Raw genomic sequence first — 57,671 nt, forward strand, 5'->3', positions numbered from 1 at the left:
CGCGGACTCGGTTCCGGAGGGTACTTGCTGTGGCCGCTCTTTGGGACCTCCAACCAGCTGTTGGCGGGCATCAGTTTCCTGTTAATCTCAATCTGGTTGAAAAACAAAGGGCGACCGGTAATCTATACGGTGGTGCCCATGATTTTCCTGCTGTTTATGACCCTCTGGGCGATGATTCAGCAGGTGGTCTTTGAATGGTCGGGGCTCGGCGAAGCGGACGCCAACATGTTACTATTTATCCTGGGGGCCGTTATCCTGGGATTTACCTTGTGGATCCTGCTGGAATCAGTGAGTTTGCTCATGAAAAAAGAGAAGCAAAAAACCTAGACAGAACGACCATCAAACCCGACATATAACGGCAGCGAAACATACACTGGACTTACATTGTAGATTCTGCGAGGTCCCTTTGCGAAAAATATTAGCTCAATGTACCTGACCCGGACATAACCTGAACCTTAGTCCCCCTCTTCATCCCCGTACAGCTCCGTCAGCCCATTAATCATCTCTTCGGAGATGCCGGCCGTCACAAAACCACCGTCATGGTACAGGTTCTGCATGGTCACCTTGCGGGTCAGGTCAGAAAACAGTGTCACGCAGTAGTCGGCGCATTCGTCCGCACTGGGGTTGCCCAGCGGTGCAATCTTATCGGCAAAGGTGTACATGGCGTCAAACCCCTTGATGCCGCCCCCCGCTGATGTTTTTGTGGGAGCCTGCGATATGGTATTGACCCGGATGCCGCGGTCGGCCAGCCGGCTGCCGTAATTGCGGGCAATGCTTTCCAGCAGCGCCTTGGCATCGTTCATGTCAGAATATTTCGAAAAAATGCGTTGCGCCCCGATGTAGGAAAGGGCCACTACGCTGGCCCCGTCATTCAGGATGCCGGCGTCGTTGGCATAACGCAAAATCTTGTGCAGGGAGATGGCGGAGATATCCAGCGTCTGCTGCATCCAGTGGTAATTAAGTTCTTTGTACTCCTGCTTTTTGCGGATATTGGGGGACATCCCGATAGCGTGAAGCATAAAATCGATGCCGCCATATTCCTCCTTGACATTCTCCATCAGCTCTTCAATCTCGTCCTCGTTTGTCACATCACACGGGTAGATGGAGGATCCGGTCTGCTCGGAAAGTTCATCCAGATCGCCAAACCGCAGGGCCACCGGGGCATTGCTCAGTGCAAACTCACCCCCTTCACGGCTGCAGGCTAATGCAATGCGCCACGCAATACTGCGCTCATCCAGCGCGCCGAAAATCAATCCCTTTTTGCCTTCCAGCAATCCATAACTTTTCTGTTCCGCCATATGCTTGTATCCTTATCTGATATCTTACCGTTTGTTTTTCGTGGTCGAAAATAACAAAAGAAATCGATCAAATCCCAAGATAAGGACGTTTGACACACCAACAGCCTGACAGGCAAGTTAAAGCCCTTTACCAATGAATCCCGTGCTTCCATCGTATTCCGGTGATCTACCTATGGCATTCTCTCATTCGGTACCGAAATCAGGCAACAATTAATTCTGTTGATAATAGCTTGCATTGTCCTTATTTTGCGGAACTTTGTACCGCGGCTTTGAGCGGGATTAACAATAAATTACTGTACTTACAGAACATCTTACATCTATTATGTTTGAAGATCTTTCGTCAAAACTGGATAAAGCGGTTCAGTCCATTAAGGGCGAAGCGAAGATTACCGATGTCAACATTGCAGAAACGGTACGGGAGATCCGTCGCGCGCTGCTCGATGCCGACGTAAACTATGAGGTGGCCCGGGAGTTTACCGACAAGGTAAAAGAGCGGGCGATGGGCGAAGATGTCTTGACTGCGGTGAATCCCGGTCAGCAGTTCACCAAGATTGTCCATGACGAACTGGTCGGCATACTCGGGCAGGATCGTGTGGATATCAGCGTTGCACACACCCCCCCGACCGTTATCCTGATCGCCGGCCTGCAGGGCTCTGGTAAAACCACATTTTCGGCCAAGCTGGCCCGTTACCTGAAGAGGGAGAACAACCGGAACCCGATCCTTGCGGCTGCGGATGTCTACCGTCCGGCAGCGATCGACCAGCTGAAAACACTGGCTGAACAGATTGACGTGCCGGTGTACTCCATCGGGCAAAAAGATGCCGTCCGCGTGGCCAGAGAGGCAGTATCGATGGCCAAAAGCCTGGCGCTGGATACCGTCATCATCGATACGGCGGGCCGCATGCACGTGGATGAAAAGATGATGGATGAGGTCGCTGAAATCAAAGCAGCGGTTGAACCCGATGAAACCCTCTTTATCGTCGACTCGATGACGGGCCAGGATGCGGTAAATACCGCCAAGGAATTCAATGAAACCATCAATTATGATGGCGTGGTGCTGACCAAGCTCGACGGTGACACCCGTGGCGGGGCGGCCCTTTCAATTAAAAATGTGGTTCAGAAACCGATCAAATTTGTGAGCACCGGCGAAACGCTGGATGCCCTCGCCCCGTTCTATCCCAACCGGATGGCGCAGCGAATTCTCGGCATGGGGGATGTGGTCTCTCTTGTGGAGAAGGCACAAAAAGAATTTGATGAGGAAGAAGCCCAGAAGCTGCAAAAAAAGATCAAGTCTGACGATTTTAACCTGGAGGATTTCCGGGAGCAGCTCAAGCAGATTCAAAATATGGGGAGCATCACGGACCTGGTGGGCATGATCCCCGGGGCCAGCCAGGCGTTGCAAGACGAAGAGTTGGACGAAGAGGCGTTCAAGCCGATAGAGGCGATCATCAACTCGATGACTCCCGAAGAACGGAGAAACCCCGACCTGCTGAACGCCAGCCGCCGAAGAAGAATCGCCAAAGGGTCGGGCACGAAAGTGCGGGATATTAACGACTTGATGAAACAGTTCAACCAGATGAAGAAAATGATGAAGAAATTCTCCGGCATGGGGTCTATCAGCAAGCTGATGGGCGGAATGAAAAACATGCCGTTTGGACGATAGGTGTGGATTGTTGAATTATTGAATTGTTGAGTGATTTTTTTGAATTCACATTCAGATTTAAAAACTGTGTTAACGGTGGTCTTTCTGTTCTGTAGCCGAACGGATTGACGACCTTGATTACTATTGCGCAAGATTCCGACGTAATCCTCATTAAACCGAATTATTAAACTAAAACACCACAGGAGTAACTCACATTGTTAAGAATAAGATTACAGCGAAGAGGCCGTAAAAAGCGTCCCATCTATCACGTTGTGGTAGCCGACAGCCGCGCACCCCGTGACGGACGTATTATAGAAGACCTGGGACGGTTTTATAACCTTTCCACATTAAACAAGTTGGAACTTGACAAGGATCGCGCAATTCACTGGCTTAAACAGGGAGCACAGCCCAGCGACACGGTTCGCTCCATCCTGAAAAAACAGGGCCTGATGTACAAGATGCACCTGATCCGCTGGGGCAAGTCGGAAGAGGAGATTGAGGCCGCCATGGAAGAATGGCGCGAACAGCGGGCCGAAAAAGAGGAGGAAAAAGAGCCCTCCAAAAAGGAAAAGCGGCGCGCCCTGCTCGAAGCCGAAGAAAAAGAGTACCAAAAACAGCTTCAGAAAAAGGCGGAAGAGGCAGCCAAAGAGAAGGCCAAACAGGAAGCCCTTGCCTCCGATGAAGACGAGGAGGAAGAAACCAAGGCGGAAGAAGCAGCTTCAGAAGAACAAAGTGAACCTGAAGAATCAGCCGAAACCGAAGAGATTGAAGCCGAAGCTGCTGAAGAAGCAGTAGAGGAGACTGAGGTTGAAGAACCCGAACCTGATGCAGAAGCAGAGGAAAAAGAAGAAGCTGCTGCAGAAGAGGAACCACAAGACGAGGTCGAAACATCCGATGTTGAAGAAGAGGATGACTCGGAAGAAGAGGTGGAGGAAGAAACAAAAGCGGAAGCCGAGACCGAGTCTGATGACACCCCTTCTGAGGATGATGATTCCGATGATGAAGAGGCCAAAGTTTCGACCGACATGCTGGCCCAGGAAGCGATTGATCACATTGAAAATACTCCGCTCGAAGAGCTGGAGGGTTTTGTCACTGAAGATGAAGATCGCGTAACCGTTCAGCGCGCCTGGGAAGAGAAACAGGAAGAAGGCTAATTCAAACGTGTGTACTAGCATCACAGGTATAGTGCATCAATGCCATGCTGGAACCTATTGAAAACCAGTACCTGTTGATTGGCCGCATAAACCGGTCTCATGGAGTCCACGGGGAGGTGCTAATCATCTCGGACGTGCCGGCTCCCACGCTTTTTGATGAAATCAACCTGGTACACCTCCAAAACAGCAGGGGGGATTTGATCCCCGCACGCATCGAATCGGCGCGGGCCGAGGAAAAGCAGAACCGGCTCTCGTTCTTTGTACAATTTGAACACGTCACCGATCGGAATGAAGCGGAACAGCTCAAAAATTCCGCGGTGTACGTAAATCGTGATGCGGCCGAACCGCTCATCGATTCATCCGAAGTGCCGGCAGATTACTCCGGCTTCCAGGTGTATGACGAAAAGGGTCAGCATCTCGGGCAGGTGGATCTGACGATCGACAATCCGGCGCACCCGATCCTGCAGGTTGCCACTACGGATGGCCGGCAGCTGCTTATTCCCTGTGTGGATGAATATATCCGCGCGTTTGATGAAGAGAATCAAAAAGTTGAATGCAAAAACCTGGATCAACTGGAGGGCTTGTAAACGATGATGCGAATTGATATCATATCGGCCGTTCCGCAGTTGCTGGAGAGTCCGCTGAACTACAGTATCGTCGGCAATGCCCGAGAAAACGGACAGGTGGAAATTCACCTGCACGATCTCCGTGACTATTCCGAGGATAAACACAATAAAGTGGATGATTATCCCTACGGTGGCGGTGCCGGAATGGTGCTTACCCCCCAGCCGATCTTCTCCTGCATAGAGAAGCTAAAAGGCGAGCGGAAATACGATGAGATCATCTTTACCTCTCCCGGCGGGGAACCCTTTAATCAACAGGCGGCCAACAAGCTTTCTATTCAACAGAATCTGATTCTGCTCTGCGGCCACTACAAGGGGGTTGACCAGCGCGTGCGCGATATGCTGGTCACAAGGGAGTTCAGCATTGGAGATTATGTGCTTTCCGGCGGCGAACTACCCGCGCTGGTGATTACAGATGCTGTCGTACGCCTGTTGCCGGGCGTGCTCGGTGATGCGGAGAGTGCATTAAACGACTCGTTCCAAAATGACGGGCTGCTGGAAGGCCCCGTGTACACGCGACCAGCGGAGTTCAAAGGACACAAAGTTCCGGGTGTTTTGCGCTCCGGAGACCATCAAAAAGTAAAAGAGTGGCGGTTTGAACAGTCACTTGAACGAACCAGGCAACGAAGACCTGACATTTACAAGAAATTCTTAAAAGAACACTAAGGACAGTACAATGGATAAGCTTAAACTTGTCGAACAAACATTAGTCAATGAAGATATTCCCGAATTTCAAGCGGGTGATACCGTAAACGTGCACTATCGTGTGCGCGAGGGAGAAAAAGAACGTATTCAGCAGTTTGAAGGCGTGGTTATCTCCCGCAGCGGCAGCGGACCCAATGCCACGTTCAACGTCCGTAAGATCTCTGTGGGAAACGTCGGTGTTGAACGCATCTTTCCCGTTCATTCCCCTTTCATCGCCAAAATTGAAGTAACACGTCGAGGCGATGTCCGGCGCTCCAAACTTTACTACCTGCGTGAGCGACGAGGCAAGGCGGCCCGAATTAAGGAGAAAGATCGCCGGGATAATGAATAAGTAAGTCCGTACCTGACGTTGCGGTTGAAGCCCGGTCCCTGCAATTCAAAGTGCAGTGCACTCTGTAAGAATGTGCTGCACTTTTTTATTTCTTGAGCTGAAAATAACCGCCTCGGGGGATGAGTTGTCGGTTATTAGGTATTGCTTTATTCAAATACCTAATAACCAGTCCACACATAACTAAACTACACTGCAGCTGCATCTGGACGGACGGCTCACGAATCTCACGGGCGGATTGAGAGGATTATGTATTTCGAGGAGAGTGGGGCGGGATGGAGACGCGGACCTTCAATCTTCCTGAATCTCTTATCTTAAGAGGAACTTTGGATATGCCTTTTCAGGGAATACTGAGCTGCCTTTATTCCAAGAGTAGAGACGGCGACATGTCGCGTCTCTACTACGAGCCTGCACAGGCTCCATCGGGTATCCCATTCACCGCCTATATCTTTGGGTTCCTTTTGGCTCAAGCTAAAAGGAACAGCTCTTCTTCGAAAAATAGCTGCTTTTTCCGTTGAGGCTTCTTCACCCTTCCTGCCTGTTCATCTTTTATACGGTAAAAAAATGAATCCTTCAAGCTATCACCAACTGTGGGAAAAAAGATCGGCCTTTTGAAAGACAGGAATCAGGCCGATAAAGGCAGCGCTTATCTTTTCGTGGCCTCGTACACCACCATCGGGGGCACATTCAGGAACTCCATCTCAGTGCTGACATTGCCGTTGCCGAAGACTTCACGCAGCGGATCTTTCAGGTGCCCGGACGTTTGATAGGCCAGAAATTTACCGCCCTGCTTGAGCATTTCCTTGGTCTGAAGCAATATTGAAGACTTTGTTTCAGGCTCCAGGAAAGAGAAGGGAATGCCCGAAATTACGTAATCCACTGCATTCAGGTACCGACTCCCGAGCAGTGACTTCACATGTTCCACACTTTCGTTAAACACCTCTACGCGGGGATCTGAAATTTCCTGCAGCTTTTCATAAAATGCTTCATTGGTCTCAAACAGGATCAGCCTGGAATCCGTCGTAAGATGCTTCAGCAGGTAATCCGCAAAAACGCCGGTCCCCGTCCCATATTCCAGAATCACATTATCCTTTTCAAAATCGATCGGCCCGCACACCCGCCGTATCAACAGTTTTGAAGAGGGAGTTACGGATGCTACATCTTTGTCTTTTATGAAGCTCTTCAGGTAAGTAATTGTGCTTTTCAAAATATCCAATGTTTTTTCAGTTAGTCGTTACCGGACGTTCAGGTCGAAATAATCGATAACTTAATAACAGTTCGCTATAATTCTTGTTCCAGTTGTTCAATTTGATCCCGAATTCGTGCGGCCTCCTCGAACTCCATGTTCTTCGCCGCAGTGTACATGGAATCACGTAGATATTCGAGAAAATTCTCCTTGTTTTCAAATGTAACCTCTTTCATGGCGGGGTTCGCTTTATACTTTATACCGTCCTCAGCCACTTTAACGACCTCCAGGGCCTCCTCTTCCTCCTCCGATTTCTCATCGAGGTCAAATGACTGTGCGGAGATAAGTGCGGGATCCACCAGCGGCTTGAGCTCTTTTTCAATGGTTGTCGGCGTAATGCCGTGCTCCTCGTTGTACTCTTTCTGAATTTTCCGGCGCCGTTCCGTTTCATCGATTACGGTCTTCATGCTGTCCGTAATCTTGTTGGCATAGAGAATCGCTTTCCCCTCCACATTCCGTGCAGCACGACCCACAATCTGGAAGAGCGAAGTTTCGGAACGCAGGAAGCCCTCCTTGTCGGCATCGAGAATGGCCACGAGGCTCAATTCCGGGATGTCGATCCCCTCCCGAAGCAGGTTAATCCCCACCAGCACGTTGAAGTCTCCGCGCCGAAATTTGTAGAGAATTTCAACCCGCTCCAGCGCATTCAGCTCGCTGTGCATATAAGCGGCGGAAATCCCGATGTTTTTGAGATATTCGCTCAACTCTTCACTCAGTCGCTTCGTCAACGTAATACAGAGTACGCGATCGTTCTTTTTGACACGCTCGCGTATCTCGTCAATCAGGTCGTCAATCTGGTTGTCGACGGGACGAACCTCAATTTCGGGTTCCATCAGTCCTGTGGGCCGTACGATCTGCTCAACCACGACGCCGCCGCTTTTCTCCAGCTCGTAATCGCTGGGGGTTGCACTCACAAAGATACACTGGTTGACGAGCGATTCCCACTCCTCAAATGTCAGCGGACGGTTATCCATCGCGGAGGGGAGCCGAAATCCGTGTTCCACCAGCTCCAGTTTCCGGGAACGGTCTCCTCCGTACATGGCGGAAATCTGCGGCACCGTCTGGTGACTTTCATCCACAACCAGCAAAAAATCGTCCGGGAAATAGTCAAACAGGCAGTAGGGACGTTCGCCGGGCTTCCGGTTGCTGAGATAGCGTGAATAATTCTCGATACCGGAGCAGTAGCCGATCTCCTGCATCATCTCGATGTCAAAAAGTGTGCGCTGCTGCAGCCGCTTGGCCTCCAGGAATCGCTGCTCATCTTTCAGCACCTCGACGCGCCAGTGCATCTCCTCCCGAATCTGCTGGATCGCCTGCTCCAGCCGGTCCTGGGTTGTCACATAGTGGGAGGCGGGATAAATCCTGAACTCCTCGACGGCCTCCAGAACGTCTCCCGTATCCACGTCGAATATCTCCAGTTTTTCGATCTCGTCACCCCAGAACTGGATTCGCAGTCCATCCTCGGCATACGCCGGGTACAGATCCACCACATCTCCGCGCACGCGAAAAGTACCGCGCCCAAAATCGTGATCTTTGCGGGTATAGTGAAGGTCGACCAGGTCATACAGCAATTTATTGCGTGGAATCTCCATCCCCTGCTCAAGATTGATAATCAGCTTGGCATATTCCGAGGGAGAGCCGATCCCGTAAATACAGCTGACCGAGGAGACGATGATCACATCGCGCCGACCCGAAAGCAGCGAGCTGGTAGCCCGGAGGCGCAGTCGCTGAATCTCATCATTGATCGAAAGATCTTTTTCAATATATTTGTCCTGCGACGACAGGTAGGCCTCTGGCTGGTAATAGTCGTAATAGGAGATAAAAAACTCTACCCGGTTGTCCGGGAAAAAATCGCTGAGCTCGCGGTACAGCTGCGCAGCCAGCGTCTTGTTATGGCTCATCACCAGGGTGGGACGCTCAACCTGGTTGATGACATCGGCCACGGTTCGTGTTTTGCCGGAACCGGTAATTCCAAGTAATGTTTGATATTGATCGCCCCGCTCAAGACCTTCCACCAGTTCTTCAATGGCTTGAGGCTGATCTCCGGCAGGCGGAAACGGGGATTGTAAATTAAAATGGGACATGTATGCGACTTATGCTTCTACTTTATTCAACCGGGTTATTGTTTACCGTTGCAAAAAAGTTGCGATCTCTTCCATTACGATGTGGTACGATGGTCGGGCAACCTCCGCTCATCAACCAAATAACAAACAAGGGCTCTATACAAGTAAGATCGGAGATATAACGTTCAGTGAATACTGCCAATACCTGTATATTTCTGGTTCTTTTTCCGAATCAGGATAAAAACAAAAATTGGTGCTTATCATTCTCCAAAAATCACATATTTTTAGACCAATTGACAGTAAAATTTAAGACATCCTCCAAATCGCTTGTTAGCGACTGGACGGTGGAAACCCATAATGTTTAACATGACTCCAGAAGAACAACAGCTAACTCCCCAGCGGGAACGTATTGACGAGATCGACCAGCGAATTCTAGACCTGCTGGCCGAGCGAACACAGATCGTAAATACCGTGCTGGATAAGAAAATACAAAACCAGCTGCCTATTTTTGTAGCGCACAGGGAAGATGCCAAAACCGAATCATTTCGCGAACAAGCCGAACAACGGGGTCTGGATGCCGACTGGGCGGAGGATTTCCTGCGGATGATCATGTCCTCATCGCGGGCCAGCCAGTCTACCCGGGAATTCCCGCGTGCAACCGAGCATCCGAAGCACATACTGCTGGTCGGGGCTGAAGGCGGCATGGGGCGCTTGTACGCCCGAATCATGGAACAGACCGGCCACCACGTCTACAAAATCGACAAGAACAACTGGCATGAACTCGAGGCGATGGCCCCCAAGCTGGACATGGCGATCGTCACCGTACCGATCAATGTAACCGACGATGTGATTCGCCGGCTGGCCCCCAAACTGAAGCCGGACACGATCCTGGCAGATTTTACCAGTAACAAATCTGATCCCATGAAGGTGATGGTGGAGAGCCACGAAGGTCCGGTGCTGGGCCTCCACCCGATGCACGGACCCGATGTGCACAACCTTTCAAAACAGCTCATGGTTTTCTGCCCCGCCCGCGATCCCGAGCAGTCAAGCTGGTTCCGTAAGCAGTGCGAACTCTGGGGCATGCAGATTATTGAGGCCGACCCGGAGAAACACGATCACGTAATGCACCTGGTACAGGGCCTGCGACACTTTGTAGCCCTGCTCCACGGCTCCTTCATGAAGAGCTACGACCTGAAGCCGCAGGATATCCTGGACTACTCCAGCCCGATCTACCGCGCGGAGCTGATGATGACCGGACGTATTTTTGCCCAGAGCGCCGAGCTGTATGCCGATATCGTATTTGCCAATAAAGAACGCAGAGAACTCCTGCTCTCGTTTTTTGAGCATCACAAAAAACTGGTGGAAATGGTGGAAAAAGACGACAAACAGGGATTCATAAAAGAGTTTGAAGCGGTGACCGACTTTTTTGGCAGCTTTGCCACGCAGGCCCTGGAAGAGAGCAGCTACCTTATTAACCGGCTGGCCGACCGATTCGCGTAGTCGGTTCAACGGGAGGTTTTTCCTGGGTGAGCCGTTACTCAAAATCAAAACTCACGGCAATCTCCGTTCCCTCAACGTCAGGAACAGAACGGACCTCGAGATCCCCTTCCAGCTGTTGCGTGAGCGTATTCACAAGGGTCATACCAAGTGAATGCTGTTTTTGAATATCAAAATCCGGACCAATCCCCACCCCGTTGTCGACAACCTTCATTTGCACCCGGCCGCTGTGTTCGCCGATGTGGATCCAAACGGTTCCCCCGTCGCGGCCTTTAAAGGCGTGCTTGAATACATTCGACACCAGTTCATTCAGGATAAGGGCGGAAGGGATCGCCTGGTTGATATTCAACTGCACGGAATCCATCTCAAACTTGACACTCACATTCTGTCCCTCGGAGTGGTAGGTATTCTCAATCGTCTGGATCAGCTCTTTCACATAGCGGTCAAATCCTATACCGGAAAGAGCTTCTGACTGGTAGAGCTTTTGATGAATCATCGCCATCGACTGTATCCGCATTTGGCTCTCCCGGAGGGTGGCAAGGGTAGCCTCATCATCCGTATTCATCGCCTGCAGTTCCAGCAGCCCTGAAATGACGGCCAGGTTATTTTTAACCCGGTGATGGATCTCCTGCAATAGTACTTTCTTTTCGGTGAGCGACTCTTTTATGACCTCCTCCTGGTGCTTGCGCTCAGTAATATCATGCAGCACCGTCTGTATTGCGTCTTCTCTCCTGAAAGTAATCGGGATGGAATGGGTCTCCACAACACGTTCTTCGCCGTCAAGACGCACCATCACCAGTTCCCCCGCATCGATTCGGCAGTTGTTTTCCAGGCGCTCTTTCCGCTGCTCAAACAGATCACGATAGTCAGGATGGCAAAATGTAACCAGTTTCTTGCCGATGAGCTCTTCGATCTCCGAGGCCCCGTACAGCTGTAGACCGGCCCTGTTGATAAACTTGATTTTCCCGTCCTGAATAATCTGTACCGGTTGCGGATTTTCTTCAACCAGGCGCTGCCAGCGTTCTTCGCTTTCCTGGAGCCTGCGTTGTGCTTCTTTCTCCCGCGTTATATCCTGGGCGATGCCAAATACACCAACTATCTCCCCATCAACATAGATCGGCAGGTTGGTAATCTTGAGATCAAGCTTTTGCCCACCTTTGTCAGTAACCTGCACCTCAAATGTCTGTGGAGTTCCCCGGGTAGCCTCCCGGAACTTCCTGGCAGCGCGGTCGCGATCGCGGGCGACAACAAGCGGCTTAAAACCGATCTCCTGCAGTTCACCGGCCGTATACCCGGTCAACTCAACCAGCGCCCGGTTTGCCCTTACAATGTTACCCTGCAGGTCAAACGAAAAGACCGCGTAGGGATTCCGCTCAAACAGTGATTTAAACCGCTGCTTGCTTCTTTCCAGCTCTCTGAAAGTGTCTTTGCGCCCCGTGATATCTTCCAGTACCCCAAACACGCCTTGTACCTCACCATCCACGAACATCGGGAACTTGGTAACCCTGATTTCCCGCCGCTCTCCTCCGTTGACCACGACCCGGATTTCATCCTGGCTCGGCTTCCCGGAAACGGCCTTCTCAAACTGACGGCGGTTGTCGCTCAGATCTTCTTCAACGATCAGCGACTGAAAGTTCATCGACCGCAGCTCACTACGGCTGTAGCCCGTAAATTCGAGCATGCGCTTGTTAAAACCGCGGAAATTGCCTTCCAGGTCGAAATAGTACGCCGGCTGGGGGTTATGCCGGAAAAGCGAGCTGAACCGTTGTTCCACCTCTTCGAGTCTCTTCTCAGTACTTTTCCCTCCCGTGAGCTCCCGGATAAAACAGAACAGGTACTCGGGCATCCCCTCCTCATCACGAATTAACGCGCCGCTCAGGTAGATCGATACCGGCCGGCCAGACTTAGCGATCATTCGTTTTTCCAGGTCGAACTCCCGCTTCTTCCCCTTCCTCAATTCATCAAGTGCCTGTATTATTTCTTTCTTGTCGTCGGGATGGAAAAGATCAGCCAACACGCGGTCCTGAAGTTCCCGGCTTGAATATCCCAGCCGATTACCCAATGCAATCGGATTCGCCCTCCACGTTCCATCAAGGTTAATGCTGCATTTTAATACGAGTCGTTCTTTTGTTGCATACCCTAAAGCCATATTCTTTATATCAACTACTGTGTTTGTCAGGATTACCCTCTCTGCTCTTGGTTGTCATGCCCCGGACCTGCCAGGAGATCGAACCTCAAGATCCTCCGCAGGATCAGCGGCTGCCTCTTTTGTGTTCACGGACCGGGTTTCGGGATACCTGAAAAGCTGTACCCAAAAATACTTCGAATAGATTCAACCGGTAAACATATTTATTTAACTGATTTACCCATATCCGTATTCGCCCCATGTCGATTACGAACTAAAAACCAACGCTGAAACATAACCTTTTACCACTTTCTTTCACAATAGACAACGCTGCTTCCCGGCCTGTAACCCATCAGTTCGAGATCTGGGTATCCAGGAATGCCCGGAACTCGGCCGTATTATAATTGGCCATACCCCGCTTTTTGACCAAAATTCTGCCCTCTTTTCCGATAACAAATGTGGTGGGAAGTATTGTACTCTGCAGGCTTTTGGGTCGTGGACCCGCAAGCTGATATACCGGGAGGGTAAAATCCTTCCTTTCCAGGAAATCATCCGCCTTGCTCTTCTCCTCATCCATCGATACCATGACAAACTTGACCTGCTCGTTGTCGCGGTATTGCTCATACAAAGCCTGGATGTTGGGCATCTCCGCAATGCAGGGTGGACACCACGTTGCCCAGTAGTTTAGAAAAATTACCTTTCCCCTGAACTCAGCCAGGCTGACCGGCTCTCCCTCAAATGAAATAAGCTGCATATCATATGATGCCGCTTCCCGTTCCGATACGGGCACTTCAGTTTCCGGCTGAATCAGCCCGGTCCAGAGCACCGCCTGCTGCAGCCGGCCGAGTACCTCGGTATGCAGCCCCGTTGCGTACAGAACCGCGCCCACCAGCAGGATAACTCCCCACTCTGCCAGGTCACGTTTACCAAACCACCTGGAGTCTCCGGCTTTCTGTTTCGTTTCGCTGTTTTTCTGATTCATTCCTGCATCAATTTCTGTTAGGGGCCTTTGCAGAACCTGCCATTTTGTTGGGAGATAGTTGTACTACCGACCTTGGTGACCTTTTAACGGGAGTACAACTCCCTCAAAACGAGGAATTAAGGGTTTTGCAAAAGCCCTCTGTTAGTGGAACGTTGCAAGGAGTCAACGTTCTTTAGTTTTCGGCGGATATGACTTCGCAGCCCGCTCGTTCCGGATGATCCTGAACATATGTTCCCCGCTCCAGGTTCCGTATCAACCACAAGATAAGAATATCACCCGAGGCCGTAATCGACAGCAGGTACCCAAACAGCGTAAACCAGGCGTGCCCGGTTGTCAATCCTGCAAGAAAGGGAACCACGCCCAGCAGTAGCCCGGGCATGGCCGCTCCCCAGCGGTAGGCATTGACCTCCAGCGGTTCCCTGCAGTGGGCATACGGGGCGAGGGCGGAAAAGTTGACACCGAATTTAATTGAGCTCCACGACTTGTTGCCAACGCAAATCCATGTCAACCCGTGAAGCAGTTCATGGGCCACAATGCCCATCAGCATCAGGAACACAAAAAACAGCGGATCTTCATATAAAATGATCAGGTCACTCCCTGTTTTTTCCAGTCCCCACAGCGCGCCATATGGAACCAGGAGCAACAGGCTCAGCGGAATGAAAAGCAGGAAACTGACAAAGTTTGCCTTCAACATCGATACCGAGTACTCGTCGTTACTCATCACCTGCCGCAGCTTCCGATTCCTCTTCAGACTGCCGTTGGGCAAGCTCGCGGTCAAGATCCAACAAGGCCGCCGGTTGACCTTCAATCATTTTCAGGCGCTCAAAAATTTCGCCGGTGACATCCTCTTCCTCCACCTGCTCATCAATGAACCAGTGCAGCAACGACTTCAGCGGGTAATCCTCTTCGTCCTGGGCAAGTGTATACAGCTTGTGAATACGCTTCGTAATGTATTGTTCGTGGTTCAGTGCCCGCTCGAAAACCTCCTGCGCCGAACTTACATCCACCTCCGGGGCTTCCAGCGTTTTAAGCCGGACCTCACCACCGCGCTGCAGCAGGTGATTATACAGCCGCATGGCGTGATTAATCTCCTCCTGCCACTGCAGTTTCATCCAATGGGCAAACCCGTTCAGATTCTTGGATTCGAACCAGGCTGAAAATCCCAGGTAAAGATATGCCGATTGAAATTCAGCCCGAATCTGGTCATTGACTTCCTCTTCTATCTGTTTTTTAATCATCACAAACTCCATTATTTGTTATTTGAGTGTAGATCCTTTTGCCGCCCACCAGGGATGCACCTCTACCACCAGCCGACCCGCTTTTACCGCCGGATCCTGCTCTGCCAGCGATCGGGCCTGCTCCAGTGTAGCGGTATTATATATTACAATTCCACGAATATCACCGTCATCTCCCAAGGGCCCGGTAATGCTGGTATGGCCTTCCCGGTATACTTTGGAAAGATAATCCAGGTGTTGCTGCTGAATCTCTTCAGCTTCCTCCTTTGATTGACTTCTTTCGGGACCCGATTTGAGAAATACTATAAAATATTTCTGCATCGTCACGGTTGAATCCTCCCACTGCATCTGGAAGGTTTCCGGTTCCGGCGAAGATTCTTCCGCGGGAACCGCATCCTGTGCCCATCCGGGAAGGGCCATACTGGCCAATAAAAGTAACAATGCTACAGGCTTCATTTTCTGTGCCTTCTATATTTTTAGTTGACGTCAGCTTGGGTTAAGAAATAGCGAATTCGAAACAACGTTCATACTTTATAAAAAAATATTTCGACTTCACGGAAATGCCGGTATTGGCAAAACAACAGTTTGACAAAACCCTCCTTAAAATCTAAGATTATTTTAGCAGTCTTCAATTATTGATTTATTGAGGCCCTCTGATAACTGCTGCCCAGTTAATTCCCGTTTTCAGCAGCAGATCGATTCTTACCTCCTGAAAACCCAGGAAACCTATAGGATTTAGCTCAATCTGATACATAAACGTCAGATTTTGCAAGAATTTCGAGACAGGTACTGAATCCACTCCCGCTGCTGCTGAAGCCGTTCCCGGTAACGCGATGAGAGCTTTTGGGCGTTCAACTTCCGGATCCACCTTTCCGCCAGCGCCATGTTCCCGGTATATCCCAGGTGGTGTATCATCGAAAGGTACGTGCTAAAATAATCCATATCGACCGGCAGTGCCGCAAGGCGGGCCGCATAAAACCGAAGCAGATCCCTCTCCTCCTCCGCTGTCTGCAGTAAATTTTCCACCGTTCTCATCTTCAACCTGTAATAGGCCCGGTCAAACCGAGTGCTGTCCAACAGGGACTCGCTAAAACGCAGCTGCAGATCATATTGCCATTGCAGCGAGTCCATGCGTACGACAAACGCTTCCTCAAAAGTGGTATCCGATTGCTGAGTTGCCAGCTCCATCGCCCGGTTCAAGTGCTGCCGGGCCTGCTCTCCCCGCCCCGCCAACTGGCAGGCATCGGCCGTTAACAGTTGCACCTCAATGCGACACGGATCCAGATCAGCTTCCCGAATGACCGGTTCCGGTGTACCGGCCTTCAGGTTCCAGACCATCCAGAGGAGGTCAGAGGAATATCGGGTCGTATCAATCCGCCTCAATTCCGTAAGCGCCCCGAGTGCAACTGCGGTATCACCACGGGTCTGGCTCAGTAAAAACCGGTCAAAAAGCTCCGCGGCACGAGATACTTTGTGCGGGCACGGTTGCTCAAACACGGAAGGGCGGCCAAACATGTCGCTGGCCCGGCGCCGGTCACTGCTGTCAATACGGACCGAATCGAGCCTGTGGTGCCAGCCGGCCACCAGATCTGCAAACGGCCTTTCGTACCCGTGTTCTACATCTCCGCATTTGTAGGCATTTACAAAATGCTGCGGTGGGTAGGTCTCGATAAGATAGCGCACAAATGAACCGGCGGTCGTATAGCTTACCGGCGACCTGCTGGTATAAAAGCCCCAGTAGGAAAGCGACGACTCCATCTGCTCTGCATTCGGATACGGCCCGCCTGCGGCTACCAGCTGGTCGATCGTGGAGCGCGGGGAGCGATCAGGCGCAAGTGCAACCGCAATCCCCTCCGTCAACCCGATATTGGGAACCAGGCCCGGCCACTCCAGCAGCGCGGTTACCGCGTGGACTATTTCATGTTTGAGCGTCCCCTCCACCTGTCCCCTGGCAATATGTACCTGTGGAATGCGCTGCCATACCGTTACATAACTGGTGTACTTGGCGCCAACGAGCTGTTTCTTTTGCCACGGGTCCGCGTAGAGATAGAGTTCAATGGGATTTGCCGAATCAGGCTGTTCTATCTCGAGCGCCTTTTGAACCTGGCTGACATAAAACTCCGTTTCCATTCCCAAACGATCAATCTCGGAGGGGGAAAACGCCTTTTCATCATAATAGAGCCGGGCATGCTCCGTCTCAAGGACGCCGCCAAGCTGCTGTTGCAGATACTCCCGGGGAGTAACGATACCCATCTGTTCCAGTTGCGTATATCCCAACACCAGCCCTAGAGTAGCCAGCCCGACGATCCACTTGTAGAATCGATCTTTGTGGAGCACAGGAATCAGCCAGACAAGCAGAACCCAGCACAAAGTAAGGAATCGAAATCCAACGAGTGAGAGCGGGAAGTGGACCGCTTCATCATAAATCGGGCCAGGCCAGTATCCCCAGACATGATTAAAAAAATAGAGTTGAGGCAATGTGAAAAATTCGTAGAGCAATCCACCTGCAGCGATTAAAGAGAGTGTACCTAGAGTCAGGAATCTGGGGAACGGTACCTTAAACAGTCGGAACAGCCGGCCGGTTCCATATCCAAGGAAAACGCTGGGTGCCGGCAGAAAAAGCCAAAATCCCAGCCCGTGAACCGTATAGCACCCGGTGACCACCGCATAGAATAAAAGCGGAAGCCCCAAAAGATAAAGAGCCGCCAAAATTTCCATCACACACCTGAGATCCGGCTTGCTCCGCCCGGTTTCGCTTCCCGAAATGCCTCCCCAAAACGCTCCGGTGGCAGCGGCGATAATCGCAGATTCGATATGAAAATCGCTCACCAGCGGTATAAAAAGGAGACCCATTCCCGCTAAAACGGGGGCTAAATATCGAAACCTTGTGATCATTCATTTAAGATGTTGGTGGACAACTCTGCTTTACCGGTGTTCAGGATTTAAAGATCGTACTCAATACAAACCAGATATTTTCCTTTCGTTCGGTCAGCCGCCGTTTAAAATACGGCAACCACATGGTGCCGTACGGCACATATATACGCGTGTTGTATCCCTGTGCCGCCAGTCGTTCCATCGTTTCCTGTCGCAGCCCGTACAACATCTGAACTTCGAAACGCGCCTTGTCGATCTTTTGGTCTTCGGTGTAATCCAGCAGCCACTCTATCAACTGGTCATCATGAGTGGCCATACGCGGGCAGGGCGTGCTATCCAGCAGTTTGGCGGCATATTCTTTGAACGCCTCCCGTATGGCCGGCATCTCCTGCAGGGCTACCTTCGCCGGTTCCTTGTATGCTCCCTTGCAGAGGCGAATGTCAGCCCCCATCGCGGACAGCTCGTCAATATCCTGTTTTGAGCGGTGCAGGTACGCCTGGATAACAATCCCCACATGGCTGCCGTAGTTGCCAAATGCTTCCCTGAAAATATCGATAGTGGCCTGCGTATAGTCGGAGCCCTCCATATCTATGCGCACAAACTGGTCGCGTTTCCGGGCCACATCCAGCAAGCGGAACAAATTATCACGGCAAAATTCCGGGCCAATGTCGAGTCCCAGCATGGTAAGTTTAATCGAAATCGTGCTGTCCAGACCCGCCTCCTCTATTCCATGAATCAGGCTGATATAACCGTCCGTCGCCTCACGAGCCATCGTGCGACTTGTTACATTTTCGCCCAGCATGTCGAGGGTTACGCTGATCCCCTTTTGGTTCAGGTTTTGAACTTTGGGAATCGCCTGGTCCAGGGTCTCTCCTGCTACAAATCGACTGGCAAGAAAAAAAGGTAACTTCATTTAGCTGACTATTCTCTTTGACTTTGAAACGTATAGAAAATAAGCATCCGGACTACAAAATGTAGCTGGATTCCCCTGTATCCAGGAAGAATAAGAGTTATGGAAAAATAACCCTGCCAAACCGTTCTTCAGCATTCTTCCAAAGTAATTTCGAATCCTTTTCTGAAACATTCTAACAGGCGATTTCGTAACAAGTTCGTGTTTTAAAATCATAACCTACCGGAGAAAATGATGACTGCTCGTAATATTTATATCGCCAAAGTGCTGATTGCAATGGGCCTTTCGCTGCTGATAACGCTTCTGTTGATTATTCCAGCGTCAGCCAAAACCCTGAAAACGGGTCTCGATGATCCCTATCGAATTGAGGAGTTCAATATAAATGCGCCCGGGGAGCTGGAGGTTCGAACCTCGGGAGGACATATCACGGTGGAGGCCTCGGAAACCGACCTGGTTCGTGTTGAAATGTATGTCCGGCGCGGGGGACGGGAACTGAGTCCATCAGACACAGATCTTGACGATTTTGATATCAATATTTCGCAGTCGGGGAGCACAGTAAAAGCTATTGCGGAGAAGGAGAGCAAATTTTGGAACTGGGGGCGAAATAATCTTTCAATCTCCTTTGTGGTATATACTCCCCGGGAGATGCAAACCCGTCTCCGTACCAGCGGGGGACATATTTCTGTGTCCGGTATTGAGGGTAACCAACGGCTCTCGACCAGCGGAGGACACCTGGAGATGACCAACATGAGAGGCATAGTTGAGGCACGGACTTCAGGCGGACATATCGAAATCCGGGACTTTGCCGGCCAGATGGATGCCCGCACCAGTGGCGGACATATTGAGGCGGAGCAGGCCGAAGGCAGCATCAATTTACGAACCAGCGGGGGGCATATTGCTCTGAAACAGATAGCCGGCAGCATAGAAGCCCGGACCAGCGGCGGCAATATTGAGGCTGAACTGACAGGCGTTGACGAGGGGGTAACCCTCAATACCAGCGGTGGACACATCAATATCAGCGTGCCAGATGGCATCGCCCTCAATATCGATCTCAAAGGGAGCAGAGTCAGTACCAGGCTCAATAACTTTACCGGCGAAGTTGAACGGGACGAGGTGTCTGGCTCATTAAACGGGGGCGGACCAACACTTTCGGCGCGGACTTCCGGAGGCAGGGTACGCATTTCCTACAATTAGTTCCCGGTCAGCTGGGAGTCTGGATTTTCACCAAGAAATTTATTCTTCAGCAAGGAAAAGGGCCGCGCAGACGTACCGTTGTACGTTGAGCAAGTAGATTTTCCCTTTAACGCATTTAACGCAGCTGAAGGGCAGATCTCGCAGCGCTTTACACCCTGTCAAATAAAAAGGTCGACAAAATATGAGGCTAGATACGGCCTGCCATCAGGGTACATGACTTTTGCATACATTATCGTGAGAAATGCAGCCTAGGTCATAGATGTTGGGTCAAACAGAAATTTATTTATTATAAATTCATACAATAAACGTATACTTTACTTCTGTAATAAGAGAAAGAAACTGTTCATTCCGGACAGGTAATCGTTATAATCCGAAATAATAAAAATCAGAGTTATGAAACTCACACACATATTTACGTTTATTGCATTCATCGCACTGGTAGGTGCGTGTGGAGGTGGAGAATCCAGCGATCAACAACAAGCTACCCAGGAAGAGAGCACCAGCGACGTACGAACCATTGAAATCATTGGTATCGATGCCATGAAATTTGCCGTTGAGAGTGATGCCGAGGGCATTTCCGTAGTCGATGACCTGGGATCAAGTGATGAACTCGTGCGTCTTGAAACGATCTCGGCACAACCCGGAGAAGAGATTAGAATTGAACTGACAACCCGCAGCCAGTTGCCCGCTACAGCCATGGCTCACAACTGGGTACTGCTCTACCTGGATTCGGATACCAAAGCGTTTATAAACGCGGCTGTTCAGGCCAAAGAAAATGATTATATCCCCCAGGATATGACGGATCAAATTATTGCAGAAACTGAACTTGCCGGTGGTGGAGAGACCGTGAGCGTCACTTTTACCGTACCTGAAACCCCGGGGGAATATGAATATGTCTGCAGCTTTCCCGGACACTATTCTGCCGGCATGAGAGGAACACTGGTGGTCGAATAGTAAGCTGAAAATTTCAGTTTTCAATTATATTATACAAAAGCCCGGTAATACTTCTTACCGGGCCTTTTTTTAAATTGACTGAATTCAATTGCTATTTGACTTTCAAGTAAACAGGTTGCCGGGTTTCTACCGCTTTTTCAGAAGCCCTTTGGATGTCGTCAATAAAATTGCTTTCAGAACGGGATAACACGGTAAACCCATTGGTTCCCTTCTCTTCCAGGTCCAGGACAGCTGATCCCGCGGCGCAGGTCACCTTAATATGCATCGGGGTATAAATTCCCAATGTCAGGTTTCCCACAAGCATATTGACAAAACTCAACCGGGTTTCTACCATGGCAACTCCGTTGCTGCACTCCTCGGCCGCCTCAACGGTTTTGGGAGGTACCAGCCCAAAGATCCAGGAGGAGGCAAAACTTTGCTCATAAACCCGGGCGGAAGGTTCCAGATCCGTTGTTACCTTGGCGTGATAACATCCGGAAACGGTCAACACCAGGCACGCCAGCACTACTTTTTTTATTAAGGTCATATCCACTCCATATTTAGTTATTTTTTGTCTTTCAGCTTTTTCACTCAAACCGAATAGCGATACTATATTCGCACATAAATAAATAAAAAACAATATGTTAGGACACGTTTACCGGTTGAAAGTGTTCCTATTTTCTAGTTTCGGAGGACCAATCTCCCTAAATCCCTCTTCTCTAGAGGGACTTTCGGTGGTCATGCCACTGAAAGCAGAAAAATTGCATGTACTTTGCTATGGGAGTTCCTCCCTGGAGAAGGAGGACAGGAGGAGTGATTCTGTATTAACGAAATAGGTGGCTTAAAACAAATTGTTAACCGGTATACGCGTTATCTTAAAATAGATTCTACTAATTTTGCCTGTATTTCTTACATAGGAATTGGCCCCGCCTGCCGCGTTGTTCTCTTCTCCTACTGAAAGAACAGTTCCTGGTGAGGAAATAGGGATTAAGGAGGAATAATAATATACTGGTAGTCCAAACGGTCGTAAATAGAGAGCAATTTGGGAATTTCACCAACCGGGACTGTAAGTGGCACGTTTGGCAACATCGCCGGGCAAGATGGAGTGTGTTGATACCAGGTTACAGCATTTCCTGGAAACGCTCGTAGGCTGCCTTCTGCAATTGATCGCGGTGATCGGGATGAGCAATTTCAATCAGGGCCTTTGCCCGCTGACTCATATTTTTTCCATATAGATTGGCCACGCCGTACTCTGTGACAACATAGTGAACGTGAGCCCGTGTTGTTACCACGCCCGCCCCCTGCTTCAGGTACGGCACAATTCGTGATATACCCTTGCTCGTGGTTGAGGGTAGAGCAATAATCGGCTTTCCTCCGTCGCTGAGGGAGGCCCCGCGTATAAAGTCCATCTGTCCGCCAACTCCGGAATAATGGTACGTCCCGATCGAATCGGCGCAAACCTGTCCTGTGAGATCCACTTCCACCGCACTGTTGATCGCCGTGACCTTCGGGTTTTTGCGGATAACGGCCGTATCATTTGTATAGGCCACATCAAGCATTGCCACCTGGGGATTGTCATCCACAAAATCATACAGTTTCTGGGATCCCATCAAAAAAGTGGACACAATCTTGCCGGGATGACGCTTCTTTTTTTTGTTGTTGATAACCCCGCTCTTTACAAGGTCGATAATACCGTCTGAAAACATTTCGGTGTGGATCCCGAGATCCCTGTGATTTTTTAGCGCTTTCAGCACCGCGTTGGGAATTCCGCCGATTCCCATTTGAAGTGTTGCCCCGTCTTCAACCAGCTCGGCGCAGTAGTTCCCGATCTTTTGTTCAATCTCACCGGGTTCCCCAGCAATATGTTCCGGGAGCGGTGTTTCATGGTCAACCAGTGCATCAAGCTCCGTAACATGCACCATTCCATCTCCATGGGTTCGGGGCATTTTGGGATTCACCTGGGCGATCACATGTTTGGCGGTCTGTACCGCTGCCCTTGAGGCGTCAACAGAGACGCCGAGTGAACAGAATCCGTGATTGTCGGGGGGCGAAATCTGTACCAAGGCTACATCCAGCGGCAAAATATTGTCACGGAATAGGTATGGGGTTTCGCTCAGGAAGATCGGCAGGTAGTCGCCCCGCCCTTCATTGACAGCCTTGCGGACGTTGGCTCCCACGAACAGGGCGTTTACTTTAAAACTTTCACTGTATTGAGAATCGGCGTACGGGGCCGGACCCTCGGTGTGGAGCGAGATTATTTCCACATCCCTGAGCTCTTGATGGCGGGCGGTCATCGCCTCCAACAGGTGGTGCGGGGCAGCGGCTACGCTGTGGACAAACACCCGGTCACCGGATGAGATTAATTTTACAGCTTCTTCGGCGGTTACAAATGTTTCCATAATATCAGAGTTTGGATAAATTTTAAGTTCGCAGATAGCTTTATATTGCTGGACTTCAACATTTATCGCTTGGCTGGTGATTGGGTTGTTAATTTCCACCACACCGCCCCCACTGCCAGCGCGGGTAATACTGCCACGGCGGTCACCACATAATACACCCACATTCCACTCCAGGCAATCGGCCACAGACGCGTCAACAGCAACAGGCTGGCCAGAACCAGGATAACAGAAAGCACCACTCCGCTAAACACCGAGGTTCCCAGCGTCCTACCCTGGAACAGGTACCCAATACCGACCAGGGTAAATCCCCCGAGCAGCAGTATATGCAGGTAAAAAATCCGCAGAGCGTGATCCGACAACCAAAATCCTGACGGCATGACGGAAGCGGCAACCTGCATTACCCCTTTGATAAGAAGCAGCCAGATCGGCCAGCGGAATATGGAATTTAATCGCTTTCCATTTCTCAGGAGGGCATACATAGCCAGACATAACGCAGCGCCTGAAATCAGGCCGCCCGACCGCGCCGTAATGAGCATTTCCGGGGTCACCAGTGTTTCTGAAATTCCATACGGGAACGTGAGGGGCGCACCCAGCAGAATGAGGACCATCAGTACCTGGGACGAAAATGGAAGTGACCCGGTGTTTATTTCCAACAGTTCATCCAGGAGGGCAACCGCGGCCAGAACCACCCATCCCTCGGTGAAGCAGGCCAGGAAAAAGTGCGTTAACGCCTTGCCAACCAGTGGATTCGAAACTCCCGAAAACTGCGCCACCGCCACGCCCCAGGCACCCAGGGAAGAGATGAAGAGCATGACCAGGGAAGCCTCGAACCACCCATTCCGGTCTTCTTCCCCAATATGTTTTCGCATTGACAGGTATCCCGCCATGAAAAGGTACCAACCCACCATAACGAGTCCGGAAAAGATAACGGATAGCGGCAGTGAGGTGCTTCCAACCGTTACGGGACGATATCCAAACAGTAGAAAAAAGGGATAGGATAACAATCCAAAACACAGGATTGCCCAGAGTGAACTGTAGATCAAACTTAGCCCGGAGTTCTCCTTTTTTTCTATCGACTTTATCTCCCCGTACATCAGCAGCAGCGGCAATGCGGACGCCCACCCGAAAAACATCAGGTGGGAGTGGGCGTGACGTATATTTTGCAAACTCAAATCGGCCGGCAGCGGCATTATCATTCCCAGCCGGTACAATACCCCGGTAAGTGCCGCCAGTACAAAACAACACAGAATCACCTGCCACAGGTATCGTCCGACTTTTTTCTCTAGCTGCACTTCGGGGATTCCGGTATTTTTTGGTGATTTAATTCCCGGCTGTTTCCGGCTCTATGGATCGGCCCGGGATCATGATGTGAGACCACGGGGTACCGGGCTCCATCAGCCAGGAGCCGCCTTCACCCGCCGGCGTACTCGAAATACCGGTAGATTCCTCCGTGGCATACGGCACGTAAACTACATAGAGTGGATCCGCCTTCTCTACCTCACCTGTTTCATAGTTAAATCCATCCTGCGGTCCCGACAAGCTGTAAAGTCCCATCGGTTTTTCCGGGTAATGGAGTTCGCCCGCTTCTATCTCCACTTTTCGGATACTGTCCACTTCCATACGAGACAAACCTTCGGCACGGAGTTCCCGACCGCGTTTCATAAATGGGTCCAGTTCCTTGTAATAACAGGCCACATGAAAGCGTGCGTCACCCGGATTATCGGCGAGACAAATCAGTTCATTGCTCCCCTCCCGCAGGGTTGTCAACTTTCCCTGCCGGGTGTAACCATATACCTTGGCCCCCTCCTGCTTGTTCGGCGGAGCGGCACTTACCGCGGCTGCTATCTGCTGCTCTTTAGACGGGGTATCGTTCTGTGCCTGTGCAGCTGGCACGTAAGTCGTGCTGCATATAAATAGGGCTGCTATCAATCCTGTTAATTTCCTCATAACGATGTCAAGTTGGTTGATTTGGAATTCGTTCTTTTTGTCCGGTACATCTGGAAATAAAAACTACATATCATTTTGTTACCAGCGACCCAAGATACGAATTTAACAGCGTATTGAAATAACAGCATACACAAGACTCACGTCGGGAATACAAAGCTTGACTGAAGAACATTTTGTTCAAGGAAGCTTTGCAGAATCTGCTATGTGTGTTGGGAGGTGGTTGTACCACCGATCTTATTGACCTTTTAAACGGGAGTATAACTCCCTCAAAACGAGGAATTAAGGCAAAGTACTCTTCAAGCAAACTTGCTGAAGATCTTTTGCTCATCAAGCCGTAACTGTATTTTCCTTTTCCAGTTTTGCGAAGATATTATTCAATCGTTCTATTTGCTTCTCTGCAGTTTCGGGTATGGAGGCGAGGTTCTCATCCTTGTACGGGGTTCCATCGGCAATCTCAACACAGTATTCGATGCCTTGCTCCAGGTTCTTTCTGAATTTGTTGAGCTTTTTGAGTTCGCCCCCGGTCCCGTCCCATTGTTCAACCAGGTCTTCCAGGTAATCCACATACATGACCATCTCCTTGGCAAACATGTGGGGACGTTCCTCCGGCACCAGCGATTCCCTCCTGCCGTAGATATGATCGACCATCTCCCGGAGGGTGTAGTTGCGATCGAACCAAGCGATGTTGGGACCCGGACAGATCGCCTGCGGGGCTCTCCGTTCTTCCAGGATGCCCAGGTCAATCAGCGCGCCATTGCCCAGGTGATCACATAAACACGCCTTGCCCAGCACCTTTTCACGCATCTTTTCCTTTTCAGCTTCCGGCTTGTCCATCTGGCTGATCTGGTCCAGCTTCAGCAACTGGTACTGGTTGGAGGCGGTACAGATCGGCTGTTCGGTGAACTCGGTGTTCGCCTCCAAAAAGCCCTTGGGACAGGGGGAGCCGGGCTTTCCTTTCTCAATCCGCTCCTGGTGCCACTGATGTGAACCGGTATTTCGGATGTTATTAAACGGGACGCCCAGCGGAGACACACCGCTCAGGTACAGGTCTTGCTCTTTCGCATTTTCCAGCAAGGTTCGCGTGGTCTTGTCCACCGTAGTTGCCTCCGGAACCATCAAAAAAGGGCTGCCCCAGCCGGTGGCATCCATGCCGAAATCATCCAGCAGCCGTTGCGCTTCCCCGGAGGTGCCAATGCCGCCCTGCACCGTAAGCCTGGGCTCGGTAATTTCCCATTCCTCCGAAAAACCGGGGCCTTCATCCTCGTAGTATTTTTTGATCAGGGGCTGGACCGCCTTGCTCAACAGTTCGCGCTTTTCCCTGAACTCCTTCAACAAGCTGGGCAGCAGGTACCCGTCTGAGGCAAACGCATGTCCGCCGCAGTTCAAACCCGACTCAATCCGGTATTCATAGACTTCAAGGCCTTTTTTAGCCAGGTATTTTCCCTGTATCAGGGCCGACCGGAAATCACTTACTTTCAGGATAATCTTCTTTTTAATCTGTCCGGCGGCATCGCGGTAAAAGTCTCTAAACTCGGTAATATAGTTATACAAACGGGGATTAAATCCCGCAGACAACACCAGGCTGGATGAAAGATCGCTGTTGGCGTATCCCCGGAGGGCCGCGTTGGCATCGCTGAATTCGGCGCTCATGGGCGTCCCGTTTTTCTCGTAGTTCAGCCCGTCGACTTTCGCCATGATGTTAACATCGACTGAACCGGGCTGCATCAGCCTAGAGAGCTCGCAGGCCAGCTTGTCCCGAACCGTTCCGCGCCCGGTTTCCATCAACCGATCGTACAGCTTGCGCAGGCTGTTGCCGGGGGGAAGCAGCTCAAAATATTTTGCCTTGTCATTTTCTTCAAAAAATGGCTGCGTCCTGATCTTCTCAAACTTGTCCTGCACAATCTTCTGTACAAGGTTCAGGTAGGCCGTGATACGCCGCGCACGCCCGTCTTCGGCGCTTCGGGGGATATTTGAGTACGAAAAATCCAGCTTTTGACAGTAGAATTTTCTTATTTTTTCGACCAGCAGGTCATCCACAATCGATATCACTGAATCGATCCCGTAGGGCCCCACGCGAATTGGTGAATCGATGGAATGACCGGTCCCCATGACAGGAATGGAAAAAGTGTGGTTGGATGTATTCATAAACAGATTGCTGTAGTTGGAATGTCAGGGTGGAAGAGTCAACGCCCTTCCACCGCTCTTTGCGCATTCAGGAGGAAGCCGCCAATGGTCGGCCCCGAAGATTGATTATTTAATTGAGTCTCTTTTCCAGTTCGAGCGCCTTTGGGAAAAGAATGTTGTTCTCCAGGTGTACGTGCTTGTGCAGATCATCCCGGAACTCCTCCAGGCTTGCATACAGCACGCGGTAGGTGGCGCAGGCGTCACCTGGTGGCGTAAAATCATTACTGAGTTCCTGTATCTTCTCCATGGCGCCGCCCGCCTCTTCGTGTTCTGCCTCCATCATGCTGATCGGATTCGCTGCTGTTTTGAAATGGGGAATTTTTCGCTTTCCTCCACTCTTCGCGGCAACCACCAGCGATTTCACATAGGGAAACAGGATCTCCTCCTCTTTCTGAAGATGGTCGCTGAGTTCGGGAGCCAGCGCTTCGAACTGCTTCAGAATCTCCACATTTTCAGGATGCGATCGGCCGTGGACTTTGGCTACTTTCTGCGCATACAGATGAATCTCCGGCAGCTTGTTCCGCACATAGTTGTGGTGGTTGTTTATGATATAATCGATCAGGAAGTCCGCCGACCAATCCTTGTAATTGTCAGAAGCGCCGGCGCTTCCTCCGAGCATCGAAAGCTCGCGGGCTACAGACTCCAGGTCTACACCCTCTTTTTCACACGCCTCGGCCACTGTTCGTCCACCGCCACAACAAAAGTCGAGTCCGTGATTCTTAAATACCTGTGCTGTTCGGTAATCATCTGCTACAATTTCTCCAATTGTTCTTTTTGCTATCATAATCCAGTATTTGTTGAATTTTAAAACGTTGTCGTATCCTTTAATTCAGGAGCATACAATATAAAAAATTAATAAGACTATTTTGTCTTTTATTATTTTCTTTTTTCTGCGGCCACCTGGTATCCCCGAAATAGTCACGATTTTTAGAATACCGATTTCAACCACTCGTTCGCTATAAACCTGGTATCACGAAGTCTCATGCCGTATTTTCGTGCCCTGCTTCAAGTGGTGCAGGAGCACAATCCAGGCACCAAAAACCAGCAGTGCCATTACCTGGTGTGCCACGGCCAGCGCCAAAGGCACATTATATACCAGGGTAAATACCCCGAGCAGATATTGCAGCAATACAAACACAACCAGTACAGTCAACCTGAGTAATATGGGGCGATCCCGGTTTTCGGCGACCACACGTACCCAGAACAGGATCACCATTCCAGCCAACAATGTGCCCAGTATGCGGTGACTCCACTGTACCAATGCGGGATTTTCGACAAAATTCAATATCAGCGGCTCCAGCGACCATACCGTTCCCGGTAAAACCATCCCATTCATCAGGGGAAAACTGTTGTAGATGTATCCCGCCTTGAGACCCGCAACCAGCGCTCCCCATACGACCTGTAATACAAGTAATGCCCCGATACCATACATCCAGCCGAACAAGCCGTCCGTGTTAGATGCCCGGACGGTCGTTTTGTTCGCATCCGCCCTTTGCAGATCGAGGGCAAGCCACACGCAAAATCCAAACAACAAAAATGCCAGTACCAAGTGTGCGGCCAGCCGGTAGTGACTCACATAGGGTACGTCAACCAGGCCACTTTTAACCATAAACCAGCCCATCCCACCCTGGGCGGCTCCCAGCAAGAACAGTCCCAAGAGCTTTTTGAGCTGAGTCCGGTTAAAATAGCCGCGATACCAGAACCAGAGAAACGGTCCAACAAAAACGATGCCGATAAAGCGACCGGTTACCCGGTGCAGGTACTCCCAGAAATAGATCTTTTTGAATTCCGCGAGTGTCATTCCCGCATTCACCTGCTGGTATTCCGGGAACTGCTTGTACCGGTTAAAAACCTCCATCCAGCTCTCATGGCCGGTGGGAGGAACGGCTCCCAGCAGCAGATTCCAGTCAGTCATGGAAAGCCCCGAGCCGGTCAGCCTGGTAATACCCCCGATGGCCACCATCAGGAGAACCAGGCCGGCCCCGGTCCAGAGCCAGAAAGCAACAGCGCGATCGTTTTTGTGCCCCGATTTCCGCATCAGTTGGAGACGAGCTCTTCACTTTCCTCGCGACCTTTTCCCAACTCTTCGGTTGACTCCCCCCTGAGCCGCGCCTGTGCGGCCGCGAGCCGTGCCACCGGCACCCGGTACGGGGAGCAGGAAACGTAGTTGAGGCCAAGATTGTAGCAGAAGGCGACGCTGCTCGGATCTCCTCCGTGCTCGCCACAGATGCCCATCTTGAGATCGGGCTTTGCCTCATGCCCTTTTTCAACCGCCATGCGCACCAGCGAGCCTACGCCCTCTTCATCGAGCACCTGGAAGGGATCGTTCTTGAGGATGCCCTCATCCAGGTAGAGCTCCAGGAATTTACCGGCGTCATCGCGACTGTAACCGAAGGTCATTTGGGTGAGATCGTTGGTTCCGAACGAGAAAAATTCCGCTTCGGAAGCGATCTTGTCGGCCACGATGGCGGCACGGGGAATCTCGATCATGGTACCCACTTTATAGTCCACTTTTTCGCCCTGCTCTTCAAACACTTTTTTAGCGACCAGGTCGATAACATGCCGCTCGTGGATAAACTCCTCGGAGGTTCCCACGAGGGGAACCATGATCTCCGGAATGACCTCTTTGCCTTTTTTCCTGATCTCAACAGCGGCCTCGAGTATCGCCCGGGCCTGCATCTCGGTAATCTCCGGATAGGTTATACCAAGCCGGCAGCCGCGGTGCCCCAGCATCGGGTTAAACTCGCTGAGCAGGCGAATTTTCCGCTTCAGCTCTGTCTCCCTGATCCCCAGGTCTTCTGCCAGCGCCGCAATCTCCTCGTCCTCGTCCGGGAGGAACTCGTGCAGCGGGGGATCGAGCAGGCGCACCGTCACCGGCAGGCCTTCCATCGCTTCAAATATGTCGACAAAGTCCTGCTTCTGGTACGGCAGCAGGGCCTTGAGAGCCTCGCGCCGCTCCTCTTCACTTTCCGAGATGATCATGCGACGCATCGCCTTGATCCGCTCTTCTCCAAAAAACATGTGTTCGGTGCGGGCCAGCCCGATGCCCTGGGCCCCGTATTCGCGCGCCTTGGCGGCATCTTCAGGTGTATCCGCATTGGTTCGCACATCCATATCGCGGAACATATCCACCCATTTCATGAAGGCATGGTAGTTGTCATCAAATTTGGGCGGCTCCACTTCCTTTTTGCCGCTGATCACCGTACCGTGCGCGCCGTCAATCGATATCCAGTCGCCGGCATGAACCGTGATCTTACCGTTGGTAAAGGTTTGATTCTCATAATTGATGATGATGTCGCCACAACCGGCCACGCAGGGTTTTCCCCAGCCGCGTGCGACCACGGCGGCATGACTCGTCATTCCACCCCGTGAGGTCAAAATGCCCTCCGCGGCAGACATGCCCCCCACATCTTCGGGGCTGGTTTCGATACGCACCAGGATAACCGGCTCCCCTTTCTCCTTCATCTCCTCGGCCGTTTCGGAATCAAATACCACTTTTCCGACGGCGGCCCCGGGTGAGGCGGGCAGCCCTTTGCCGATGATTTCATCGTTGTCCACGGATGACTCATCCAACTGCGGGTGCAGGAGCTGGTCCAGGTGATTGGGCTGCACCAGGTTTTGCACCGCTTTATCCTTGCCCAGGATACCTTCATCCACCATGTCTACCGCAATCTTTACGGCTGCAGCCCCGGTACGTTTCCCGTTTCGGGTCTGAAGGATGAAAAGCTCTCCCTGCTGAACCGTAAACTCGATATCCTGCATATCCTGGTAGTGGCGCTCCAGCTTGTTCGTAAACTCGCGGAGCTCATGGTAGGTTTCCGGCATCACTTTTTTAAGCTCATTTATATTCCTCGGGGTCCGTATTCCAGCCACCACATCTTCTCCCTGGGCATTGACCAGGAATTCACCGTACAGCTCGTTTTCGCCGTCGGAGGGGTTCCGCGTAAAACAGACGCCCGTGGCACAATCATTGCCCATATTGCCGAATACCATCGCCTGCACATTTACAGCCGTGCCCAGCAGACCGGTAATTTTGTTGATTCTCCGATATTTGACCGCCCGCGCACTGTCCCACGACCCGAATACGGCGCTGATGGAGTGGTGCAGCTGCTCCTGCGGGTTTTGTGGAAACATATCGCCGGTATGCTTGCGATACACCGCCTTGTAGCGGTCCACCAGCTCCTTCATATCCTCCACTTCCAGCTCGGTATCCAGTTCCACCGACTTTTCGTCTTTCAGGCGCTGCAGGGCTTCTTCAAACGCTTCGTGGGGTACCTGCATGACCACATCGCCGAACATATCGATAAAGCGCCGGTAGCAGTCGTAGGCGAACCGCTCGTTGTCTGTTTTCTTCGCCAGTCCCCGCACCGAATTATCATTAAGACCGAGATTCAGCACCGTGTCCATCATGCCGGGCATCGACTGGGCAGCGCCCGAACGCACCGACACCAACAGGGGATTGGAGGAATCTCCGAATTTCAGTCCCATCAGCTCCTCGATATGATGAATAGATTCCTGAACCTGGCTTTCCAGTCCCTCAGGCCACTGCCCGTCATTTTCGCTGTAGTACTGGCATACTTTGGTTGAAATAGTAAACCCGGGAGGGATCGGAAGACCAATACTGCTCATCTCCGCCAGGTTCGCTCCCTTGCCCCCGAGCAGGGCTTTCATTGCCCGATCGCCTTCTGCGGTACCGCCTCCGAACTTGTACACCATTTTCTCTGTTTCCATAATCTGCTCCTTATACCGTTTTTGAAAATTTGCGGTCGACCTTCACCTCATCCAGGTATCGATCAAAACACATCGCAATATTACGCAGGAAGAGTCGACCTTGTTCAGTAATTGAGATTTCACTTCCGCTGATTGTGACCAGTCCGTCCCGTTCGAGGCCGGCCAGCTTTTTGAGTGCCTCACTAAAGTAGGTATCAAATACTATGCCCCATTTTTCCTCCATCTCAGAACCGCTGAGGCCCATCCTGCACATGATTTGCATAATTGCATCTTTGCGGATCCGATCGTCCTTGCAAAGCTGCAACAGTTTGCGCACCGGCAGGGTGTTATTACTTAACGCTTCGTAATATTCATTCATTTCCTTGCTGTTCTGCCAGTAGATCTCTCCAACATTAGATATGGCCGACATGCCAAAGGCGTACAGGTCAGCCCCGGCTAGGGTACTGTAGCCCTGGAAATTGCGCTGCAGGGTGCCGTGGTCCATCGCCCGGGACAGCTCCTCATCCTTTCGTGAAAAGTGATCCATCCCAATAAAGCGGTAGCCGTTTGCCGTAAAATGGGATATGGCATCCACGAGCATGGACAGCTTTTCGTCGGTAGAGGGCATCTCATCCACATTCAACAGCTTCTGGGACGGCATCACCTGCGGGATGTGGGCGTAACTGTACACGGCCAGGCGGTCGGGCTGGAGCTGCAGCACGTCGTCCATCGTTTTGCGGAATGTTGACCGTGTTTGGCGCGGCAACCCGTAAATCAGGTCAAAGTTGATGGAATCGATACCCTCCTCCCGCAGCCACCCCGTAACGCGGCGGGTCTGCCCGAACGGCTGAATTCGGTGAATCGCCTCCTGCACCTTGGGATTGGTATCCTGCACGCCCAGCGATGCCCGGTTGCAGCCGATAGAGCGAAGGGTCCGGATATGATCGCGCGTGCAGCGGCGTGGATCGATCTCCACGCTGAACTCCGTATCCCCCGAAGTATTGAACCGTTCGCGGATAGATTTCCCGAGCCGTTTAAGCTGAACCGGCGTCAAAAAGGTCGGAGTGCCGCCTCCAAAATGAATTTGGACGACAGGGGATTCCGGGTGCATCAAGGCTTTTACCTGGTCCATTTCCCGGTCCAGGTACTCCAGGTACAGGTCGCCCCGGTCCTGGTCCTTGGTGATCACCTTGGTGCAGCCGCAGTACCAGCAGAGCGAAAAACAGAAGGGAATGTGAAAATAGAGGGATATCGGCCGGGGTTTTCGATTATGCTCCAAAAGATACTTTTTCAAATCCGGGACCGCCTTCTCTCCCACTTCCCTGAACTGGACGGCCGTGGGATACGAGGTGTAGCGCGGACCCTGCACGTTGTACTTTTTGATAAGATCGATATCTATGTTTGAAGCATCCATTTGTTGTATTATCTCATTGAGCTGGAAAAAATTCCGAGATCAGTTTGCAAAGATCTGTTTTGGGATAAATTCCGTGGCTTCCTGGGAAAGCTCATAGACACAATCTTTGTGAAGCACCGAAGGCCTCCGCTTCAGCACCTTTTCCAGTGTCTCCTTCTCAATCTCAAAATAGAAGGATGAACCGTGCTCCTCCCTGATTGCCAGGCAGGTACGGGGCATCGCTAAGTGACGGTTGCTCTTCCCAAAAAAGTTGGCGTAACACAGCACGATATACACAATCTCCCCGCTCCGGGGATTAAGCATCACATTTTGAACCACGCCGATATCCTCACCCGCGGGAGTCTTTATTTTTGTTCCCATGATATCCGTTACCAGTTGTACACTATTCTTCATCTTATCTTTTACTTTTTTGCGTTTTGAATCTGAATTATTTTCTACTGCTCATGGAGCTGGTATTGATTATGCAACTACTGTGCCGGGTTACCAGAATTATGACTGGTTCATTAAGGGCTTTGCAGAACCTGATGCTTAAGTTGGGAGGAGATGGTTGTACCACCGACCTTCTATAGCCGCTTAAAGCGGGAGTGCAACTCCCTCCGAACGGTGATTCGAATGTTTGGCAAAGTCCTCTCATTTTAACCGCACTATCAATATTTAAAAGCCTCGCTGCCACATCACCCTGGATATTCATTCCCCGGATGGGCAAAAAAACGAACCCAATACAATACCGGAGACGATAACGCGGCAACCTGACGGCAACCTTTCACGAGCTAAAAATCCTTCTTCAGGAACAGGCGGCTTCCTCTCCAGAGCGGCACAACCAGCCAGAGCAACAGGCAGAAACCCGCCACGCCGATGCCGAGCATACTGCCGAAAAAGCGATTGAACACCGCGCCGGTGTATCCCATCAGGGCGGAGACGTCAAATTCCAGCAGCACGGTGATCCGCGCCAGGTCTATCGGATTCAGCATGGTCATGGCCAGCATCGGTTCCTCTATGGGATAGTCGCCCAGCAAAAAGATCGCCAGCAGCACCAGTCCGTCATAGATTACGGCCAGGAACAGCCAGCCGACCAGCGCAAACCCGAGTCCCTTGATACGGTCGTTAAAAAACCGGAGTCCCAGCCAAAATCCCAGGCCGGTAAACAGCAGGGTCAAGAGGTTTCCGAGTACTAATATCAGCAGTGTGGATTGCAGGCTTGCCGTGGCGACCATTCCGGTATAGACCATCGGCAGACCCACCCCGGCGGTAAATGCAAGCGCCAGGGGCACCGACAGGCCGCCAAACAGCCCCCAAAACAGCGTGGAGCGGTTCAGCGGCTGGGCCAGCAGCAGTTCGGTAAATTCGCGCGACTGGTACAGGTAGAGCGCCCCGTAGATCATGCCGACGAGAGGGATCAACAGCAGCATGATGTTGGCAATACTGAGCATCGCCTTGGGACCCGTACCGCCAAACCGGATCATGGCGTCTGCTATGATCAGGTAGATCAGGGCATAACCGATAATCCACTTACCCCGGAACAGGTCTTTCCACTGGTATTTTAAGATTGTGAATGCCTTCATGCTGCGGTCTCCTCCATCATTTTTGCCACGGCGCCTTCAAGCCGCTGTTCCTGTTGTTTTTCGATCAATTCTTTCATGGGGCCGTGATACCGGATTTTTCCCTCCACCAGGAAAATCAGGTAATCCGCCAGCTCCTCGATTTCACTCATAATGTGGGAGGTGAGGAGCACCGTTTTTCCCTTTTGCTTTTCGCGATGCAGCAGCTTTTTGAACTGCACGCTGGAATGGGGATCGAGACCCGCCGTGGGTTCATCAAAAATCAGAATCTCCGGGTCAAACATCAGCGCCAGCACGGCTCCCACTTTTTGACGGGTCCCCCCGGAGAGCGTGCGCATTCTCTTGTTCAGCTCCGGCGCAAGACCGAAATGGTTGATCAACACTTCTTCATTCGTCTGTTCCACGTCGCGGACCTCCTTGATAAACGCAAAAAGTTCGCTCACCGTCATGTTTTCGGGATAACGCGCAATCTGCGGCATATAGCCGATTTTTTGACGATAATCCCACCGCCCGGCGACAGACTGCCCGTCGATCAAAATATTTCCTGCATCCTGCCGGACCAGCCCCAGCAGGGTCTTGATGGTGGTGGTTTTCCCGGAGCCATTGGGTCCCACAATACCGGTAGCCTGGCCGGAGGGGATCTCGAGCGTGATGTCATCAAGCACGGTAAGGGGACCAAATTTCTTTTGTAATCCTTGTATTGAAATCATGATACTTCGGTCATTTTCGGTTGGGGATCAATAAGTGTTTCTGGGGTGAGCGCAGGCATGATGCGTTCAGCGGCATCCAGGATGTCGATCAGCAGGCTGCGCAACAGCAGCAGTGACTGCGGCTGTTTTTCCACCAGTATTGAGAACAGGCGCACTGGACGGTGGGGGATGTCACCGACCCCGTCCCGGTCCAGGTCATACCCTTCATATTGACTCCAGTAGTTGTTCCTGAATTCGTTGTAGTTTTTCATGCTGTTGGTTGACACCTCGAAACTGTTTGACAAAAAATTATTTTCACTGAACAGGTTGTCGGTGGAGTTGGCCATCAGCTTTATGGCCCAGCCGTTTTGCCGGAAGGTGTTGCCGCGAATATCGTTCCGGTTCGTAGATTCGATGTACAGGCCCACCGAGTTGTTGTTAAACTCGTTATTCACAATTTTGCTGCGGTTAATCTCTTTAAGCAGCATCCCGTAGGCCGAGGAGCCCCAATTATCCTCAAACCGGTTGTTGATGATCTCTACATTTGTGGTGTACATCACCGCCACGCCGCCGCCGTTGTCCCGGAAGGTGTTGCCTTCGTAGCGGCAGTTGTCGGAATACATGAAGTGGATCCCGTAGCGGATATTTTGCTCACTAAGATTTCCGGATATGGTGGCTCCGTCCACGAACTCAAAATAGAGGCCGTCGCGGTGTCCCTTGACGTAGTTATCTTCGATTCTGGTATCCCTGGAATACCAGAGGTGAATGCCGTTTCCGGATTTCGTTTCCCGAATGCCGGAGGCGGTAATATGATTGTTTTTCAGCACCGCATTCGAGGATTTTGCCAGGTAGATTCCGAAAAAGTTATCAGTCAGGGTAACGTTTTCGATCACCGTGTTGTCGGTATCCTCTACCAGGATTCCGGCATAATCCTCCATGAAACTGGTGCTGGCGTTTGTTACTTCAATATTTTTAACCGTCACATCATCAGCGGAGACAACCAGCACGAACCCTTTGCGATCGCCGTCTATCGTGACATCGCCTTCCCCGATAAGCGTCAGCGGTTTGTTTATGGTGACGTCATATTCCATGTACCGGCCCTCTTTGACGATGAGCGTATCCCCCGGCGCAGCGCGGTTGATACCCTGCTGGACGGAGGAAATCGGACCGTTTTTTGCCACCGTCACCGATTGCGCCCGGGCGGTTTGACCGGCCACCATCAGCAACAGCATTATTAATAATCCTTTTATTTCTTTTTTTGTCCACATTTCTCAATCCTTGTTAATTAAATGTGTGTTTGGGCTTGCAAATACAATGAACAAGAACCGTGCATACACACGGGGCAAGATCATCTAACCTCTCAGACACTGACGCAAGCGTCTCGCTTGTGCCTTTTTTGTAACTTTGACGTGTATATGGTACGAGCGAGACGCTCGCACCAGTGAAGGAATAATACCAAACCAAAGATCATATCCTTTAGACCTTAACATTTACATCTCCGTTTGGGAGACCTCATCCCAGCTCAGCAGTTTGCCGGGATAGTCCTCCAGATGCTGGGATGCCGCTTCCCCGGAGGGGAACGCCAGCAGTGATTCGCCCATGGGACTGTTGACAACCTCGCTTTTCACAAACTGTGCCTCCATGGCGGGAAGCCATTCGCCGGGATCGGCATAGTTGCTGACCCATAACCTGGCACCTTCCAGCTCATCGCTGTTGGTTCGATGATAAACGGCCATACATTCAATGGCGTCAAACTTAAACGCTTTGCCTTTATCCGTAACAACCTGGGAGGCAAACCGGTTGTCGGTGATCATCATCTTACAGTGGGCACACTCGTCGCTTCCGTAATGCAGTTCGGCCGGTTCCTGGCTGCACGACGCCAGAAGGACCAGCAATGCCATCAGCAATATTTTTTTGATTGAGGTCATGGTTCAGTTCACTTCATTATTATGCAGCTGCTTTCTTGTTATCTGCCTGCTTTTTACCAGCTCCTTTTGAATTACCTGTTTTCCACCAGATCAGTCCCGCCACACTCATGGACAGCAGCGCTATATAAAACCCTATGTGAGGCTGAGATATAGCGTTAATATTCAACAGTTGCTTGCTGCCGATAAGCGGGGGCTGGTAGGTCATGCCCGGTACCTTGATCGGGGCATTGGGATTTAAGTTATGCCCGTAGTCATATCCCCAGATGTAGAAGTCCACCAGTCCCGCAATAGCCAGCAATACAAATATACCCAGCCAGGCCAGGATCCACTTGCGGTTGCCCCGCCATGCGATGGCCAGCCCGGATACAATCAGGAATCCAAAGATAAACGGCATGATCTTTAACTCGGGGATAGACTCCGGGTAAATCGGTTTCATCCCGATATAGTGATTCAGTCCATTTATATTCTCCAGGTCGTGGGGACTTTTCCCCTCAATATTGTTGACCGTAATATTCATACCGATGCCCTCCGGGTACTGCGGTGCTTCCATGCTGATACTCCAGAGCGGGAAAAAATAGATCAGGAGCAATAGCAGGGCGGCGAGGGCCATTCCGATTCTTTGTTTGGAGCTCATGGTTCTGGGTTCAATATTTATTTTTCAGTGAAAGGAAGAAGGGAGCTTTCACCCTCCCCTCTACAGGATTGAGATATTCTAATTGCCCGTACCGTATGACAACTCCACGTCGGAGTCAGCCGGTGAAACACGCACATAACCTGACATCTCCTGGTGCAGGGCGGAGCAGAAGTCGGTGCAGTAGAACGGCACTACACCCGCTTTTTTAGGTTCCCACTTGAGCGTAAGCGTTTCGCCCGGCATGATCAGCAGCTCGGCATTGTTGGCGCCCTTCACGGCAAAACCGTGCGGCACGTCCCATGCCTGCTCAAGGTTCGTTACATGGAAATAGACTTCATCCCCCACTTTTATACCCTCAATATTGTCGGGCATATAGTGGCTTCGGATCGCCGTCATATACACGTGAACCTCGTTACCGTTGCGCTCAACCCGCGCCTGCTTCTCGCTGGTCGTGGCGTGTGGGTGAGTTGTTTCTGAAAGATTGTAATACTGTTTCTGCCGCTCGATCACCTTTTCGGCTGCAATTCCCTGCGCGTAGTGCGGTTCGCCCTCGGTGGGGAAGTCAAGCAGCAGCTGCATTTTATCGCCGGAAATATCGATCAGCTGGGCAGAGTGAAACAGCTCGGGACCCGTGGGCAGGTAGCGATCCTTGGTGATCTTGTTAAGCGCCACCAGGTACTTTCCATCGGGATTTTGGCTGTCGCCGCCCGGAATCATCAGGTGACCCGGTGAATAGTACACATCGATTCGGTCTGTCACCTCCAGTGTTTCCACGTCCCACTTCACAATTTCAGAAGAGATAAAGGCCGTGGTATAGGCATTTCCCTCGCCGTCAAACTCAGTGTGCAGTGGACCCAAGCCCGGATCCTGGACTTCTCCGTGCAGGATGGAATCATAATCGAGAACCGGAATGCCCATCACTTCGCCGGCGAAATTCTCTTCGGCGATGGCCTGTTGAATCTTTTCAAAGGAGTGTACCGGAATCACAGTCGAGAGCTTACCCCCCGCTGCGATATACCGGCCGGTGGGATCCACATCCACCCCGTGGGGTGATTTGGGCGTGGGGAGGAAATACACGAGACCCTCCAGCTCCCGCGGGTCCAGTACGCGCACTTCTTCAATAACTTCACTCTTGGCGATACCGCCCTCTTCATGGTCGATGTAGTTGCGATAATGCTCGCCGGGTATCATCCGGCCCTCACCCTGGGCGGCATATTCGGCCGCTTTCTTCCAGTTAACAGCCGCGATAAAATCCTTGTCATTCTTTGAGGCGTTGATCTCCAGCAGCGTGTGGGCCTGCTCGCTGTTATAGCTCGTAAAGAAAGACCATCCGTCAGAGGGACCTTTTCCGGCATGTGAAAGGTCGTAGTTAAAGCCGGGCATCATGATCTGGAAATCGATATTCATCTCACCCTCTTCCGACACCTTGATAAAAGAGATGGTGCCCTTGAAGTTATCCTCGTAGGAATCGATAGGCACATCCATATTCTGCAGGTCCTCCTCGTCCATTGGTATGCTGAACCGGGTGGCCGCCGACACGTACTCCGTGTTGGGCGTCACAAAAGAGGAGGCGTGATTCCCCGCTGAGTTGGGGATCTCAATGATCTCCTGGGTTTTGAAATCATCCAGTCCAATTCGGGCAATTCGGGGCGTATTGTTTTCATTGATAAAGATCCAGCGGCCATCGGTCTCGCCGTTCGTTTGAGAAAGCTCCGGGTGGTGGGCGTCGCCCCAGGGCACAAACCCGTCGGTGGTCTGAAGCATCGCCTTGGTCTCTTCGCTGTAACCGTAACCATTCACCGGCGCCTGTGAGAACACCGGGATCGTAAAGATATGCCGGCCGGATGGTATTCCATATACACCCAGCTGGCCGTTATAGCCACCAGACATAAACCCGTAAAATTCGTCATGTTCACCGGGTGCTACATATACCTTTTGTGCTGCATCGGAACTCGATCCCAGATCGCCGTTCGAAGAACAGCCCATTGCCAGCAGTGAGAACATCACTACCGCAGCAAGCGACCAGAGCCCGATATGTGGAGTTGATTTTTTCATAGTACTATCTCGTTTTGTTGATTAGTATGGATTGTTAGTTGGTGTTTTCCATCTCGGATGCGAAATATTCGACAACGGCCCGGGCTTCCTCCCTGCTCAGTTGCTGATTCGGCATGGGCGTCAAGTATTCCCTGAACAACGCTTTCGGAATCGGGTGCTTTTCTACCATCTCATCGGGATTCAGGATCATATTCATCACGAAGGCCGGCGTCCGGGAATTGAGGATTCCGCCAAGCGGGGGCCCCACGTAGCGTTCATCCATTTTGTGGCAGGCCGAACACTTGACATCAAATATTTCGGCCCCTTTCTCGGCCAGTTCCGGGTCTACTTCCTGGATGGTTATCTCCTCCTTAACCGGGCCAATGCCGTTGGTCATCTCAAAATCGGTGAGTTCCGTATCGCTGTTACCGGAATCACTATTGCTATTTCCATTTGCCTCGGAGTTCTGTCCGCCGCAGCCCATTGCCACAAATGCAACTGCCAGGATTAAAAGACCAAAAGATGGTTTGAACGGGATCATGCTGTTGATTTTCATCGCTATTAAATTTTTAAGAGTATTTTGTCTTTATTATTAAGGATACAATGTTTATGCCAGAAATCGTTTATACCTGTATTTCCATCGTATTCTCTTTTTTTAGTTGATAAAACTGCTTTCTAAGGAGGTATCGCCGGGAACTGAAATCTTTTTATAATTTGAACAGGCAGCTCCATTCTGCGAATCTTGTTATAATGCAATAGGTGAAACAGCCATCTCTTGCATTTTTGCAACAGTCCGCATGCTTGAAGTTTTCTCGTGTCTATCAAAAACGGTTGCTAAGAATATTTCACCAGCCACACCTGGTTGTGCCGTATCTTCAACTGGCCGGCATAAATCTCGCGTCAGTCCCATACGGCACCTCCTTCAGGTGTTAAACGCAGATTCATTTTCTTGCCTTTATCAGCCAGATTTGTAAGCGTGGTTTCCTCCAGCATATTTTTTACCGCCCCGCGGGTCTCTGACCAGGAGTCATGCAGCGGACAGGGTTTTTGGACCCCGCAACCGGGCAGCCCGAGAGCGCATTCGGTAAGAAGCTCCGATCCATCAATGGCCACCACAATTTCCAGTAACGTTATCTCATCCCCCGGCTTTGCAAGCTTTATTCCCCCATTTGGGCCTTTATAGGACTCCATAAGCTCCGCTGCCGAAAGCTGTTGCAGGGTTTTGGTCAGGAAATGGAACGAGATATCCAGCTTTTCGCTCATCTCCCCGATTGATATATACTTCCCGTTGTCGTGGGAAGCCAAATAGAGGGCTGCTCTTAGCCCGTACACGCATGATTTGGATAGCAGCATAATTTCAACATATTTAAGAGTATTTTGTCTTAAATTAAATAGCTATCCTGCAATAGTCAATATATTTTTACGCTTTCTTTCTCATCCACAAAACGTGGCCAGGGACCCGCGGCTTCCGGAACTTAGATATGACGGCACATCGGTACTACGCCGCTCGTGGAAGGAGATCATTTTTTTACATAAGAGCCTCAATCACAGTAGGAAAGCCCGAGCTGGCTGGTCACCTGCTGCCAGTCTATGGCCGTAACGCTTCCATCATCATGAACGGGATAGAAGGCGCCCTGTGGAAAGTCCCCAAACGACTGCTGGGTCAACCAGATGCCATCCGTATTACGGGTGATTTCGCCTTTAAAGGTGCCGATATAATCAAGCGATTGCCGTTCAAAGACCTGGAACTTGTTTTCTGGCGACTCATGCTGATCGGTCATAATCCAGTAGCCGCTGCCATCTTCGCAGGTGTACAGGGCGATGCCTTCCGGCTCGCTGGTAAAATATAGATCAGAGATCAGTTCGCCGGTAAAGTTGCCCTCCAGGTCATACACTTTTACGCTACGCTGGTCAAAGGCTTCATCGGCGATTAACAGGCGGTTGTGAACGGGATCCGCAAAAATGGACTCCACTTTGTGGAGAACGCCTTCACCCGTAATATCTCCAAACAAGTTCATGTGCTCAGCTTGCAGCGAATCACCAGCCAGGCTGAACCGGAAGTGGTGGACTCGCTCATCCAGCTCGCCCTGCGGGGGATATCCCTCGAGAGCGGGATTGTAGTTGTCGGTCACATACAGCTCGTACTGCTGCTGATCGTTTTGGAAGACCGTCAGCCCGTACGGAAGGCGCAGGTCCTCATGCGTCATGGAACCCAGGGATTCAAACTCCGGCAGGCTGAACAGCTGTATCCGCTGGTTGTCACGCTCTACGACTAATACCAAATCGTCGATAACCGCAATGCCGTTGGGGCGCTCAAACTGACCCGCGCCGGCGCCACTGCCGCCAAACCGTTTGATGAGGGAGCCGTCGGTGGCATCGAACGCGATAATCGTATCACCCTCCTTGGCGGTGGCCAGCAGCCAATGCTGCCCGTCGGGTCCGTGCCAGACGGCAGGACTGTCCACATTGTCGCCTTCGTCGCGGTCAGTATGAAATGCCTCTTTTATTACAACGGTATTGGAGGATTCCTGACTCTTGCTGTCCGGCTGTTCGCAAGCCACCGCAATAAAAAGCGTGATTAGAAAAAGAGATCGACAAATATAAGTTGAAAAAAGATGCATACGATATGAGGGTATAAAACTTTATGAAAAATGAAATACCTGCACCCGATACATGCCTCATGCCTGGATGCAGGTATAAATTACATTCGTTACAGGCTTAATTTCACGCCAAGTTTACCCTGGAATGAGTAAAACTCCTGTTGCTCAGGCCGGGTGGGAATGCCGTTGTAATAACGAAGTGGCTCATTGGTCAAGTTGACGAGATCGGCAAACACCCGGACGCTGGGTGTTACCTGCTGGCTCAGCGACAGGTCGATCTGGGTGCGTTTATCGTAGTACCGATCGTCGCTACTGACTTCCCGGATTTCATCCACAAATTCACCGCTGTAGTTGAGCGACACTCTTCCGCTGAACCCGTACTTTTCGTACGAAAGCGCAATATTGGCCACATCAGCGGCCTGTCCGGGCAGCGAAACAGTCCGCGCGTTTCCGCCTTTGGTTGTCAGGCGGGCCTCTGACCAGGTGTAGGTGTAATTTGCATAAATTCCGAATCCGCTGGCAAAGCCTGGTAAAAAGGTAAGCTGACGCTGCAGGGCCAGCTCAAAGCCGATCAAGTCGGCATCGTCGCCGTTGATCGGCTGTTCTGCCTCGAAACCATCATAGGGAGAGTTGGGGTGCTGCAGGTCAAACAACGCCGTGTAAATAAAGTTGTCGATCTTCTTATAAAACGCGCCGGCGGAGAGGATCCCGATGTTGCTGAAATAATACTCTCCCATCAGGTCCACATTCATGGACCGCGCCGGTTCCAGGTCCGGGTTACCGAGCTCAATCTCTTCGTCCGGCCGGGAGACGATCTGGTACGGAACCAGGTCAAAGTAGTTGGGCTTGGCATAGGTGTTGGTCCAGGCCAGGCGCAGGTTGGCTTTATCCTGCAGGTCATACTTCAGATGCACCATGGGAAGAATAAAATCAGAACTATTTTGTTCGCTTACCGATGGAATTGGCTGAACCAACTCTTCATTTTGATCGTACTCAATAATATTCCCTTCGTATTCCGTGGCCAGGTGCTCGTATCTTGCCCCGAGAAGAGCATTAAATCTCCCGAAATCCATGTCGGTCATTACATATCCGGCGTAGGTATCTTCCGTGGCATTGTAATCTTCAGCGTTGGATGATTCAATGGTGTCCTCCTGATCGAGCTCAAAATCCGACCGGTTATTATCGAAAAGCGCATTCATCCTGTTGCCGGAGGTGAATAAGCCGATGCCGCCGGCATAATTACCAGCCAGGTAGTCACTGTCTTCGAAATTCCCGAGGATCTCCTGGTAGGTGGTGTTCCCGTTATAATCGCCATAAATATTCTCGGTAAGTACCCGATCTTTGCTTTTGAACCTACCCAGCCCACCGAGTTTTACGGATCCTGAAATCCCCGGGGAAAGCGTGAACTCCCGTGCTACATTCAACCGGGTGGTAATATGCTGGTCGGTGGTTAGCTCGGAGGCGTCGCCGAATTCATCGAACTCAAAAGACCCGTAGTTATACACGCCGGCGGCTGACGGGGCCTGCGCGGTAGTGGAAAACTGCGGGTAGTCAGGATCGGTGTCGTCAAAACGGATAAACTCGATATCATCTCCGCTTTGATCCTCAAACGCCTGGGCAAAAATAATTTCGCGGTCGCTTGGGGTATCCTGGTCGGAGTAGGAGTAGGAGAGCCCGTAGTCTAGCACCAGGTCGCTACCCAGTAGATGCTCACCACCCGTCGATACACTGAAAATCTGCTGTTGTTCCAGCCGGTCTTTAAATTCTCTATAGACCTCATCGGCCGCCATGCCCAGCAAACGCCGGTATTCCTGGTCGGCGAAGTAGTTGTAACTGGTATTCAGGAAGAGTTTGGAATCCCTGTTAAAACGATAATCGAAATTGGCCGTGGTTCCGAAACGCTCGCGTGTGAGTTCGTAATCGCGCAGTTCCATCTCCTCGATCGCGCCTTCATCATATGCCATCTCATTGTTATCTGAACCGAGCGAAAACTTGTTGTAATTGGCGCCGATCATGTAGCCAAACTGGTTATCGTCGCCCACGCGCTGGCCGTAATTTATTGATCCCCTCCCTCCGAACGGGGTGAGATCACTCACATTATTGTGGTATCCGCCGTTGGCCGTGATGTTCAGCAGCCTGTTTGCGGAGATCGCCGACTTGGTTTCCAGGTTGACCGAACCGCCTATGGCATCGCCGTCCATATCCGGTGTAATGGCTTTGGTTACCTCGATGCTCCCAAGTACGTCAGAGGGGATCATATCGAGTGCGATGGAGCGGCCGTCACCCTCGGGGGCGGCTATCTGTTCGCCGTTGATGCTGATATTACTCAAACTGGGGCTGGTGCCGCGGATCTGCACGTACCGCGCTTCGCCCTGGTCACTCTGGATGTTGATGCCGGGAATGCGCTTTAGCGATTCCCCCACATTTGGATCCGGAAACGTGGATATCAGCTCGGCATCGATGATATTTTTAATATTCATCGCCTCTTTCTGCCGGCTCAGCGCCCTGGATTGCCCTTCCCTTACGCCGTTGACCATAATACCGTCCAGCTCCACAAAGTTGTCGGTCAGGGCGATCTCCAGGTCGGTCATTTCACCAGCTTTGACTTCGACGTCTATCTGCTGTGTTTCGTATCCCAGATAACTGGCAACAATAGTGTATGAACCCGGGTTAAGGCCGCGAAAAACGAATCGGCCATCCCGGTCGGTACTCGTCCCTTTAGAAGTGCCTTCCAGTTTTATATTGGCACCCGGCAGGGCCTCACCTCTTCTCTCGTCCAACACTTCTCCTCGTATTTCTCCATCCTGGGCATACCCTGAAAAAGATATTCCCAAAACTAAAAGGGCACTAAAAATTATTAATTGTAGTAATCTGTACATTTTATCCTTCGTTTTTCAAAATTAAATTGAAAGGAGGATACAAATCACTTGTGCCCTTAGTATTTACAGAATGTTATGGGTGTGTAATAGTTCAATGAACTCAGTGTTAAGAAAGGGTGCAGCTCTAAACAGATCTTTGAGGAGACAGGGTAAATGGTGGTATTCGGATGATCGATTCAATCCACTGATTCTTAATCTTCAAAGATAATAAACCAGTACCTGCGAAGGGACTAACTCGATTTAGAGAAATTTATTTAACGTCAGCTCGGTTCAATAATTTGGCAGAGCCAGCACTTTCTTGTCAATAAAACCGTGTTGCAGTAATAAAATAAATGTTATTGGACATTCTTATCCCGAGTTGACGTTTTTATATCTGCAGGTTCAGATTAAAAGGAGATGGCTAGTCTGCTAATTGGCTGACCTTTTGAGGAGTCATTGAGTAATTTATTTTTGGACGAATTCCATTAATTCCTGATAGGATAAAGCTCCAGCATATCTTTTTATCTCCTCATTGTTTCTAATTAGTAGCAGTGTTGGTAATCCTTTAACATTATATTTCTCCGCCACTCTTTTATGCTTTACAGTATCTATTTTAACAACAGTACAGCCCACATTTTCAGATTCTGCCAATCTTTTCAAGGACTTATTCATCATAATACAGGGTCCGCACCATTCTGCCCAAAAGTCGACAAGTACCAACTCCTGTCTTTGCAGAATTTGCTCCAATTCGCGTGCATCAACCTCATTTACGGCGCTTTCCCGCACCTGGTTTCGGGAATGGGTTTTTCCACGGGTGATTTTTCGCTTCACCGAAGCCAGCGGCCAGCGGATGATGGCAAATACATTGCTGATCATCAGTATGAGAAACAGGAAAAGATGTCCGGCAACTCTCAATGGAAGCAGATAGTTCCTGGATTTATTATCGGTTAACCAATCTTCAAGTTGATTTAGCTGGGTTAGCATGAATGTTGAATTTATTTGAGTGCGTATGACAACCTTGCGCATAACCGGCCTGCTGCTGAATGGCAACTAATGAAAGATGAGTTTTATAACCAGGAGCGGCAGGGAATTGGAGAGATATATCCTCTTTATATGGAGTTAGCTGGCCGGTTAATAATGAACCTGAATTTCATCTTCGTCAATTTCTATGACTGTATTTTCTTCGAATAGAGACCGCAATGTTTCAATATTTTGCTGGAATAGACGAATTAAGTCATTATTGTTAATATTTCCGGTCGAGACAACCAACAGTTTCTGTGGATGACCTTCCAAAATATAGTTATCCAAAAAATCACTGTCTTTTGAAATCACAATTCTATTCTCTCGGTCGGCAACTTCAATTATCTCTTGGTCTGAAGTAGCATTTTTTTGTGGTAATTCAAGAGTATGCTTGCTGTCAATATCTTTAGTGGATAAAAACCGGGCTAACCGTCGTGGTAGCTGAGCATCTACTAAAACTTTCAATGAACTATTTTTTGCGACTTTTTAGTTTGGGTAAGTCGAGCAGCATATTCCAAGCATGCCAACAGATCTTCTTTTTCTAAATCCGGATAATCTTCAAGTATTTCTTCACTACTCATGCCTGATGCCATCAGATCCAACATCGAATCGACTGGATAACGCAGTCCACGAATTGTCGGTTTACCATGGCAAATATCCGGTTTTTTGGTAATTCTATTTAAGAGTTTTTGACTCATAACTATAACCTGTTTTTTCTGATAATACACAATCAAATAACGATTGACAACCTCAAGTAATTTGGTGCCTTTTTGTGAGGACAGCTAACCTCTAATTATACCAACAAGGGTAGCATATAAAAATTGACCTGCAAATAATATGAGAGGCATCCCTGATCATATAAATCACGGTTCATATTCTGGGTGTCAATTTAGAACTGTGGTTCACTTAATAGCTGCGATGAACTGTGCATTTCCACTGTGCAAAATCGGTTCCTGCCCATCACAAGTCTTCGACTACACAAAAGGAATGGATAAAACGCCGGCTACTGCAGTACAAACCGGAAGGTAATGGTTCCCCACTGGTTCTGCTGCGGCACGCCTGCGGGCAGCCGCGAGAAGCGCCAGCTGCGGAGGGTGCGGATCACTTCGCGCTCGAGCTCGGCGTTCATTTTTTTCAGGGGGATAATGCGCCCGATTGTTCCATCCGGTCTTACCTCAAAACGTATGGTAATCGTGGCTTCCGAATCCGCCACATTGTCCGGCAGCGGCTGTACCATGGGCGCCCTGTTGATATTGCCTTCAAAACTCAGGTTGTAGGGAGACGATTTTTCCGTATCGGTGCCGGTTCCCTGGTCGGCATCCATCTGTCCCTCGGCTCCCTCCTGGTCGCCGCTGGTTTCCGCCCCTTCCTCAACGGTTTCTGCCTGTTCCGTTTTGGGTGGGACCGTAACCTCCTCCTGCTGTTCCTGGGCCGTTTCCTCCTGCGGTTCAACCTTGTCGGTATCCGGAGTCTCCAGTTCCTCTTCCTGGATCTCCTGTTCCTGGTCGGGGGCATCTACCGGCTTGGTGGTCTCTTCGGTGGTGGCCTCCTGCTGTTCCTCGGGCTGGGTTTGTTCCGGCTGCGGCTCTTCAGGCTCCGTTTCGGAAGGATCCGGGCGCGTGGCGACCTGTTCGGCCTGTTCCTCGGCATACTCAGCCTGCGTTCCGGTGCGAAACTCTCCAAATTCAACCTCGATAAACGAGGGACGCAGATTTTGATTAATGCTGAATGTATAAAGCAAAAAGAAGATCAGAAGCACAAGATGCAGCCCTCCCGTTACCGTCAGGGCAAATCGATCCTCTTCTTTTATCTTTTCCAATATCATGCTAGTCTAACTGGACCCTCGTTCCGTTGCCATGATTATACGCAGGTCTAGTGCTTTGGCAATATTCATCACCCGCACCGCATTATCGATAATAGCGTCCTTGTCAGCCCGTAAAACGAGAGTGCCCTGCGGTTTGTTATTCCGGGCTTCCCGAATGGCGGAGGCCAGCATTCCGGTACTGGCCGGTTCACCGTCAACAAAGAATTTGCCATCCTGGGTAACAGTCACTGTTATGTACTGGGTCTGGGTTTCAGCGCCCGTCTCCGCTTTTGGAATTTCCACCTTGATGCCGTAGTTGGTCACAAACGACGATGTAAGCAGAAAAAAGATAAGCAGGAGCAGTACAATATCGGTCAGTGACGACTGTGAAAACAGTGTAAGCGGCTCCAGGCGGTCATCATCTTTTCTAAAATCCATTGTTACATCACTCCTTTATGTTCTTTTTCGGCATCTTTCTTCCGGGATGGAGTCTGCAGCATCTCAATAAAGTCAGAAGATGCATTCTCGAGCTCGTGCACCATCCTGTTAATCTTGCCCAATAAAAAGTTGTAAAATCCATAGGCAAAAATACCCACAATAAGACCGGTGGCCGTGGTAATCAGGGCCTCCCATATTCCACCGGCCAGCACGCTGGGATTTACATTTCCCTGCAGCGCCTGAATATCCATAAATGCCTCAATCATACCGGTTACCGTACCCGTAAAGCCAACCAGGGGCGCCACACCGGCGATAGTGGCCAGCCAGTTCATCCGTTTCTCCAGGTGAAAGATCTCTTTTTTGCCGGCATTATGGATCACATCCTCAATATCACGAATGGGGCGACCCAGGCGACGTATTCCCGCTTTCAAAATACGCGCAAGCGGTTTGTCGATACCGTCGCAGTAGGTCAATGCCCGCTGGCGGTCGCCATCCTTGAGCATGCTTTCAATAGTGCGGAGGAACTTGTCGATCTCCATGCGGGAGTTGTTGAGCGACCGCCACCGTTCAGCGATGACATATACCGCCAGCACTGAAAGTATGAACAGCGGAATCATCAGAATTCCGCCTTCGACGAGCAGGTCAAAAATTGACATCGATTGTTGCTGCAGTGCCACGCCGGCTGTATCCTGGGCGGCACCTGTGGTATCAACTTGTTGGATCAGAAAAAATAAGATAGCGTACATATACAAAAAGGTTTTCGTTTGTTACCTAATACGTTTAATAAAAAAGTTGTTGCTTAGTGAACCGGGCAGCTTTTGAGCAGTTTCCTGCGCATCAGCGATCGTCTTGAACTGGCCCAGCCCAATTCGCCAGTATTTTTCGCCATTTACGATGGCGGATACCAGTATGGTCCGGTATCCCTCCTGACGCATATTGTGATATATTTCTCGCGCATTTTTCTGGTTTTGCATTGAGTGGACGACAATGGTGTACCCATCATTCGCTTTTTTATTCAGCTTGCCCGTCAGACCATAAACGGAACTGGCCGCCGAATCGTCTCCATCATCACTTGCTACTTCATTCGCCGTTTCAGGTTCCGAATGTTCCGACTCTTGCCCGGCTTCGGGGCTGTCTTGCGGTGGTTCTTGCCGACTCGCCGTTTCGGAACCGGCATCCGGTTCCCGGTCGTTGCCTTCTCCGGCAGACCCATTTTCCGTTTCCGGTTCCACCGAACCATTCTGCTGGGTCACCGCTGCCACCCCCGAATCATTGCTCATATTCCGGGAAGAGTCTGGCTCAGATGTCCCTGCCATATTATACACCAGCCAAACTGCTATGGCAACAAAAATGACGGAGGCGGCGGCAATCATTACAAATGATGCGGTCTCGTCGCTCTTTTTTTGCTCTCCCGCTCCGTTGGCTGTCACCTTTTTTGTCGACTCCGGTTTCTCTTCGGGTACAGGAACAGGCTTCTTCACTTCCCGGGGTTCCTCCCGCTCATCCAGCATCGGCTCTTTCCCGGACTCCTTTGGCTTTTGCTGGCCGGGATCGCCTGTTGTTTCATCAGCCGCCGGCTCCTCTTCCCCCTGTATTTCGGCATCGGGTTCAGAATCGCTCTCCTCTTCCGCCGTGGATTCGGGAGACTGTTCTTCATCCTCCCAGCCCCAGATGTCTTCATCCTCGGGCCAGACCTCGCTTTCCTGGTACTCTTCGGCCGTCTTCCGGTCGTCAACCTCATCCTCCTCTTTCTCTGCGGATGGGGTGGCGGGACCGGTCATCTCTTCAGGCTCTTCGTAGGCCCCGATCAGCTCGATCGGCTTCATGCCCGCATATTTGTTGTTGATCTCCGTCCGGAGTTCCTCCGACGGTTCAAATGTCAGCTCCCCCTCCTTTGTAAGGAACCGACCGAATTTTTCTATTTCAAATCCTTCCTCCTGTTCTGCGACCTTGTGAATCCGGCTGATCAGTTCAACAAGCTGCTCTTCGGCCTGTTCGGTCGACATTCCTGTTTTTTGTGCCAGTAGCTCAACCAGTTGTTCTCTGTTTATTTTCATACCCCTAATCTAACCTTTGTCCGGAATAAACGTGATCACATCCCTGGGTGGTACCATCACCACCTGCCCATTTGCGTGCTGCTGCTGTCTCTGTTTTAAATGTATCTGTTTAAATGTGCCCAGCCCCCTGATCTGTATCTCATTTTTCCTGGCTACCTGATCGCGAACAATATCGGCAAAAGCGTCGAGAAATTCTTTCTTCATCTTAGTCCAGCTTTATGGTTACCCCTCCATAGGCCTGAAAAGGACGCTCTTCGTATCCATCCCAAATTTCGTATTCCTGGCTCAGCAGGTTCTTCATTTTGGCATACACCCCGATACGGTCGGTAATCTGAATGTCGACCTGTCCACCGAGCATGAAAAATCCTCCCAGTGTGGTGCCGGAAAGAGCCGTTCTTTCACTGACATAATCAGCCCACGCCTCAATCCTTAATTTTTCAAAAAACTTGGCCGATGCTCCCGAATTGACTCCCCAGGATTCCTCGAACGGGATATCATTGCCGTTACTCAGTTTTGGCTGCTGGACATATACCCTGGCATCGATCCAGAACTTTTCAGGCACCAGCTGGTGGGTCGCTCCAACTTCGCCCGTGACCTTGTTGGCATCCATATAATTGATGCGATAGTACCCGCTTTGGTTACTGCTGGGAAGCGCGCTCCGTCCAAAATAGGCGTAATGCTGAGCCTGCATGTATCCCACCCGGGCATACATGGAACTGCCGGGCAGGTACTCCAGGTTAATGCTGCCGCCCGCCTCCGTCCTGTATGTGTGACGCAGTGGAGTCTGATGATTCAGAAACCGGTTCAGGTTGTGCAGATTCTCAATCGTTTGAACTTTGGGACTCCCGGAAAGCTGGCCGGAAATCGTCAGATTATCCCCGATCCAGTGCTTGATACTCAGCGAGAAGCCGGGATAGACTTTATCCTCGAAAGGGTTTGAGGTATAAACGGCACCGGCACCGGCATCTACCTGTGTGCTGTAGTCCAACAGGCGGCTATACTGGCCTCCCGCCTGCAGCGTCAGCCAGTTGTTGTTGCCCTGGGATCTGAGATTATAACTGCCTCCCCTGCCCGAGGCATACAGCCCGTATGTTTCCTGGAGACGGCTGCCCGCCCATTCTTTCTCAAAATCTCCGGAGAAGACCGTCTCTGCAGCACTACCTCCGATATCACCCGCTTCCATCGTCATATCGAACCAGCGGACTCCAATGTCGGCATTCCAGCCCTCGATGGAGTTTTTATATTGGTCCAGCGCCGCTCCCGCATTGACCCCGGTGTATTTTTTCCTGGGACCCGGGGGGACATCCACCAACAGGGTATTCAGATTATCCAGCTGGAAAAGCCGGTTAAAGCTGCTTTCGGCGCCTCCCAACAGCTTGAGAGAGGTGTTGCTGTTAATTTTCGTGGCGTATTCAGCGTCAGCATCAAAAAAGCGGAAACTGCTGTTTTCCGTATCCAGGTGACCGTCCGAGGAGTGGTAATCCAATCGCCCGCTGGCGTAACTCGTTTGCGAGAACCGGTTGAATCCCCAGAACTCCAGCTCCGGACTTACAAAGCTTCCTGCTCCCGCCCTGCCGAATGCACGAATTTCCTCCTCGTAGTGCAACGGATCGTAGGCGGGAGGGGCGGGGCGGCTCAGGTCGGTAATCGGCAGGTTGGCCACGACCTCTTCATCCGTTTCCATAAACGGCTGCCGGTTCGGATCCACCTGGTACACGCTGGGTTCCGGATTGAATCCCAGGATGGGCTGGCGTCGCAATCCCGGGAACCGCGCCGTAAACTCACTCCGAATTTCAATATCCTGGGGATCGATTTCCGGGAGAAGATTGCTTTGGGCATCCCCCTGCTGAGCGTAAAGATCAGACACACTCAGCAAGGCGGTGCATGAAAACAGGAACAAAAATGATAAACCCAGCCGCTTCATATTGCCTTTATGGTTTGGTTCAGTTTGCATCAAAGGTACTAATTTTTCTTCAAGGATTAAGGCACAGAGTGATATAAACGCCAACTATTCTTACTTATTGGTGACGTTTCTGTTTCCCGGCAGTTTTGAACACGCAGAGCACACTTCTCAAAACCCTTCAGGGTCTGGACGTTTTATACAACGGGCTTGCCCTGCTTTGTGGCCCTGAACTTGTCAACAGCCAGGAGAATCGGGGTCAGAGTGCTGACCATCAGCACCATGGCGGCATGGGTGACAGTGGCATAGGCGATACCTGTAACTGCCGGAACTGCAAATAAAATGAGCAGCGTCTGCTTTACAAAATAATGGTAGGTTCCCACCCCTCCGGGCGATGGTATCGCGATCCCGATCGCCGAGATGACGGTAATGACCAGGGCATCCAGCAGTGAGAGATCAAATGTTGTCTGCATGTCAAACATCCAGAACGGGATATAGGACATGAGCGTATACCCGACCCAGATCAGGCCGGTCAGGAGCACAAAAAGCCACCAGCGCTCCACCTCACGTGCAGCGGCGAGCCCCTCCCAAAACATCCGGAACAGCCTGCGGAGGCGCAGCACCCAGTACCCGAGCCATTCAAACTTTTCTGCCAGCGCCACCAGCATTTTCCAGGCGAGCAGCAGCAGTCCAAGGACCACGCCCCCCGCCAGGAGCAACCCGATTACCGTTTCCAGGGTCATGCCACCGCTGAAGAAGTCAACCGTCTGCCGGCCGAAAATCTGGCTTAGCAGCGATAGGTCGGTCACCAGGTACACCGAAACAATGAACATAAGAAACGCCATCACCCCCAGGTCAATTGCGCGTTCCAGCACAATGGTACCGATCAGTTTTGAAGAGCTCAGGTCCTCCCGCTTTGCTACATATACCGGCCGCGTCACCTCTCCCAGCCGTGGGAACACAAGGTTCAGCATGTAACCCGCCATCACCCCGGAAAAAAGAGTGAACCGGTCCAGGTCTTTTTTATCGTGTTCGATCAGCAGTTTCCAGCGCTCGGCTCTCAGGTAGTGACTGATAATTGCCACGATGACAAACGGGAGCACCCATCCAAAGCTGATCTGGCGCGCGTACTCCCATACTTCGCTGAATACGACATTGCGAAATGCCAGCCAGAGGAATACCCCGCCGACAGCAATAGTTCCCCCAATTTTCAGACCTTTTTTTAACATCAGGTTATCGGTGCTTCCTTTGGACTAACTGGTTAACGGAATTTTGGGTAAGATTGCTAATTTCGCATGTCGATTATTTCGGCCTGTTTCGGGTAATCCAGCACAAAAAGTCCCGGTTCCTGCTGAATAAACGAGCCTGCACCAAACGTGGTCGTAATTAAGTTATCTGCCTGGTCGCGGGCAAATACTCTGCGTGGAGTCAAGTCTCCCGCCAGGGTAATTTCCACCTGTTGGAATACTGAAAACGGGTCAGCCGATGCCAGCGTAATGAGTGTCTGGCTCTCTTTTTCCTGCTGGTTCTCCACCGTGTAGGTCGTGTCGGCGCCGTTGAGGAAGCGGGAAGGGGCAAAGTCATCTTCCTCCGCTTCATACGTGCTTACGATAACCCGGTTCCGGTTCTTGTCATAGACCCGGGAGGTTTCCCCGTCTACGACTACGGACTGCTGGTTGTTCTGCACCTTGTACTTGTTTTCCCCCACCCAGATCGTACCGCTCGTTTCCACCGTATCTCCGGTATAAGAATCTATATACTGGTGATTAAACTCCGACTTGAAAACCACTCCCTCGTTAAACTTGCCGATCAACCGGTCAAAAGGGGTTTCCTGTGCCTGCGTGGCTGTCGCGCCAAGCGACAGCAGCAGACCTGTTAACAGAAGCAGCAACCATTTATCTATCAAATTCATCCAGTTCATCTAACACGTGTTCCAATTCCTCTTCGTCCGATACCAGCACATCGCGGGCAGTACTGCCCTGGTACGGTCCCACGACACCGGCGTTATAGAGCTGATCGATAATGCGCCCCGCCCGGTTGTAGCCGATCTTGAGCTTGCGCTGCAACAGCGACACCGAACCCTGCTGATGGATGACCACTACTTTGGCCGCCGCTTCAAACAGTTCATCGATGTCATCAAGCGGATCGGGGATATCACCGCCGGTTTCGTCTTCGATAACGGGCAGGTGGTACGGTTCCTTGTATCCTTTTTGATTTCCAATAAAAGCGGTAATCCGTTCCACCTCTTCCGTGGAGACGTACGCATTCTGAATTCGGGTCATGCCCCCGCCGTTGGTATAGAGCATGTCGCCGCGCCCGATCAGCTGGTCGGCGCCGCTGGTATCCAGGATGGTGCGGGAGTCCACTTTCGAGGCCACCTGGTAGGCCACCCGCGCCGGGAAGTTGGCCTTGATCGTACCGGTAATCACATTCACTGACGGCCGCTGTGTGGCCACCACCAGGTGAATGCCGACCGCCCGGGCCAACTGTGCCAGGCGCGCAATCGGCTCCTCAATCTGCTTTCCGGCCGTCATCATAAGATCGGCCAGCTCGTCAATAACGACCACAATGTAGGGCAGGTGGCGGTGGTCGAGCTCCTCATCCAGTTCGCCGGCATCAAATTTTTCATTATACGCCTTGATGTCGCGCACCATCGCCATCTTCATCAAGTCGTAGCGCTCATCCATCTCCATCGTCAGGCTTTCGAGCACTTCCTGGGCGTCGGCGGTATCGGTGGTAATAGGCTCTTCGGAGCCCGGCAGCGTGGCCAGGAAATGATTCTGGATATTGCGATACAGTGAAAGCTCAATTTTTTTGGGATCAATCATCACGAACTTCAGGTTATCCGGGTGGCACTTGTAGAGCAGGCAGGTGATAATTGTGTTGATCCCCACCGTTTTGCCCGAACCGGTAGCCCCGGCGATGAGCAGGTGGGGCATCTTGGTCAGATCCCGCAGGAACACCTCGTTTTCAATGGTCTTTCCAAAAGCGACCGGCAGCTCCGCTTCCGTCTCCACGAATTTCTTGGTATTGATAACCGACTTTATAAAGACCGTCTCCCGCTTGCGGTTCGGTACCTCGATGCCCACCGCGGAACGTCCCGGGATCGGGGCAATAATGCGCAGCCCGTGCGCCGCAGTCGCCATCTTCAGGTCATTGGCGTAGCTTTCGATCTTGCTTATTTTTACATCCGGAGCCGGATCCAGCTCATACAGTGTTACCGTGGGGCCGACGATAGCGTTGATGCTGCGGATCTCTATCTTGTGGCGCTTCAGCTTGTCCAGGATAATCCGCTTGTTTTCCTTGATCTCATCCAGATCCACCTCGTTCCCCTCGTTCGGTGGTGCATCCAGGATATCGATACCCGGGAACTTGTATTTTATCTCGGGAACCTCCTTCGCCTTGTCACGATTTTTGCGATCCAGCTCGCGTGCCCCGGCTTCCTCATCCCCTTCTCCCACAAACACCGAAACCTCTACATCATCGTCCTCATCCCCGATCTCCCCGTCGGCCACTTTCTCGGTCTTGCTCTTGTCCAGGATAGCCCGGGGGCGTTGATCCAGATCCTTGATCTCCTCCTGCTCCTGCCGGCGTCGCTGCAGATCCTCCTGTTCAGACGCTTCTACAATATCATCGATCGATCGTTCTCCGCCTGCCGGTACATGCTGTTGATCCGTTTCGGAAGAGGCGGTTCTACCCTGCTGCTTCATCTTCTTTTCCGCCTGCTGCTGGGCCTGTACCTCCTGCCGCCGTTCTTTTTCCGCCTTTTTATCGGCTTTGCGCCGGGCCCGCTCTTCTTTCCGCTGTTCAATCGACTCCCGCAAATTGGCAATCCAGCCCTTGACGGCATCCACCGTTTTTTGAAGGTCGCGATCCAGCAGCACCAGCACGGTTACCACGAACAGCACGCCCAGAATAATTATCGATCCGATGCCCGTAAGATTGTGCAGCAGGCTGGACATGGCGATGCCCGAAGCCCCCGGCCAGACCGAAGAGTAGGCTGACAATTCATTATAAAACCAGCCCAGCATGGTGGACAGCAGCACCATGCTCCAGAGCCCATAGACCGTGGCCCACAGCATCTGTTTAACCTCCCGCCCCCGAAACACAAACCAGCCGTATCCCATTATGATGAGTGGAATTATGATGCTGGTATACCCGAAAAGGCGGTATACAAACAGGTGGGAGAGGTAGGCCCCCACCACGCCCAGCCCGTTTTGTACCCGCAGGGCGGGCCCACGATCAACTGAAAAAATTGAATCTGACGAGAGGGACTGAATCAGGGCGTAGTCGGAGGTGTGGTACGTGACGATACTCAACCCAGTGAGGGTGGCTATCGCCATGATCAGAATCCCCAGGATCTCCATCTTGCGGGAGGCAGAGATTCCGCCGGCCATCGCGCCCGATTGTTTACTTTTTGCCATTGGCGTCCGTAATAATTCCTTCTTTCAGGGTTGGTAGTATATCCATCGCATTTAACCGGCTGCAAAAACCGATATCATCGTTTTGGGTTATTTCATCCAACCGCTTGGCGTGGTTCGATTTCCGCAGCGTCTGTTCTATATCATTACCAAATTTTTCGTAAAGACCAAAAGCGACTTTTGTTCCGTCGCTGGCCTCCTCGGTAAGCTCTCCACCCGACAATTCATGAATGATATTGCCCGCACAGAGCAGGTCCTCCAGCGCC

General features: G+C 51.1%; 53 protein-coding genes (2 of these 53 cut by a window edge). 9 read left to right on the plus strand and 44 right to left on the minus strand.

The features are described 5' to 3' along the window. On the plus strand, positions 1-327 hold the end of the coding sequence (locus ACG2E4_RS07725) for a carbon starvation protein A (protein WP_395276195.1). The gene continues 1,404 nt to the left of window position 1, outside the view; only the last 327 of its 1,731 coding nucleotides appear in the window; its start codon lies off the left edge, out of view; it ends in the stop codon at positions 325-327. A 128-nt stretch (positions 328-455) separates the two neighbouring features. Here the strand turns inward: ACG2E4_RS07725 and ACG2E4_RS07730 are convergent, their stop codons facing one another. Further along, positions 456-1,298 carry an enoyl-ACP reductase gene (locus tag ACG2E4_RS07730; protein WP_395276196.1) on the minus strand — a complete coding sequence of 281 codons (843 nt, stop codon included), beginning with the start codon at positions 1,296-1,298 and terminating at the stop codon, positions 456-458. A 322-nt stretch (positions 1,299-1,620) separates the two neighbouring features. Between ACG2E4_RS07730 and ffh the strand changes: the two genes are divergently transcribed. From ffh to rplS, 5 genes are all read left to right on the plus strand, one after another. Next, positions 1,621-2,961: a signal recognition particle protein gene (gene ffh, locus ACG2E4_RS07735; protein WP_395276197.1), complete on the plus strand. Its 1,341-nt coding sequence runs from the start codon at positions 1,621-1,623 to the stop codon at positions 2,959-2,961. Between the two features lie 194 nt (positions 2,962-3,155). After that, the gene (rpsP, locus tag ACG2E4_RS07740) at positions 3,156-4,094 is read left to right on the plus strand and encodes a 30S ribosomal protein S16 (RefSeq protein ID WP_395276198.1); all 939 of its coding nucleotides are present in this window, start codon (positions 3,156-3,158) and stop codon (positions 4,092-4,094) included. A 44-nt stretch (positions 4,095-4,138) separates the two neighbouring features. Then, positions 4,139-4,681, plus strand: a complete 543-nt coding sequence (gene rimM / locus ACG2E4_RS07745; protein ID WP_395257557.1) for a ribosome maturation factor RimM — start codon at positions 4,139-4,141, stop codon at positions 4,679-4,681. Positions 4,682-4,687: 6 nt separating this feature from the next. Then, complete coding sequence (trmD, locus tag ACG2E4_RS07750) at positions 4,688-5,383, plus strand: tRNA (guanosine(37)-N1)-methyltransferase TrmD (protein WP_395276224.1); 696 nt, start codon at positions 4,688-4,690, stop codon at positions 5,381-5,383. A 10-nt stretch (positions 5,384-5,393) separates the two neighbouring features. Next, the gene (rplS, locus tag ACG2E4_RS07755; RefSeq protein ID WP_395257559.1) at positions 5,394-5,753 is read left to right on the plus strand and encodes a 50S ribosomal protein L19; all 360 of its coding nucleotides are present in this window, start codon (positions 5,394-5,396) and stop codon (positions 5,751-5,753) included. A gap of 643 nt (positions 5,754-6,396) precedes the next feature. On the opposite strand, the gene ACG2E4_RS07760 is transcribed toward rplS, so the two are convergent. Both ACG2E4_RS07760 and uvrB read right to left on the minus strand, forming a co-directional pair. Beyond that, a complete protein-coding gene (locus tag ACG2E4_RS07760) occupies positions 6,397-6,957 on the minus strand; it encodes a class I SAM-dependent methyltransferase (RefSeq protein WP_395276199.1) in 561 nt (186 codons plus the stop codon). Between the two features lie 74 nt (positions 6,958-7,031). Further along, positions 7,032-9,080 carry an excinuclease ABC subunit UvrB gene (gene uvrB / locus ACG2E4_RS07765; protein ID WP_395257563.1) on the minus strand — a complete coding sequence of 683 codons (2,049 nt, stop codon included), beginning with the start codon at positions 9,078-9,080 and terminating at the stop codon, positions 7,032-7,034. A 345-nt stretch (positions 9,081-9,425) separates the two neighbouring features. Between uvrB and tyrA the strand changes: the two genes are divergently transcribed. Beyond that, a complete protein-coding gene (gene tyrA, locus ACG2E4_RS07770) occupies positions 9,426-10,559 on the plus strand; it encodes a bifunctional chorismate mutase/prephenate dehydrogenase (RefSeq protein WP_395257565.1) in 1,134 nt (377 codons plus the stop codon). A gap of 34 nt (positions 10,560-10,593) precedes the next feature. Here tyrA and ACG2E4_RS07775 read toward each other — a convergent pair whose 3' ends face one another. The 7 genes from ACG2E4_RS07775 to ACG2E4_RS07805 all read right to left on the minus strand — a co-directional run bounded on the left by ACG2E4_RS07775 (position 10,594) and on the right by ACG2E4_RS07805 (position 18,685). Next, positions 10,594-12,705, minus strand: coding sequence for a PAS domain S-box protein (locus ACG2E4_RS07775; protein WP_395257567.1), 2,112 nt, complete (start codon positions 12,703-12,705; stop codon positions 10,594-10,596). 328 nt (positions 12,706-13,033) lie between these two features. After that, the gene (locus ACG2E4_RS07780) at positions 13,034-13,663 is read right to left on the minus strand and encodes a TlpA family protein disulfide reductase (RefSeq protein WP_395257569.1); all 630 of its coding nucleotides are present in this window, start codon (positions 13,661-13,663) and stop codon (positions 13,034-13,036) included. A gap of 172 nt (positions 13,664-13,835) precedes the next feature. Next, positions 13,836-14,384: a DUF3267 domain-containing protein gene (locus ACG2E4_RS07785; RefSeq protein ID WP_395257571.1), complete on the minus strand. Its 549-nt coding sequence runs from the start codon at positions 14,382-14,384 to the stop codon at positions 13,836-13,838. Then, positions 14,377-14,901, minus strand: a complete 525-nt coding sequence (locus tag ACG2E4_RS07790; protein WP_395257573.1) for a ferritin — start codon at positions 14,899-14,901, stop codon at positions 14,377-14,379. The genes ACG2E4_RS07785 and ACG2E4_RS07790 overlap by 8 nt, the downstream gene beginning before the upstream one ends. An 18-nt stretch (positions 14,902-14,919) precedes the next feature. Next, positions 14,920-15,354, minus strand: coding sequence for a YciI family protein (locus ACG2E4_RS07795; protein ID WP_395257575.1), 435 nt, complete (start codon positions 15,352-15,354; stop codon positions 14,920-14,922). A gap of 303 nt (positions 15,355-15,657) precedes the next feature. Further along, on the minus strand, positions 15,658-17,751 hold the full coding sequence (locus tag ACG2E4_RS07800; RefSeq protein ID WP_395257577.1) for a hypothetical protein: 2,094 nt from the start codon (positions 17,749-17,751) through the stop codon (positions 15,658-15,660). Between the two features lie 82 nt (positions 17,752-17,833). After that, the gene (locus ACG2E4_RS07805) at positions 17,834-18,685 is read right to left on the minus strand and encodes a proline dehydrogenase family protein (protein WP_395276200.1); all 852 of its coding nucleotides are present in this window, start codon (positions 18,683-18,685) and stop codon (positions 17,834-17,836) included. Between the two features lie 228 nt (positions 18,686-18,913). On the opposite strand from ACG2E4_RS07805, the gene ACG2E4_RS07810 reads away from it, so the two are divergent. Further along, positions 18,914-19,876 (plus strand): DUF4097 family beta strand repeat-containing protein, encoded by a 963-nt coding sequence (locus ACG2E4_RS07810; RefSeq protein WP_395257581.1) that lies wholly within the window; start codon positions 18,914-18,916, stop codon positions 19,874-19,876. Positions 19,877-20,269: 393 nt separating this feature from the next. Then, positions 20,270-20,830 (plus strand): plastocyanin/azurin family copper-binding protein, encoded by a 561-nt coding sequence (locus ACG2E4_RS07815; RefSeq protein WP_395276201.1) that lies wholly within the window; start codon positions 20,270-20,272, stop codon positions 20,828-20,830. 91 nt (positions 20,831-20,921) lie between these two features. Here ACG2E4_RS07815 and ACG2E4_RS07820 read toward each other — a convergent pair whose 3' ends face one another. From ACG2E4_RS07820 to ACG2E4_RS07985, 34 genes are all read right to left on the minus strand, one after another. Continuing rightward, complete coding sequence (locus ACG2E4_RS07820; protein ID WP_395257585.1) at positions 20,922-21,356, minus strand: Bor/Iss family lipoprotein; 435 nt, start codon at positions 21,354-21,356, stop codon at positions 20,922-20,924. 574 nt (positions 21,357-21,930) lie between these two features. Beyond that, a complete protein-coding gene (locus ACG2E4_RS07825; RefSeq protein ID WP_395257697.1) occupies positions 21,931-23,211 on the minus strand; it encodes an acetyl-CoA hydrolase/transferase family protein in 1,281 nt (426 codons plus the stop codon). A 59-nt stretch (positions 23,212-23,270) separates the two neighbouring features. Further along, positions 23,271-24,500 (minus strand): hypothetical protein, encoded by a 1,230-nt coding sequence (locus ACG2E4_RS07830; RefSeq protein ID WP_395257587.1) that lies wholly within the window; start codon positions 24,498-24,500, stop codon positions 23,271-23,273. Between the two features lie 28 nt (positions 24,501-24,528). After that, positions 24,529-25,155: a hypothetical protein gene (locus ACG2E4_RS07835; RefSeq protein ID WP_395257589.1), complete on the minus strand. Its 627-nt coding sequence runs from the start codon at positions 25,153-25,155 to the stop codon at positions 24,529-24,531. Between the two features lie 327 nt (positions 25,156-25,482). Then, positions 25,483-27,300, minus strand: coding sequence for a hypothetical protein (locus tag ACG2E4_RS07840; RefSeq protein ID WP_395257591.1), 1,818 nt, complete (start codon positions 27,298-27,300; stop codon positions 25,483-25,485). Positions 27,301-27,409: 109 nt separating this feature from the next. Continuing rightward, positions 27,410-28,123: an iron-sulfur cluster repair di-iron protein gene (ric, locus tag ACG2E4_RS07845; protein WP_395257593.1), complete on the minus strand. Its 714-nt coding sequence runs from the start codon at positions 28,121-28,123 to the stop codon at positions 27,410-27,412. 186 nt (positions 28,124-28,309) lie between these two features. Next, positions 28,310-29,377, minus strand: coding sequence for a COX15/CtaA family protein (locus ACG2E4_RS07850; protein WP_395257595.1), 1,068 nt, complete (start codon positions 29,375-29,377; stop codon positions 28,310-28,312). Then, positions 29,377-32,070, minus strand: a complete 2,694-nt coding sequence (gene ppdK, locus ACG2E4_RS07855; RefSeq protein ID WP_395276202.1) for a pyruvate, phosphate dikinase — start codon at positions 32,068-32,070, stop codon at positions 29,377-29,379. The genes ACG2E4_RS07850 and ppdK overlap by 1 nt, the downstream gene beginning before the upstream one ends. A gap of 10 nt (positions 32,071-32,080) precedes the next feature. Then, on the minus strand, positions 32,081-33,463 hold the full coding sequence (gene hemN, locus ACG2E4_RS07860) for an oxygen-independent coproporphyrinogen III oxidase (RefSeq protein ID WP_395276203.1): 1,383 nt from the start codon (positions 33,461-33,463) through the stop codon (positions 32,081-32,083). A gap of 39 nt (positions 33,464-33,502) precedes the next feature. Then, entirely contained in the window at positions 33,503-33,856 is a 354-nt protein-coding gene (locus tag ACG2E4_RS07865; RefSeq protein ID WP_395257601.1) for a PRC-barrel domain-containing protein, read from the minus strand. Positions 33,857-34,233: 377 nt separating this feature from the next. Beyond that, entirely contained in the window at positions 34,234-35,025 is a 792-nt protein-coding gene (locus ACG2E4_RS07870) for an ABC transporter permease subunit (protein WP_395257603.1), read from the minus strand. Next, entirely contained in the window at positions 35,022-35,732 is a 711-nt protein-coding gene (locus ACG2E4_RS07875; RefSeq protein WP_395257605.1) for an ABC transporter ATP-binding protein, read from the minus strand. Before ACG2E4_RS07875 ends, ACG2E4_RS07870 begins: the two co-directional genes overlap by 4 nt. After that, positions 35,729-36,979 (minus strand): nitrous oxide reductase family maturation protein NosD, encoded by a 1,251-nt coding sequence (locus ACG2E4_RS07880; protein WP_395257607.1) that lies wholly within the window; start codon positions 36,977-36,979, stop codon positions 35,729-35,731. The genes ACG2E4_RS07875 and ACG2E4_RS07880 overlap by 4 nt, the downstream gene beginning before the upstream one ends. Positions 36,980-37,201: 222 nt before the next feature. Continuing rightward, positions 37,202-37,639, minus strand: coding sequence for a nitrous oxide reductase accessory protein NosL (locus ACG2E4_RS07885; RefSeq protein ID WP_395257609.1), 438 nt, complete (start codon positions 37,637-37,639; stop codon positions 37,202-37,204). 19 nt (positions 37,640-37,658) lie between these two features. Further along, positions 37,659-38,273, minus strand: a complete 615-nt coding sequence (locus ACG2E4_RS07890) for a hypothetical protein (protein ID WP_395276204.1) — start codon at positions 38,271-38,273, stop codon at positions 37,659-37,661. A 78-nt stretch (positions 38,274-38,351) separates the two neighbouring features. Beyond that, positions 38,352-40,277 (minus strand): Sec-dependent nitrous-oxide reductase, encoded by a 1,926-nt coding sequence (gene nosZ, locus ACG2E4_RS07895; RefSeq protein WP_395257699.1) that lies wholly within the window; start codon positions 40,275-40,277, stop codon positions 38,352-38,354. Between the two features lie 85 nt (positions 40,278-40,362). After that, a complete protein-coding gene (locus ACG2E4_RS07900) occupies positions 40,363-40,863 on the minus strand; it encodes a c-type cytochrome (RefSeq protein WP_395257613.1) in 501 nt (166 codons plus the stop codon). A 189-nt stretch (positions 40,864-41,052) separates the two neighbouring features. Beyond that, entirely contained in the window at positions 41,053-41,217 is a 165-nt protein-coding gene (locus ACG2E4_RS07905; RefSeq protein WP_395276205.1) for a hypothetical protein, read from the minus strand. Further along, on the minus strand, positions 41,208-41,660 hold the full coding sequence (locus ACG2E4_RS07910; protein ID WP_395257615.1) for an RrF2 family transcriptional regulator: 453 nt from the start codon (positions 41,658-41,660) through the stop codon (positions 41,208-41,210). The genes ACG2E4_RS07905 and ACG2E4_RS07910 overlap by 10 nt, the downstream gene beginning before the upstream one ends. 188 nt (positions 41,661-41,848) lie before the next feature. Further along, entirely contained in the window at positions 41,849-42,868 is a 1,020-nt protein-coding gene (locus ACG2E4_RS07915; protein WP_395276206.1) for a phytase, read from the minus strand. 149 nt (positions 42,869-43,017) lie between these two features. Then, positions 43,018-45,786, minus strand: coding sequence for a TonB-dependent receptor (locus tag ACG2E4_RS07920; RefSeq protein WP_395276207.1), 2,769 nt, complete (start codon positions 45,784-45,786; stop codon positions 43,018-43,020). Between the two features lie 444 nt (positions 45,787-46,230). Then, positions 46,231-46,749: a thioredoxin family protein gene (locus ACG2E4_RS07925; RefSeq protein WP_395276208.1), complete on the minus strand. Its 519-nt coding sequence runs from the start codon at positions 46,747-46,749 to the stop codon at positions 46,231-46,233. 147 nt (positions 46,750-46,896) lie between these two features. Beyond that, the gene (locus ACG2E4_RS07930; RefSeq protein ID WP_395276209.1) at positions 46,897-47,250 is read right to left on the minus strand and encodes a DUF5615 family PIN-like protein; all 354 of its coding nucleotides are present in this window, start codon (positions 47,248-47,250) and stop codon (positions 46,897-46,899) included. Beyond that, the gene (locus tag ACG2E4_RS07935; RefSeq protein WP_395257625.1) at positions 47,247-47,483 is read right to left on the minus strand and encodes a DUF433 domain-containing protein; all 237 of its coding nucleotides are present in this window, start codon (positions 47,481-47,483) and stop codon (positions 47,247-47,249) included. The genes ACG2E4_RS07930 and ACG2E4_RS07935 overlap by 4 nt, the downstream gene beginning before the upstream one ends. Positions 47,484-47,788: 305 nt before the next feature. Then, positions 47,789-48,604: an energy transducer TonB gene (locus ACG2E4_RS07940; protein WP_395257627.1), complete on the minus strand. Its 816-nt coding sequence runs from the start codon at positions 48,602-48,604 to the stop codon at positions 47,789-47,791. 12 nt (positions 48,605-48,616) lie between these two features. Continuing rightward, positions 48,617-49,027: an ExbD/TolR family protein gene (locus ACG2E4_RS07945; protein WP_395257629.1), complete on the minus strand. Its 411-nt coding sequence runs from the start codon at positions 49,025-49,027 to the stop codon at positions 48,617-48,619. Positions 49,028-49,029: 2 nt separating this feature from the next. Next, the gene (locus ACG2E4_RS07950) at positions 49,030-49,773 is read right to left on the minus strand and encodes a MotA/TolQ/ExbB proton channel family protein (RefSeq protein WP_395257631.1); all 744 of its coding nucleotides are present in this window, start codon (positions 49,771-49,773) and stop codon (positions 49,030-49,032) included. Positions 49,774-49,794: 21 nt separating this feature from the next. Beyond that, on the minus strand, positions 49,795-51,084 hold the full coding sequence (locus ACG2E4_RS07955; protein WP_395276210.1) for an SPOR domain-containing protein: 1,290 nt from the start codon (positions 51,082-51,084) through the stop codon (positions 49,795-49,797). Positions 51,085-51,093: 9 nt separating this feature from the next. Continuing rightward, a complete protein-coding gene (locus ACG2E4_RS07960; protein ID WP_395257635.1) occupies positions 51,094-51,288 on the minus strand; it encodes an HU family DNA-binding protein in 195 nt (64 codons plus the stop codon). Position 51,289: 1 nt separating this feature from the next. Next, a complete protein-coding gene (locus tag ACG2E4_RS07965; RefSeq protein ID WP_395257637.1) occupies positions 51,290-53,038 on the minus strand; it encodes a hypothetical protein in 1,749 nt (582 codons plus the stop codon). 143 nt (positions 53,039-53,181) lie between these two features. Next, positions 53,182-54,213: a lysylphosphatidylglycerol synthase transmembrane domain-containing protein gene (locus ACG2E4_RS07970; RefSeq protein WP_395257639.1), complete on the minus strand. Its 1,032-nt coding sequence runs from the start codon at positions 54,211-54,213 to the stop codon at positions 53,182-53,184. 56 nt (positions 54,214-54,269) lie between these two features. Continuing rightward, on the minus strand, positions 54,270-54,896 hold the full coding sequence (locus ACG2E4_RS07975) for an outer membrane lipoprotein carrier protein LolA (protein ID WP_395276211.1): 627 nt from the start codon (positions 54,894-54,896) through the stop codon (positions 54,270-54,272). Beyond that, positions 54,880-57,408 (minus strand): DNA translocase FtsK 4TM domain-containing protein, encoded by a 2,529-nt coding sequence (locus ACG2E4_RS07980; protein WP_395257643.1) that lies wholly within the window; start codon positions 57,406-57,408, stop codon positions 54,880-54,882. The genes ACG2E4_RS07975 and ACG2E4_RS07980 overlap by 17 nt, the downstream gene beginning before the upstream one ends. Beyond that, a protein-coding gene (locus ACG2E4_RS07985; protein WP_395257645.1) for a 2-phosphosulfolactate phosphatase crosses the window boundary here: on the minus strand, positions 57,395-57,671 show its 3' portion. 461 nt of this gene lie beyond the right edge of the window; only the last 277 of its 738 coding nucleotides appear in the window; the start codon falls outside the window, past its right edge — the gene reads right to left on this strand; the stop codon is at positions 57,395-57,397. Before ACG2E4_RS07985 ends, ACG2E4_RS07980 begins: the two co-directional genes overlap by 14 nt.

The sequence above is a fragment of the Halalkalibaculum sp. DA384 genome (assembly GCF_043951955.1).
Lineage (GTDB): Bacteria > Bacteroidota > Rhodothermia > Balneolales > Balneolaceae > JAMQKA01.

Coding starts and splice junctions, on each gene's coding strand:
- ACG2E4_RS07730 (WP_395276196.1), bottom strand. CDS start 1,298: ATGGCGGAACAGAAAAGTTATGGATTGCTGGAAGGCAAAAAGGGATTG.
- ffh (WP_395276197.1), top strand. CDS start 1,621: ATGTTTGAAGATCTTTCGTCAAAACTGGATAAAGCGGTTCAGTCCATT.
- rimM (WP_395257557.1), top strand. CDS start 4,139: ATGCTGGAACCTATTGAAAACCAGTACCTGTTGATTGGCCGCATAAAC.
- trmD (WP_395276224.1), top strand. CDS start 4,688: ATGCGAATTGATATCATATCGGCCGTTCCGCAGTTGCTGGAGAGTCCG.
- rplS (WP_395257559.1), top strand. CDS start 5,394: ATGGATAAGCTTAAACTTGTCGAACAAACATTAGTCAATGAAGATATT.
- uvrB (WP_395257563.1), bottom strand. CDS start 9,080: ATGTCCCATTTTAATTTACAATCCCCGTTTCCGCCTGCCGGAGATCAG.
- tyrA (WP_395257565.1), top strand. CDS start 9,426: ATGACTCCAGAAGAACAACAGCTAACTCCCCAGCGGGAACGTATTGAC.
- ACG2E4_RS07775 (WP_395257567.1), bottom strand. CDS start 12,705: ATGGCTTTAGGGTATGCAACAAAAGAACGACTCGTATTAAAATGCAGC.
- ACG2E4_RS07780 (WP_395257569.1), bottom strand. CDS start 13,663: ATGAATCAGAAAAACAGCGAAACGAAACAGAAAGCCGGAGACTCCAGG.
- ACG2E4_RS07785 (WP_395257571.1), bottom strand. CDS start 14,384: ATGAGTAACGACGAGTACTCGGTATCGATGTTGAAGGCAAACTTTGTC.
- ACG2E4_RS07790 (WP_395257573.1), bottom strand. CDS start 14,901: ATGATTAAAAAACAGATAGAAGAGGAAGTCAATGACCAGATTCGGGCT.
- ACG2E4_RS07795 (WP_395257575.1), bottom strand. CDS start 15,354: ATGAAGCCTGTAGCATTGTTACTTTTATTGGCCAGTATGGCCCTTCCC.
- ACG2E4_RS07800 (WP_395257577.1), bottom strand. CDS start 17,751: ATGGGTCTCCTTTTTATACCGCTGGTGAGCGATTTTCATATCGAATCT.
- ACG2E4_RS07805 (WP_395276200.1), bottom strand. CDS start 18,685: ATGAAGTTACCTTTTTTTCTTGCCAGTCGATTTGTAGCAGGAGAGACC.
- ACG2E4_RS07810 (WP_395257581.1), top strand. CDS start 18,914: ATGATGACTGCTCGTAATATTTATATCGCCAAAGTGCTGATTGCAATG.
- ACG2E4_RS07815 (WP_395276201.1), top strand. CDS start 20,270: ATGAAACTCACACACATATTTACGTTTATTGCATTCATCGCACTGGTA.
- ACG2E4_RS07820 (WP_395257585.1), bottom strand. CDS start 21,356: ATGACCTTAATAAAAAAAGTAGTGCTGGCGTGCCTGGTGTTGACCGTT.
- ACG2E4_RS07835 (WP_395257589.1), bottom strand. CDS start 25,155: ATGAGGAAATTAACAGGATTGATAGCAGCCCTATTTATATGCAGCACG.
- ACG2E4_RS07840 (WP_395257591.1), bottom strand. CDS start 27,300: ATGAATACATCCAACCACACTTTTTCCATTCCTGTCATGGGGACCGGT.
- ric (WP_395257593.1), bottom strand. CDS start 28,123: ATGATAGCAAAAAGAACAATTGGAGAAATTGTAGCAGATGATTACCGA.
- ACG2E4_RS07850 (WP_395257595.1), bottom strand. CDS start 29,377: ATGCGGAAATCGGGGCACAAAAACGATCGCGCTGTTGCTTTCTGGCTC.
- ppdK (WP_395276202.1), bottom strand. CDS start 32,070: ATGGAAACAGAGAAAATGGTGTACAAGTTCGGAGGCGGTACCGCAGAA.
- hemN (WP_395276203.1), bottom strand. CDS start 33,463: ATGGATGCTTCAAACATAGATATCGATCTTATCAAAAAGTACAACGTG.
- ACG2E4_RS07865 (WP_395257601.1), bottom strand. CDS start 33,856: ATGAAGAATAGTGTACAACTGGTAACGGATATCATGGGAACAAAAATA.
- ACG2E4_RS07870 (WP_395257603.1), bottom strand. CDS start 35,025: ATGAAGGCATTCACAATCTTAAAATACCAGTGGAAAGACCTGTTCCGG.
- ACG2E4_RS07875 (WP_395257605.1), bottom strand. CDS start 35,732: ATGATTTCAATACAAGGATTACAAAAGAAATTTGGTCCCCTTACCGTG.
- ACG2E4_RS07880 (WP_395257607.1), bottom strand. CDS start 36,979: ATGTGGACAAAAAAAGAAATAAAAGGATTATTAATAATGCTGTTGCTG.
- ACG2E4_RS07885 (WP_395257609.1), bottom strand. CDS start 37,639: ATGACCTCAATCAAAAAAATATTGCTGATGGCATTGCTGGTCCTTCTG.
- ACG2E4_RS07890 (WP_395276204.1), bottom strand. CDS start 38,273: ATGAGCTCCAAACAAAGAATCGGAATGGCCCTCGCCGCCCTGCTATTG.
- nosZ (WP_395257699.1), bottom strand. CDS start 40,277: ATGTTCTCACTGCTGGCAATGGGCTGTTCTTCGAACGGCGATCTGGGA.
- ACG2E4_RS07900 (WP_395257613.1), bottom strand. CDS start 40,863: ATGAAAATCAACAGCATGATCCCGTTCAAACCATCTTTTGGTCTTTTA.
- ACG2E4_RS07905 (WP_395276205.1), bottom strand. CDS start 41,217: ATGGGACTGACGCGAGATTTATGCCGGCCAGTTGAAGATACGGCACAA.
- ACG2E4_RS07910 (WP_395257615.1), bottom strand. CDS start 41,660: ATGCTGCTATCCAAATCATGCGTGTACGGGCTAAGAGCAGCCCTCTAT.
- ACG2E4_RS07920 (WP_395276207.1), bottom strand. CDS start 45,786: ATGTACAGATTACTACAATTAATAATTTTTAGTGCCCTTTTAGTTTTG.
- ACG2E4_RS07925 (WP_395276208.1), bottom strand. CDS start 46,749: ATGCTAACCCAGCTAAATCAACTTGAAGATTGGTTAACCGATAATAAA.
- ACG2E4_RS07935 (WP_395257625.1), bottom strand. CDS start 47,483: ATGAGTCAAAAACTCTTAAATAGAATTACCAAAAAACCGGATATTTGC.
- ACG2E4_RS07945 (WP_395257629.1), bottom strand. CDS start 49,027: ATGGATTTTAGAAAAGATGATGACCGCCTGGAGCCGCTTACACTGTTT.
- ACG2E4_RS07950 (WP_395257631.1), bottom strand. CDS start 49,773: ATGTACGCTATCTTATTTTTTCTGATCCAACAAGTTGATACCACAGGT.
- ACG2E4_RS07955 (WP_395276210.1), bottom strand. CDS start 51,084: ATGAAAATAAACAGAGAACAACTGGTTGAGCTACTGGCACAAAAAACA.
- ACG2E4_RS07960 (WP_395257635.1), bottom strand. CDS start 51,288: ATGAAGAAAGAATTTCTCGACGCTTTTGCCGATATTGTTCGCGATCAG.
- ACG2E4_RS07965 (WP_395257637.1), bottom strand. CDS start 53,038: ATGCAAACTGAACCAAACCATAAAGGCAATATGAAGCGGCTGGGTTTA.
- ACG2E4_RS07970 (WP_395257639.1), bottom strand. CDS start 54,213: ATGTTAAAAAAAGGTCTGAAAATTGGGGGAACTATTGCTGTCGGCGGG.
- ACG2E4_RS07975 (WP_395276211.1), bottom strand. CDS start 54,896: ATGAATTTGATAGATAAATGGTTGCTGCTTCTGTTAACAGGTCTGCTG.
- ACG2E4_RS07980 (WP_395257643.1), bottom strand. CDS start 57,408: ATGGCAAAAAGTAAACAATCGGGCGCGATGGCCGGCGGAATCTCTGCC.